We start from the raw sequence: 53,971 nt of genomic DNA, 5'->3' as shown, positions 1-53,971 counted from the left end.
AGAAAAAGATAATGCTGTGTATAAAACGACAAATTGGTTTGGTAAGAAAATGGTACGTGTAGCTGGAGGGGCAGTAGGGGAAGCTTTCATCGAAGCTTATAAAAATGAACATCCACAAGACGAAGTTGTAACAATTGATTTATTCAATACTACAGTACCAGCAATTGATGCAGATGTATTTGCTGCTTGGGGTAAATTTGCAGCAGGTGAAGGCTTTGAAGCTTTAACTGAAGTTCAACAACAAAAAGTAGCAGCAATGAACACAAATTTAGAAACATTTATGAATGCAGATCGTTATGTATTCGTAACTCCAATGTGGAACTTTAGCTATCCACCAGTAGTAAAAGCATACTTAGATAACGTAGCAATCGCAGGTAAAACATTCAAATATACTGAAAATGGTCCAGTCGGCTTATTAGAAGGTAAAAAAGCACTTCACATTCAGGCAACAGGTGGCGTATATTCTGAAGGAGCATACGCAGCTGTAGACTTCGGTCGCAATCACTTAAAGACTGTATTAGGATTTGTCGGTGTAAATGATACTGAATATATCGCAGTTGAAGGTATGAATGCAAACCCTGAAAAAGCACAAGAAATTAAAGAAGCAGCAATTGCTAATGCTCGTGAATTAGCAAAACGTTTCTAATATAGAATGCTTAAAAAGTCCAAACACTTGCTGTTTGGACTTTTTTTCTTCTTTTTCCTTCGTTTGTCTAGTATAATGAAGGTCGGAATGATAATAGGTGGGGGTTCTGTATGATTCAAACGTTTTTTAAAATCTTTTATTTAATTTTAATCGTAATTGCGATTACACCGAGAATGTGGCGTCTTAAAAGACAAGTAAATACGATGGCGCCAAAAGAAAAAGATAATGCTGTGTATAAAACGACAAATTGGTTTGGTAAGAAAATGGTACGTGTAGCTGGAGGGGCAGTAGAAGTGAAAGGACTTGAAAATGTTCCGAAAGACAAGCCAGTACTAGTTGTAAGTAATCACCAAAGTAATATGGATATCCCTGTTTTACTAGGTTACTTAAATAAACCAATTGGATTCGTTTCAAAAGCAGAGATTAAAAAGTTCCCAGTTGTACCAACTTGGATGGAACTTATGAATTGTGTATTTATGGATCGTAGCGATCGTCGCCAATCTCTTCAAGCGATTAAAGATGGAATTGAACTATTAAAGAATGGACATTCTATCGTAATTTTCCCTGAAGGAACGAGAAGTAAGGGTGGCGAAGTTGGAGAGTTTAAGGCTGGTAGTTTTCATCTGGCAGTAAAGTCAGGTGTAGCAATTTTACCTGTAACGTTAGATGGTACATATAAGATGTTTGAAGCGAATGGAAATCGTATGAAGCCAGCTCATGCAACAGTAACAATTTCTAAGCCGATTACACCTGAAGATTATGCGAATATGGATATTAAAGAATTAACGAAGCATACACAGGAAGTTATCGCATCACAATTACATAAGTAATAAAAAAGGATTCAGCTTATAGTAAGCTGAATCCTTTTTTATTATGCTGTAGGTAAGACATAAAAGAGTACACAGAAGAACATCATCGCACTACCACCTAAAACGAACAGGTGCCATATGGCATGGTTGAAAGGTAGCTTTTCCCAAAGGAAGAATATAGCTCCGACAGAATATAAAATTCCACCTGCTAAAAGTAGTGAAAAACCATGTCCAGTTAGATTTTCATAAAGTGGTTTAATGGCAACGATTATGAGCCAACCCATAATGATGTAACATAAAGTTGAAGCCTTTATAAAGCGACGTACAAAGAAAATTTTGAAGACGATACCTCCGATTGCTAGTGTCCATATTATAGCAAGCAACGTCCATCCTAATGGGCCACGAAGTGTAATAAGTAGAAAAGGAGTATACGTGCCAGCAATCAATAAGTAAATGGCTGAATGATCTAAAATAGTAAATATTTTTTCTACTTTAGGATGATGAATGCTATGTAGCAATGTTGAAAACAAGTACAGTAAGAACATGCTTACACCATAAACAGTAAATGCAACTACAGCTGATGCGGTACCGTGCTTAGAAGCATGAATAATCAATATGATTAAGGCAGGGATGCTTAAAATGGCACCGATACCATGTGTAATTGCATTTGCAATTTCTTCTTTTACAAATTGGGTCATTCGTGTCATTTTTTCAGTCATAATGCAAATCCTTTCTACTATCATAAAATAATATGTCATTTCCCTTACCATATCATACACAAGAGCAATAGAAAATGAAATTTGTATAATTGATTATATTTTTGAATTTTTTTGACAAAAGACAATGGATTTGTTGACGTTTTCAAACTTTTTTGACAAAATAAAATTATGTAATAGTAGGACAAGGAAACTACTAATAAAGGGGATGGGGAAATGTTTTCAAATATTGGCTTTCCAGGGTTAATTTTAATTTTAGTAGCAGTACTCATTTTATTTGGACCTAAAAAATTGCCGGAAATCGGGAAGGCTTTAGGGGAAACGTTAAAAGAGTTTAAAAAATCAACGAAAGAATTGACAGATGACGCATTTCAAGAAAAGGAAAAGAAAGAAAAAATGTAGTGTATTTTCCTTGTAATGGATAAATAAAGTGTGGTGAACGAGATGGAAGATCGGGAAATGAGCGTAGTAGAACATATTGTTGAGCTTCGAAAAAGAGTAATATATACGGTGTTATCCTTTGTACTATTTTTAATTATTGGATTTACTTTTACAAAGGATATTTATTTTTGGCTTGTAAAAGATTTACCAATGAAATTAACTGTTCTCGGTCCAAGTGATGTATTGTGGATTTTTTTCTCGATTGCTACAGTATTTGCTATCGTTTGTACAATTCCTTTTGCTGCTATACAAATTTGGTTATTTGTAAAACCGGGTTTACATCCAAATGAACAAAAGATGACAATAATGTATATACCGGTATTGTCTATATTATTTCTCGCAGGTTTATGTTTTGGATATTTCATTGTAATGCCGTTTCTATTTCACTTTTTAACTACGATAGGTAATGAAATGTTTAATACGATGTTTACGACAGAAAAGTATTTTCATTTTGTACTTAATTTAACAGTTCCATTTGCTGTGATTTTTGAATTGCCAGTCGTTGTAATGTTTTTAACTAGTATTGGAATACTTACGGCGGAATTTTTAATAAAAATAAGAAGGTATGCTTACGTAGCATTAATTATCATTGCATCTTGTATATCACCGCCAGACTTTTTATCTCATAGTTTAGTTGCAGTGCCGCTTATTTGTATTTATGAAGTAAGTATTGCGTTATCAAAGGTTGTTAGTAAGAGGAAAAAGAAAAGAGAAGAAATGCAGTCGAAAAGTGCCTCGTTATAAAGGCACTTTTTTATTTATTTGTTATACTATAGCTATAAACGTATACAATATATAGAAGAAAAAAATTATAGAATCTCCAAAATTTAGACAAACTTTGCGCTTTTATAAGCTTATACTAAATGTATTAAACAATTGATGGATAATGAGATTCCCGTCTCAGAGATATTTAGGACGGGAAGGTGAATTAGGTGGAGATGAATAGAGTATAAATCTTCTAGCCATAAGGACTACAGAAATCATATAAGTCTGATTTTACTCCACTTTAAACAACGTGTTACAGCGCAAAGTAGAGGAAGTTCAAAAATCCAATGAAAAAGAGGATTGATATTGTGATTACGAAAAGTTTTTATTTCACTCATTCAACAGGGGATTGCATTAAAATATTCGAAATCCCTGTCCTACAGGCACAGCATCCATTATCGTTTCTAATTCAGTCTCGTCTTCAATTATTTATTGCAAAAATTCAAAGACAAAAACACCCAAGATTTTCGTATTCTTTCCGTGAATATTTACAAAATTGTTTGAAGTGGAATGATTATTTAAATGTATATAAAACAAATACCCTTGAAAAAAATGCATGATACGAAGTACGGACAGGGTTAGTAAACTCTGTCTTTTTCATTTTAGATATGAAAATATAATTAATTTGATGAAATTTCGTTCCAAATTGTTGAAAGCAATGGGAATACTAGTATAATAACAAGGAGAGCGTATTGGAAAGGGAAGAAGTATAGTATGCAAAAAATTAAAATTGTAACAGATTCAACGGCAGATTTATCACAAGACGTAATCGAAAAGTATGACATTCATGTTTTACCATTATCAATCTCTGTAAATGGACAAACATATTTAGATCGCGTTGATTTACAACCTGACGAATTTATTGAAGAAATGATTAAATCAGAGGAATTACCAAAAACATCACAACCAGCTATGGGTACATTTGTAGAAATGTATGACAAGCTAGGGGAAGATGGAAGCGAAGTCCTTTCTATCCATATGACAAGTGGAATGAGCGGTACTGTAGCAACTGCAAATAGCGCTGCATCAATGACTGATACAAAAGTAACAGTTGTTGATTCTCAATTTATTACACATGCTTTAGCATATCAAGTAATTGAAGCTGCAAAAATGGCAAATGACGGACGCTCACTAGAAGAAATTTTAAAACGTGTAGATGAAGTAAGAAAGAATACTCGTTTATATGTAGTAGTGGATACATTAGAAAACTTAGTGAAGGGTGGACGTATCGGTAAAGGAAAAGCGTTTATCGGTTCGCTACTTAATATAAAGCCAATTGCTAGTCTTGAAGAAGGTGTTTATAATCCTGTAACGAAAGTTCGTAGCCAAGGCCAAATTGTAAAAACATTAGCTAAGTTATTTGAGCAAGATACGGCTGGAAAAGTCGTAAAAGCTGTTGCAATTCCGCATGCGAAAGCAATTCCTTTAGCTGAAAGTATGAAAGCGGCGGTTGAAAAAGTGAGTGGATTTGCTCAATCAGAAATTTTCTATACAACGCCTATTATTAGTACTCATACAGGTCCGGGCGCAATCGGATTTATGTATTTAGCAGAGTAATAAAAAAGCTACTTGAAAATATATTTCAAGTAGCTTTTTTATGTAAATAGAAAGTAAGAAATAAGAAGAGCTACACAGGCACTACCGCTAATGATATAGCGAGTCTGTAAATATTCATTCATAGAAAACACCCTTTATCCCGCTATTTGCGGACAGTAAAACTCTCTACCTCAAATTTAGCTGGAGCAAAGAGGTTAGGTAGCGGGCTGCCCGTAAAAGCTTGATTGGTGAAGGCAAATAATCAGTGGGGATGAAGAAATCCCACTAATTAAAGTTTCACTATAGGATTTTCTATATTATATGTTGGATATAGAAAATCAGTCATTACGTTACACATGTAAAGTTTCAATTTTTTCGTTTATTTGCTTATCATTTGTTGCGTTACTATAAATAAAAGTTTGACCTAAAAAGAGTACATGCAGTTGTTCCCACGGTAACATGCGCAAATTCCAATTATTTCGAAGTCTAGTTATTGCTTCACGAGGTGTTTCATCGGCGAGTGCAAAAGCTCCGTAATGCATTGGTATAAAATGTGTAGCGTTTAAATCTAAATAAGCTTGCACGGCCTCTTCAGGTGAAACATGAGATACTTTCATAAACCATTCTGGTTCATAAGCGCCAATGGGCATAAGAGCAATATCAATTAAAAAGCGTTCACCAATTTCTTTGAAACCTTGGAAATAGCCACTGTCGCCACAAAAATATATGGTTTCCATAGTCGTTTCATTATCAATAATCCATCCGCCCCAGTGAGACGTATTCATATCAAATAAGGATCTTCTCGTCCAGTGCTGAGCAGGTACGAAGTGAAAAGAAACTTCGTTAATTATCGTACTTTCCCACCATTTATACTCTTCTACATGTTTAAATTTCTTACGAGTAAATAATTTTTTTAATCCAATAGGTACAAGATATAGAACATCATCATTCAACTGACGAAGAGTTGAAAAATCTAAATGATCATAATGACCATGTGAAATAAGGACAATATCAATTTTAGGTAGTGCTTCTATAGAGAGTCCAGGTTCTGTAAGTCTTGGAACTAGCTTTAATTTATTAGCCCATACTGGATCTGTTAATATATTAAGTCCATTCGTTTGGATAAGAAAAGTGGAATGCCCAATCCATGTGATAGTCGTTTTTTCAACATTACTTTGCAAAAATGCACTTTGTTTAACGGGTGATTGTTCTACTAAGAAAGAAAAATCTTTTTTGTTTTGCTTTCGTTCTTTACGCCAGCGTAAAAAAGAGCGAATTGATTTTTTTGTACTAACATTATCCATATTTTCATAGCGCTTTGCCATGAACATCACCTCATTTAAAATCGTTGTATTTGTATTGTACCGAAATGTTGTTAAGGAATACAGTGTAAAACATGGATTAATGTTTAAGGAATTGTTAAAAAATAGGGAGAGGTATTTACAAAAGTAACAATAAAATTAGTTTTATCACTTTTATTTAGAGAAATAATAGTAAAAAAATATATTTTGTCTAGTAATTCGCTTGAAATAAAGAAGTAACATACGTAAATTCGTACGATTTCGTGAACAAATGTAGTAAACAATTTTCTCGTAGTGTTAACTTTTGTTATTATAAACATAACCTATTTAAATTTAGGATAGAGAAAAGAGGTTTATAAATGAAGCGTTATCAAAAAATAATTGGTCTTATGGTTGTATTTTGTCTCTTTGTACTTGCTGGATGTAGTGAATCAGGTTCAAAGCTTCGTAAACCATTAAATTGGGATTTAGAAACCTTCCAATTTACAAATCAAGATGGAAAGCAATTTGGTACAAAAGATTTAAAAGGGAAAGTTTGGGTTGCAGATTTTATGTTCACAAATTGTCAGACAGTTTGTCCACCAATGACTGCAAATATGGCCAAGCTTCAAAAGATGGCAAAAGAAGAGAAATTAGACGTTCAGTTTGTTTCATTTAGTGTAGATCCAGACCTTGATAAGCCAGAAAATCTGAAAGCTTTTATTCAAAAGTTTACAGAGGATACTAGTAACTGGAATTTATTAACGGGGTATTCGTTAGAAGATATTACAAAGTTTTCAAAAGATAATTTCCAATCACTTGTAGATAAGCCGGAGAACGGTCAGGTCATGCATGGTACATCATTTTATTTAATTGATCAAAACGGAAAAGTAATGAAAAAGTATAGTGGCATTAGTAATACGCCATACGAAGACATTATACGTGATATGAAGCGATTAGTGGGTTAAAAATAAGGGTGCATAGCACCCTTATTTTTTTGCATTAGTCTATCGATAAAATGTCATGTTGCTGGGGAAGTTTCGGCGCCCGAATTTCTAATACGCCGTTTTGATAAGAAGCTTTTGCCGCTTTTTTATTAATTGAATACGGCAATTTAATCAATCTTGATGCTTCTGAAATGGAACGTTCTCGGCGATAATAGTTATGGGATGTTTGTTCTTCTTCCTCTTCAAGTATCTCTTCTTTTACAGAGACTTTTAAGTATTCACTTTGTATTTCAATTTGGATTTGTTCTTTTTGTATACCTGGTAGTTCAGCTGTAACAACGAGTTCTTCACCAACTTCATATAAATCTACAGGGAATGTTAATAAACGGTTTCCTTTTTGGAAAAAATGATTTAAATCAGCGATTACATTGCGAAGAGGTGTTTGCTCGAAGAAATCATCAATTTGCTTTAAGTAATTACGAACCGGTGGGCGAGAAGAATCTTTTTTTTCTTCACTCATGGTATTCCCTCCTAGAAATCAATTTGCAATATCATATGACAAAAGCGGAGAAAGGTGAGTGCCTAGTTTTCATGTTTTCATAAAAAATTGTTAAAAATGTGAAATGGAGTGATTTTTTTATAGTTTTTGGTCGCCATATTCAGTTGATTATGCTAGTATAAATAGGGTTGATATAGTAGTATAGAGACAGAATGAAAACTGAAAGAGGGTAAGAAGTATGTGTGGTTTTGTAGGATGTTTATGTGAAAACCCTAGAGAGTTTTCAGAAACAGAAAAACATCAATTTGAAAATATGAACACGATGATTTTCCACCGTGGTCCAGATGACGAAGGATATTTTCGTGATGAACATGTACAATTTGGCTTCCGCCGTTTAAGCATCATTGACTTAGAGGCAGGACATCAGCCGCTAACTTATGAAAATGATCGATATGTAATTATTTTTAATGGTGAAATTTACAACTATGTAGAATTACGTGAAATGTTACTTGAAAAAGGTGCAACGTTTGCAACGCAATCTGATACAGAAGTTATCATTGCATTGTATGCACATATGAAAGAAAAATGTGTAGACTACCTTCGTGGTATGTTTGCATTTATGATTTGGGATCGTGAGGAAAAGAAACTTTTCGGTGCACGTGACCACTTCGGTATTAAACCTTTATACATCGCACAACAAGGTGATACTACATTCTTCGCATCTGAGAAGAAAAGTATTATGCATGTGATGGAAGATAAAGGCGTTAATCCAACGTCACTACAACATTACTTTACGTACCAATATGGTCCAGAGCCAGAAACGTTAACAATTGATGTTAATAAAATCGAGCCTGGTCATTATTTCGTAAAAGAAATCGGTAAAGAGATGGAAATCCATCGCTACTGGAAACCTTATTTCAACGCTTCAAGTGCAACGAAAGAGGAGCATATCCAAGCAATTCGTGATGTGTTATATGATTCAGTAAAAGTGCATATGCGTAGTGATGTACCAGTAGGTTCATTCTTATCTGGTGGTATCGATTCATCTATCATCGCTTCTATCGCAAGAGAAATGAATCCAAATCTTTTAACATTCTCTGTTGGTTTTGAGCAACGTGGTTTCAGTGAAGTTGATGTTGCGAAAGAAACTGCTGAGAAATTAGGCGTTAAAAACCATAACGTATTCATTTCAGCGAAAGAATTTATGGATGAGTTCCCAAAAATCATTTGGCATATGGATGATCCTTTAGCTGATCCAGCAGCTGTACCATTGTACTTCGTTGCGAAAGAAGCACGTAAACATGTAACAGTTGTTCTTTCAGGTGAAGGCGCAGACGAGCTATTTGGTGGTTATAACATTTACCGTGAGCCAAACTCACTAAAAATGTTCTCTTACATTCCTAGCCCAGGTAAGAGCGTTCTAAAAGCATTAAGTGGTGCTCTTAAAGAAGGATTTAAAGGTAAGAGCTTCCTAGAGCGTGGATGTACACCAATTGAAGAGCGTTACTATGGAAATGCTAAAATCTTCCGTGAAGAAGAAAAAGCTGAATTAATGAAGTATTACAATGAAAGTGTTAACTATATGGATATCACGAAACCATTGTATAACGAGATTAAAGATTATGATGATGTAAGTAAAATGCAGTACATTGACATGTTCACATGGTTACGCGGTGACATTTTATTAAAAGCTGATAAAATGACAATGGCAAACTCATTAGAACTTCGTGTACCGTTCTTAGATAAAGAAGTATTCGATGTTGCATCTAAAATTCCAACTGAATTTAAGATTGCTAACGGAACTACGAAAGCTATTTTACGTGAAGCAGCACGCGGAATCGTTCCAGATCACGTATTAGATCGTAAAAAACTTGGATTCCCAGTACCAATTCGTCACTGGTTAAAAGACGAAATGCATGATTGGGCTATAAATATTATAAACGAAAGTAAGACAGAGCATTTAATCGACAAACAGTATGTATTAAACTTACTGGAAGCACATTGTGCAGATAAAGGCGATTATAGCCGTAAAATTTGGACTGTACTTGCGTTTATGGTATGGCACCAAATTTATGTTGAGCATAAATACGATACGAATAAGTTCCATGAAGAAACAAAACGTGCGTATAGCTTAGTTTAATTAGAAAAACCTTAAGATCGCATACGGTCTTAAGGTTTTTTTCATAAATAGGAAGTATTATTGATACAATAATAGTAAAAGGATGGACAACATATGATTACGTTTGAGAAAGTTACTGTAGAAAATGAAAGCGTTGTTAAAGAAATGTTTAAATCGCATAGTTTAGGTGAGAAAAAGGTACAGTACTGTGTGAAAGTTGATGATACATATATTGGTGTAATAGATTATAGTGTACAAGAGGAACGGGCTGTTTTATCACAGCTAATTATTCATTTTGATTACCAAGGTTACGGTTATGGTACAAATACGTATTTTACATTTGAAGAAATGATGAAACAAAGAAATGTGAAAGAAATAAAAGTGCTACAAGAGAAATTAACAGAAAAGGCGAAGTCTTTCATAGAGAGTTTTGGTTTTGCTTCAGAAGATGAAGAGTATGTAAAGAAAATATAACGATGATTATTTATGCGATACAATAAATATAAGGCAGGTGGATGTATGACGATGACTTCTGGTCTTGTATTAATTGGAGGGTGCTTTATAGTAGCAGAATTATGTCATATAATCATTCGGAAAAGAATGAGTAAGAAAAAAAAGCCGTATGAATTACAATACATCCCTGTCTTTTTCATTATGTTTTGTATGCTTAGTACATTACAAAATTTAATGAACTTTCCACCACTTGTAAATGTTTTTTTAAAGTTTGGTTTACTTTATAGTGGTGTTGGAATAGCATTTTTATTTATTTTATTTTGCATACGTTATGTTCACTATCAATCGTATATATTTATTTTAAATTGGTTAAAGCAAGATGATAGAAACCGCCTTACATAAGGCGGTTTTTTTATTTGCAATTGTAACAGAACCTGTACATTTCACATAAAATAGGACGAGTAGAAATGCAAACATATTACAAGAAAGGGGCGGGGCAATAAAATGAAACTTGTTATAGACGCAGGGCACGGTGGATATGATTCTGGTGCTGTTGGTAATGGTTTAGTAGAAAAAAACTTAACACTTCAAATTGCTAGACGCGTTCGAGACATTTTAACGGTAAATTCCCCAATTACAATTAAAATGACACGTGATAGTGATGTGTTTATTTCTTTATCTGAACGTGCTAATATTGCTAATGCTTTCAGTGCGGATTATTTTATTTCATTTCATATTAATAGCGGCGGGGGTACAGGTTTTGAAAGTTATATTTATAATGCGTTATCCAATAGCAGCACTGCATATGCAAAGCAACAAAAAATGCATACAGCTGTCAATCCTGTATTAACAAAATATGGTCTTCGTGATCGAGGAGCAAAAAAAGAAAATTATGCGGTATTAAGAGAAACCGCAATGGATGCAATTTTAACTGAGACTGCTTTTATTGATACAGCGTTTGATGCAAATTTATTAAAAAATCCACAATTTATTGAAGATCTAAGTCAAGCGTATGCAAATGGAATAGCAGCTATTTTTGGAGTAGCTCCAAATCCACAACCTCCTAACCCACAACCGACACCTCAAACGAAGGGAATCGCTTATATTCTTGGGAAAAATGTAAATTTAAGAAATGGTCCATCAACTTCTTCCTCAGTTATTCGTCAATTAAATTCTCCAGAATCTTACGTTGTATATCAGGAAAGTAACGGATGGCTAGATTTGGGGAATGGACAATGGGTGTATAATGATCCTTCGTACATTAATTTTGTAAAGACAAGCAATAGTGATGGAAGCCCGATTGGGGTTGCATATATACAAGGGATGAATGTAAATTTAAGAAGTGGTCCATCAACTACATCTGCAGTTATCCGCCAATTAAATTCTCCAGAATCTTATTTAGTATATATAAATGAAAATGGTTGGTTAAACCTTGGTGGAAACCAGTGGGTATATAATGACCCAGCGCATATTAAATATACTCAATATTAGGAATTGAAATGATAATGCAATATGGATGCGTATCCTTGTTATGTATAACAAGGATGCGCATTTTAATAACAACATTTATTTTCATACTTATGCACTATGTTTTAAAAAGAAACATTAGAAAAGCGGATAGAATCTAAATAGTATATATTAAAAAAGTTTTCTTATATACATTGACAATGTATATAAGATACATTAATCTTTAAATGTTAATGATAATCGATTTCATCTAGGGAGGACATATGATACATACTAAAAAACTAATTATGTTCTGCATTATGATACTCATGGTTGTAATTGCAGGATGTAGTAAAGAAGAGAAAAAAGAAAATAATATATCAGCGAAAGCAAAAGATTCATATACGGTAAAGCATGCAATGGGTGAAACGACAGTAAATGGTACACCTAAAAAAGTTGTTGTTTTAACAAATGAAGGCGCAGAGGCTCTCCTAGCTGTGGGCGTAACGCCAGTGGGGACTACGAAACCACGTGCTGGTGATGAATGGTATCCTCATTTAGCGAAAGAGTTAAAAAACACGGAAGTTGTAGGAACTGAACGTGATATTAATTTAGAGGCTGTAATGAAGCTTAAGCCAGATTTAATTATCGGAAATAAAATGCGTCATGAAAAAATATATGATCAGCTAAAAGAAATCGCACCAACTGTTTATGCAGAAACATTACGCGGTGATTGGAAAGAAAACTTTACACTTTATACAAAAGCTGTAAATAAAGAAAAAGAAGGGCAAAAAGCTCTTGATGATTATAAAAAACGCATTGAAGGAATGAAAGAGAAGTTAGGCAATAAATTGAATTCTAAAGTTTCTATTATTCGTTTCGTGCCAGGTGATGTTCGTATTTATCAAAAAAACTCATTCTCGGGTGTTGTTTTAAATGATATTGGATTTAAACGACCACCATTACAAGATAAAGATGATTTTGCGATAAAAGGAATTACAAAAGAGCAGATTCCAAATATGGACGGAGACTACTTATTCTATTTCACGTCTGATAAAGATGCAGATAAGAATAATGAAGGAAATTCGTTAGCGAAGGAATGGACAGAAGATCCACTCTTTAAGCAACTACAGGCTTCTAAAAATAATAAAGTATTCCAAGTAGATGAAGTGATTTGGAATACAGCAGGTGGTATTGTAGCTGCAAATCTTATGTTAGATGATATTGAAAAATATTTTCTGAAGTAAATGAATAGTCGAGTGCATCCCTTTAAATAAGTGATGCACTTTTTTGTTTGTTAAAATACAGAAAATTCCTTCTTTTGAGTGTGGATAAGTTGTACAATTAAAACAATCATGTGATAAAGGAGTGGGGAAGAATGAAAGCTACTCATAAAGATTGGATTTTATTTAACGGAAGAATTGTAAATACGAAGGAAGAACAGCCGATGATTCCATTAGAGGAGAGAGGCTTTCAATTTGGTGATGGTATATACGAGGTATTCAGACTATATGACGGGAAGCCACATTTATTAGATTTACATTTAGAACGATTCTTTAACTCTATGGCAGAAATAAAACTAATTCCACCATTTACGAAGGAAGAATTAGTAGAAGAGTTATATCAAATGATTGAAAAAAATCAGTTTCAAGAAGATGGGAATGTATATTTACAAATATCAAGAGGTACACAACCGCGCAATCATGTATATGAATCAGATTTACAACCGACATATTTTGCAAATCTTGTTTCGTTCCCAAGACCAGTTGCTTCAATGGAGGCAGGGATTAAGGTGACAGTAGAAGAGGACATCAGGTGGAAGTTTTGCCATATAAAATCTTTAAATTTGCTTCCTAATATCATGATCAAAAACAAAATAAATGAACAAGGGTATCAAGAAGCAATATTAGTACGAGATGGTATTGTGACTGAAGGGTGTCATTCCAATTTCTTTATCGTGAAGAATAATAAGTTGATTACACATCCAGCGGATCATTTCATTTTACATGGTATTACACGTCACTACGTAATTACATTAGCGAAAGAGTTACATATCGATGTAGAGGAACGAGAGTTTTCATTACAAGAAGTATATGACGCTGAGGAGTGCTTTTTTACAGCGACGCCACTTGAAATATTCCCAGTCGTTCAAATTGGTGATGAACAGTTCGGGGCTGGTGAAAGAGGACCAATTACGAAAAAACTACAAGCTGCATACGAAGAGAGTATTCGTTTGTTTAAAGTGACAAATTAATCATGAAGAAAAAAGCTGGTATTCTTCCGGCTTTTTTTCATGATATAATTCAAGTATAGGACAAGTTTTGAAAACGCTGTAAAAAGGGGATTTAATATATGAATTATGAAGATTTTAAAGAAGTAATTCACGGAAGACGAAGTGTTAGAAAGTTTACAGATCAAGAAGTATCTACTAATGATATAAAAGAAATAATTGATTGTGCTCGTTACGCACCGAGTGATACGAATTCACAAACGTGGGAATTCTTAGTTATCATGAATCGAGAGAAGATTAAAGAAATTGAACAAATGACATGGGATGCATTACATAAACTTGCGGCAAAAGCAGCAGAAAATGGAGAAGAGAAAGCAGGGAAATTACTTACACGTTCTTTCGGACCATATGCAACAGCTTTCTCGGAGGCACCAGTATTAATTGTATGTTTGGCAACATCATATGAATCAAAGTTCCGTGAAAAGATATTTGATCCAATTGCTTTTGTTCCAGATTCCGTTTGGGAAGAAGAAGGCATTAAGAGTAGCTGTTTAGCGGCACAAAACTTAATGTTAGCTGCACATGCAAAGGGACTTGGTACTTGTCCAATGACAGGGCCAGTATTGCTAGCTCAAGATGAACTGCGCCAATATTTACAAATTGCGCCTGAAAAACAAATAAATATGGTTATTTCACTCGGATTTCCGAAAGATAAACCGAAGAAACTTCCAAGAAAAGAAGTAGATGAGATTACAACGTTTGTTTTTTAATTGCTGTATAGAAAAGACATTGAACTAACAATGTCTTTTTATTTTTGAGGGTATGTAATTCATATGTTGGGCTAAAATGATAGATAAGAGGGAATTACTATTTATTTCATAAAAAAAATTAATGTTCTATTAAGGAAAGTATGATACATTAATCGTGAGCAAGATTCTATTTGTTCATGAAAGTGTTGAAAGTAGTCTCAAAATTTAAAAGTTATTTTTGTATAATAAATTATAATGAAGTTACAGGGGGGATGAATTTTGAAAAAATTCATAATCACTGGATTGTCTGTATTGTTATTAGTTGGTTGCGGTGCTCCACAGGAAAAAGAGGACGCGCAATCAAAACAGGAAGAACAAGTTGTAAACGCAAGTGATGAGAATATGGTTGTATTTCCTGAAGGAGCAATGTCAATTGGAGAAGGGAAAGTAAAAGTTATTACTCCAGATGGTACTTCTGAAAACGGTAATATACCGACTGTATTCATCAAAAAGGATACGTTAATTCAGCAAGTTGAATTAGAACTTTCTAATTTTCAAAGTGATAAAGAAACATTCGTATTTGTAGATCAAATGTATACAGATAAACATCAAGTAACTAGTACAACGCAGACAACAGTGCAGTTAAAAGAAAAAACGCTGGAAACAGGTAGTCATACAATTACTGCAGTTCAGTATGAAAACAATGATCCGAAAGGAAAGGTTATTAGTTTTAATCAAGCAACATTTGAGACAAAACCTGCGTCTTAACAAGAATAAAAAGTACATTACTCAAAAAGTAGTGTGCTTTTTTGTTTGGACTAGAGTGTGCAAGAGTGAATAACTTATTTCATTTTCTAATACGATTAAATAGGAAGTAATCACTTGTTACTACTATGACAGAGAAAGAGGTTGAAGATGTGAATCGGTGTATTCGTATCGTCTTGATTAGTATGATGATGGCAGTATTTTGGTTTACGATACAAGAGATGATTCAAGCTACGCTCAATTATCAAATTCATGACTTATCAATAGGAGCTATTTGTTTTACCATTGTTTATCTATTATATCCCGCACTAACGGGCAGTAAGACCTTACCTTAAAACTCGGTATAGGTGAGGAGATTAGGTGGGAGATCAACTGCCTGTAAATGCACGATTGATGAGGGCTGATAATCATTGGAGATGAACAAACTCTCCAATGATTAAAGTTTCACTTTATGATAAACTCGGATTAAGGTGAGTTTTGCAAGAAAAATGTAGGTATTTCATTTGAAATGTCGAATAGTACATACGATGTCGTAATAACAAATTTTCTATTGTTTACTGTGAAACAGGAGAAGGAGAGATAGTAATGAAACGAGCTCTTATAAATATTGATTATACATATGATTTTGTAGCTGAGAAAGGCGCTTTAACATGCGGGAAACCAGGACAGGAAATTGAGAAGGAAATTGTACATATAACGAAGCAATATATTGAAAATGGAGATTACGTTGTCTTTGCTATTGATAAACATGAAGAAAATGATGTATATCATCCAGAATCAAAGTTATTCCCGCCTCATAATATAGCTGGTACAAATGGAAGAGATTTGTTTGGTGAATTACAAGATGTGTACGAAACATATAAAAATGCAGAGAATGTATATTACATGGATAAAACACGGTATAGTGCATTTGCAGGAACAGACTTAGAGATGAAGCTAAGAGAAAGAGGAATAGCAGAAGTTCATCTTGTAGGTGTTTGTACTGATATTTGTGTTCTTCATACAGCAGTAGATGCTTATAATAAAGGGTTTAAAATTGTAGTTTTTGAAAAGGCGGTTGCATCTTTTAATGCACAAGGGCATGAATATGCACTTGGACATTTTAAGTCATGCCTACATGCAGAAGTGAAGTGAAAAAAGAGGCCTTTAAAAAAGGTCTCTTTTATTTGTCCTTGTTCCTTGAAAACAGCTACCGCAACGCCTAATAAATTGAGTGGTCTTGATCCGACAACTTCTCTAATTTCTTCGATATACCCCATTGTAGGTAACCTCATTAAGGAAAAATAAGAGCATATAAACTATTCGTTATTATATAAATATATTCCTCTTTATAAATGTAAGAGATGTCAAATATCTCATGTGTTTTATTTGGTAAAATATACATCAAAAAAGGTCAAACAAAAACTTTGACCTTTTTTGACCAAATGTTATAATAAAGGCAGAAAGAGATAATCTTTCATTCATAAATAATAAGGAGGAAAAAATATGCGTAATTTATTTCCAGAGATAACAAAACGTCAAAATGGTATTTTTGATTTTGGGCCTTCTTTATTAGAAGGGATGACAGATGCTTTCTTTAAGCCACTGAACATGGATACTTTTAAAGTAGATGTTCATGAGCAATCTGATAAATATACTGTGAAAGCAGATTTACCAGGTTTTCAAAAAGAAAACATTCAAGTTGATTTTGAACAAGATGTATTAACGATTCAAGCAACTAATCATAATGAAGTAGAAGAAAAAAATGAGAATGGCACATATATTCGTAAAGAACGTTCTATAGGTTCTGTAACTCGACGCTTTAGTTTTAAACAAGTTGAGGAAGAAAATGTTAGAGCAAATTATAAAGATGGCGTACTGACAATTGAATTGCCAAAATTGAAAGAAGAAAAAAGTAGTAAGACAACAATTAATATCGAATAAAAGAGCTGATAAATTCAGCTCTTTTTTTACGTAGTTAATGAATAAATGAGTTGAAATCGTAATGAGATGAATAAAGTTTTAACGTATAAAAAAATTTCACGATTTGCTCCCCCTTAGGTTATTAAAAAGGGTATATTTAAAGGGAAAGGAAAAAGAACAGCTAGACATACTGTTTAAAGTGAATTAGTAATAGAGTCAAAATACATAGTAAGGGTAGCGGCATTTTAGATTAGGATAATAGATTTTTCTGGAACAAACTTAGGCGATTATGAATTTTTTAATTAGTAAGGAAGTGGTTAAATGAGCTTATTAACGTATACGGAAGAATTTTTTAATTATGTAAGAGAGTTTTTACTTTTAAGATTTTTACTATTTGCTTTAGTTTTAATCATTATTTCTTTTGTAATAAACCGTATTATTGATTGGTTTTTTAGGAAATCAAGCTTTTTTGATGAAGAGGTAGAGCAGACAATTCAAAGTGTAATTCGATCTATTTTTAGATATATCATTATCATCAGTCTTATCATATATTTAATTAGCCAATTTGTAGATATAAAAAGTATTATTGCAGGTGCAGGGATAGCTGGAGTTGTCATCGGTTTTGCTGCACAACAGATGCTAAAAGATGTTATATTAGGTTTTGCAAGATTAGCGGACAAAGAGTTTCGAGTTGGTGATTTTGTAACTTTTAACGGAACAAATTCAGGAACTATTGAAGAGATTAGTATTCGTTTTATGCAAATTCGTGAATGGTCAGGAAAACTACTTACCATCCCGCACGGAGAGATTAGAACGATACAAAATTTTAATAAAGGATGGATGCGTGTAATTGAACGCATCACGGTAAGTTATCAGGAAGATCCAACAAGAGTGAAGGAATTGTTAGAAGAAGTATGTGTTATATGCAATGAAAAATTGAATCAAACTCTTTATAGAGTAGAGGATGAGGCTGTTGAACCATTTAAATACGTTGGTGTTACAGACTTAAATCCTAACTTGAAATATGTTGGCTATGAATTTTGTATTACAGGTTTAATAAAGCCAGAAGATTATTTTGAAACTTCTAGACAAGTAAGATTTGAATTAATGTCTATGTTCCATAAGAATCAAGTGCAAATGCCAGCAGCGAATATGGTTGTTACTACTGAAGGTTTACAGCATATCCATGGTGGACAATCTTTATCGGACAGCTAAAGTAGAATCGTTTGTTAACAAAAATTCTGCTTCCAACATTGGATAGAATAACAATAATAAAATGATTGATATAAAGAAAGGGCTGAAGGAATTCGGTTCTTTTTTTATTTATAGAATTTAGAAATTTCTTAATGTTATAATTGTAGTTGGTGATGAGAATGAACTTTGAAGAAAAAGAGATGCGTCGTTTAGAAGCATTAAAAGAAATTGCTGAATTATTAAATGAAGCAACAAACTTACAGGATATGTTAGAAAAAGTGTTGCATACATTGTTACAAGTAATGAATTTACAAACAGGGTGGATATTCTTTATTGATGAAAGTGGAAAGCACAGTATGCTTGTAGACGAAAATTTACCAGAGGCTCTTACGTGGCAAAAGAAGAAGCCGATGTGTGAAGGAAACTGTTGGTGTGTAGAACGTTTTGTAAATGGGAGATTGGAAAAAGCGACTAATATTATTGAATGTAAGCGAATAGAAGATGCAATTGAATGTAATTGGGGAGAGACAGAAGATGTTACACATCATGCGACAATTCCGCTTAGGTCTGGATCAGAAAAATTTGGTCTACTAAATGTGGCTGCACCTCATAAGACTCATTTTTCTGAGGAAGAGTTAGCATTATTAGAATCAATTGCATTTCAAATTGGAACGACAATACAACGTATTCAATTAGTTGAGAAAGAACGTAAATATGTAGTGGTAGCGGAAAGAAATCGACTTGCACGTGATTTACATGATTCAGTAAAACAATTGTTATTTTCTATTATGCTAACAGCGAAAGGTACTCTGAATATGACGCAAGATAGAGAATTGCAAGAGATGTTAAGTTATATTGGGGAATTATCACAAGAAGCATTACAAGAGATGACGCTATTAATTTGGCAATTAAGACCTGAAGGATTGGAGAAAGGATTAGCAGAAGCAATTCAAAATTACGGGAAGTTATTAGGAGTTCAAGTGGAAGTTCGAATTGATGGGATGGTTTCAATGGGGGATGAAATAGAAGAAGTTTTATGGCGTATTAGCCAAGAGGCGCTACATAATTGTAAAAAGCATGCTTCGTGTGAAAAGGTACATATTCTTTTGAAAATAGAAAATAACCAGTTACATTTTTACATAGAAGACAATGGAATAGGATTTATACAAGAACAAGTAAGGGAATCAGCACTTGGCCTGAAAAGTATGAAGGAACGTATTCAGTTAATGAAGGGATCGTTTCAAATTATAACAGAGCTGAAAAAGGGTACAAAAATAGAAATTCAATTGCCGATTTGAAGGGGAGAATAAGGTTGAAGATTAAACTGCTACTAGTTGAGGATCATCATATCGTTCGAAGAGGACTTGTATTCTTTTTGAAAACGAGAGAAGAATTTGAAATTATTGGGGAAGCGGAAAATGGCGAAGAGGCATTACATTTCGTGCAAAAAGAAAGACCAGATGTCGTACTAATGGATGTATCGATGCCGAAAATGGATGGAATTGAGGCAACAAAACGTCTAAAGCAATATGATGAGACAATAAAGGTACTTATATTAAGTAGTTTTTCAGAGCAAGATTATGTTATACCAGCACTTGAAGCTGGAGCAGATGGTTATCAATTAAAAGAAGTACAACCTGAGCAACTTGTCGCTTCTATTATTGCAGTACATCAAGGAAATGCGAATTTTCACCCGAAAGTAACACCTGCATTAATGGGGCGTTCTGCAGTAAAGAAGGAAGTAGAAAATCCTTTTTCAATGTTAACGAAAAGAGAGCAAGAGGTACTTCGCGAAATTGCGAAAGGAAGAAGCAACAAGGAGATTGCAGCAGAACTTCATATTACAGAACAAACTGTGAAAACACACGTTTCAAACGTTTTAGCTAAATTGGAAGTGGATGATCGTACGCAAGCCGCATTATACGCAGTGAAACATGGAGAGAATTATTCATAAGCATGAATAATTCTGTTATATCGTATGACAGAATACATAGGAGCAATTAAAAATTATAGTAATCCCTAATATAGGTTTTTCTTCTTTCGATAATTAGGTACAATAAAGTGAAACTCTAATCAGTGGAGGACCATCCCCACTGATGATTAGTTTAACTAATCGGTTTTTACAGGATAAAGCTACGATGGAAGGGGAGGATATGTTATGCCTGGTACAAGAAGTGGGATTGGAAAGATTCAGGCTTCGTTAAATGGTTTATCACCGAAATTGCGAAGTATTGCCGAACATATTTTGAAACATCCACAAGATGTTGTACATAAATCTATTACAGAATTAGCTGAAGTTACGAATAGTTCCGAAGCTACGATATTCCGCTTATGTAAAAACCTTGGTTTGCAAGGTTTTCAAGATTTAAAGATTACATTAGCTCGTGAAATTGTACATACACCGATGCAAAATATCCATGAAGAGGTATCAGCAGAAGATAGTATGGTAACTGTTGCTAAAAAAGTTTTTCATTCGCATATTACAGGACTGCAAGATACTTTACATTTGCTTAATGAAACGGCACTTGAGCAGGCTGTACGAGCCTTACAAGAAGCAAGTCGAATTGAGTTTTATGGAAATGGTGGCTCTGGTATTATTGCAATGGATGCGTATCATAAGTTTATGAGAACGGGTATTTCTTGTATCGCTCATACTGATTCGCATTTTCAAATTATGGGGGCAGGTTTACTCTCGGAAAATTCAGTTGTTATTGGTATTTCTCATTCTGGTAGCAATAAAGGATTACTTGAAGCGTTAGAAGTAGCGAAAGCAAGAGGAGCCAAAATTATTGCGATTACGAGCTATAAGAAATCAGCATTAAGTCAACTTGCTGATATAACGTTATATACATCAACACGTGAGACTGAATTCCGCACAGAAGCAAGTTCATCACGATTAGCACAGTTAAGCTTATTAGATACTTTGTATGTAGGGTTGTCGTTGCAGCGACAAGAGGAAACTCTAAAAAATTTACAAAGTATACGTGAAACGATTTCGATGAAGCGAATATAAAAAAAGCTCTTCAAATGAAGAGCTTTCAGACTGTAGACAAACTATTTTTGGAGAGTTCAAATGCTAAAAATAGTTTGTTTCTTATTTTAGGGATAATTTATCCAATGGAATTTATATGTAGTGCTTTCTATACTATAATTTACTATAAGTGAGGAAGGTGTCTTATGAAAATATCTGTTTATGTTGCAAGTGCATTTAGCAAGGATCATAAAGGCGGAAATAAAGCAGGAGTGGTATTTATTGAGAATACATTGACCACTACTCAAAAAATGGAAATAGCCAAACAACTGGGCTATGCGGAAACCGCATTTATATCAGAATCTGAAATTGCTGATTATAAATTTGAGTATTTTACACCAAAAGAAGAAGTTGATTTATGTGGTCATGCCACAATTGGCTCTTTCGCGATACTGATGCATTTAAATAAACTTTTCAGGAATCGCTATACGATTGAAACGAACAGCGGTGTTCTTACTATTACTATAAAAGATGACATCATATTCATGGAACAAAATAAACCGATATTCTATGATGTTGTATCTCCAAACGAGTTCATCGACTGTTTTGATAGTAAAGATATAGAAAATAAATACCCAATTCAAATTGTCTCCACGGGCTTAAAAGATATTTTAATTCCTATAAAAAGCGAAACACAATTACATGCACTGCAACCTAATTTTGAAAAAATTAAAGAAATCAGCAAGTATTATAATGTTGTCGGGATGCATCTATATACTTTTAATGACAATCGAATTATATGCAGAAATTTTGCTCCGCTATACGACATCAATGAAGAAGCAGCGACTGGAACTTCGAACGGTGCATTAGCTTGCTACCTTTATGAACAGGACTACTTGAAAAAAGAAGTCTATGTATTTGAACAAGGTTATTCTTTACACTCGCCTTCTGAAATATTAGTTAAATTAGCAACCAATAGCAAAAATAAAATAGAAAAAGTTTATGTTGGTGGCAAAGGATATTACTGTGAAACTAAGTGTTTACATGTAGAAAATATTGAGTGAAGAGCTTTTTTATCGGTGAGAAGTTTGTTAATTTATTTTGTTTTAGAAATATGTGACTTACTTATAGTCAATGATAAACTCTCATTTTTAAAAATTTAAAATAAAGACCGATTTGTGTAATAATTCAAATATTGTTCATAATTTCACAAGTTGTTTATGAAGTGTCATGTTATGATGAAGATGTAATGATGATTGAACACTTAAATTTGGTACAATAACTAGCCAAAGTAGTGAAGAAAGTAGTTGTGAGATAAACTCATTAAAATGCTAAAACACTAAAGGGGAGATCACATATGAAAGCAGTAGTGGTTAATAAAAACAGCAAAGCAAACATCGAAGTGATTGACAAAGAATTACGTCCGTTACACTCAGGTGAAGCGTTAGTAGATGTAGAGTATTGTGGAGTTTGTCACACTGATTTACACGTTGCGAATCATGATTTTGGTAACACTGATGGCCGTATTCTTGGTCATGAGGGTGTAGGTATTGTTACGAAAATAGCTGATGATGTTACTTCACTAAAGATAGGTGAGCGTGTAAGTATTGCATGGATGTTCCAATCTTGTGGACGTTGTGAATATTGCGTAACTGGTAGAGAAACATTTTGCCGTGAAGTTAAAAACGCTGGTTATTCAGTGGATGGTGGTATGGCTGAACAATGTATCGTTACAGCTGATTATGCGGTAAAAGTACCAGAAGGATTAGATCCTGCTCAAGCATCATCAATTACTTGTGCTGGTGTAACTACATATAAAGCTATTAAAGTATCAGATATTAAACCTAGTCAACCTATTGTAATCTATGGCTGCGGTGGATTAGGTAACTTAGCTATCCAATATGCTAAAAATGTATTTGGTGCAAAGGTAATCGCAGTAGATATTAATGACGACAAATTAGCCTTAGCGAAAGAAGTTGGTGCTGATATGACTATCAATCCAATTTCTCAAGGTCCTGCTGATAAAATTGTGCAAGAGGAGTTTGGTGGCGCTTATGCTGCGGTAGTAACAGCAGTCTCTAAAGTAGCCTTTAACTCAGCAGTTGATGCAGTACGTGCTTGCGGTAAAGTAGTTGCAGTAGGGCTACCAGTAGAAACAATGGACTTAAACATCCCACGACTTGTACTGGATGGAATTGAAGTAGTTGGTTCTCTAGTTGGTACTCGTAAAGATTTGGAAGAGGCGTTTATGTTCGGGGCAGAAGGAAAAGTAGTGCCGGTTGTTCAAACTTGTTCTCTAGATAAAGTACAAAATGTATTCGAAGAAATGGAACAAGGTAGAATTCAAGGGCGTATGGTAATTGATTTTAAAAAACATAATTGTGATTGCAAATAATTCACTTTAAATATAAAAAGCATGAGTCTAGCAAAGGACATGTAAAAAAGTTAGACAGCATAAGAAGATGATCCCTGTATTTAATAGGAATCATCTTCTTTATTTTCTATAATATCAATGCCAATTAATACTTGATTAATGAGAAATGATTAAAGGTTTACTTTATTTGCAAACGAAAAGGAATCTTTATGTTTAACAAATTTTTTATGATCTGGAACGTTTTGAATTGCTACAATTTGCGAATCTCTTGCTTTCAGTGCATCTTGAATCCCGATGGTCATAAGCTTAATAAATAGAATCGTAATAAAGAATGAAGCGAGAGTATAAAAAATAATCCACCATGAAAGATTCATTTCATTACGATTTAATCCAATAAGACCTGCCCAATCATTAGATAGAGAAACAGGTTTGAGCACTCCGTCATAGAGTTCACGCATTTGTATGCCGCCAATTACAATGTTAAGCAACGCTAAATGGATAACGAGTATGAGTGTTTGGACGATATGTTCCATAAATAATACAAATAAGCGGTCACGTAATAAGACTCGTAAGTGTTTTTTTATAATATGAAAACGACTAGCCCCCAGTAATTGTGAACTTAAGATGTAATCTTGTTTCATAAATTCATCAACTTCTGAGGATATGTATAAAGAAAGTGTAGGCAGAGCGACGAAAATAAGTACGAGTACTTGATAAAACGTAAATGAAATATTTGGATCTACCCCATCAGCATTTGATGTGATTATAATATTAACGGGCGTGATGAGTATGAATGCGATAAATAGAGTTGGAATATAATAAAAAACTTCTGAGCATGACTGGAAAAATCTCTTGAGTTTTGGAGCAAATAAACTTAAGAGGATTCCTATACATGTTCCGCATAAAATTCGAAAGAAGCTAATTGCCATGGCCAATAAAATAGTGAATTTTGCTCCTTCTACAATTTGTAAGAAAACAGACTCTCCAAAACGATCAGATCCAAAAGGTGGAATTAACGATGGCGGAAAGGGGGCCTTTCCAAGTAATTCGTTATTGTCATTGTAAAGTAACTGAGGAGGTTTTGGGATGTTATCTTTAAAGAACCAACTATAAATAAAACTAGCTGAAATAAGTATGAATAGATAAGTAAAGCCGATTAAAAAGCGTTTTGATTTCCAAATAGATTTCATAATGATACTCCTTTCAATTGCTTTTTCCATCTATTCATCATGAATGAGACTATTTGGAAAATGGCGTAAAATGGTAAAACAATCATAACAAGTGTGATAAATGCAGCTGGAGGTGAAACAAACGCCTTATTAAATAAAAATTGAATAATGCCTTCCATATTAAAAACAAATTCTAAAATGAATAAATTAGAAAGTAAGAAAACAAAAATCGTTTTTAAATGGTGGAAGAAGTGGATAGATATATTTTTGAATAAATGAATGCATAGTATATAACTTGATGAAAGGCCTTTTCCATATGCAACCTCTACGTAATGTTTTCCTTGCTCTTCTTTTATGTATAACACCATCATCCGAAACATTTGTAATGTAGGTAAGACAGCTAATGATAAAATAGGGAGTAAATAAGCTCGATTTTCATTAAAAGAAATAATAGTGACAGGAGATTCCCCAAATTTCTGAAGTACCCATATGAAAAATATTTGCAAACAAATCATCATCATCATATCAGGGACAGCTTCTAATATGAACACAACTCGGTTTATCCATTTTTTTATATAATCTTTTGCTAAAAAATAAAAAAATGCCATGCTAGATGATAAAAAGAGAGCAAGAAAAAAGGCTAAAAATAATATAGTAAATGAATATAGGTAAGGTTCTAAAACAGTTGGAAATAATGGTGTTTTTTTGAAATGGCCAAGCTTCGGGTCTGATCCTATAATCACTAATGATTCAGGGGAAAAAACCTGTTTTAACATAGTAACGGTCTGATTAAAAAAATAAATTGGTTGAAAGGTAAATCCTTGTTGAGTGATAAATAAATAAGGTAAATTTAATAATAGTAAGAGTGATAAAAGAATTGATGAAAGCTTAATTGTGAATTGAGATATTTTATTTAACATTAAATCCCTCCGACATCTTTTTACAACATTATACAATAAATTTCGTGTTATTGTTTTTATTTTTCTGAAAAATAAAAATACTTTTCGGTTTTATAGTATGCAAGATATATTTACAAGATAAAAAAGTGATAGTAGGGGGCCACGCTCTATGTTTATCAAGATAAAAGACTAGTGAACCTAAAACAATAAATAAGAGCAAAATGCACAGAATTCTCATTCTGCGGTTAGTTACTTTTCTTGGCTTGATGGTGATGTTACGTGACCGCTAAAAATGAATATTGCTTTTCAACTCTTTCTTCAAGCAAATAAGTAGAACGTATGGAGGACTATGTATGTGTTGTTAATGAGAGGAAAGGGTGTATTGCGTAACGAATATAACGTAATTTTACCGCATGGAAAAGCTAAATGTAGTATATAAGTGAAATGGAATGAGGGGATTTATTTTTTGATATGAAAAAAATTTTCTTTTTATAACTTGATAAATGAAAAAATATTTTATATACTAATTCATGTAAACGGTTTACTAAATCGTATTTTGCTAGAAATGAAGGGAAGATTCGCATGGAAACAAGGGGGAGAGTAATCGGGATTGATATCGGTACCACAAGTACAAAAACGGTTGTGTTCACAGAAAAAGGAAAAGTCATTGCATCACATGCAATCGATTACCCAATTATTCAACCGAATGTAGGATGGGCTGAGCAAGATCCTGATGTAATATGTGCCGCTGTATACAAAAGTGTAAGCGTTGCCATTGAAAAAGGTAATGTATTACCAGAAGATATTTCTTCAATCGGTATTAGTACAGCTATGCACGCATTAATTGCAGTAGATGAAAATGGTGCGCCATTAACGCGTTCTATCATTTGGGCAGATAATCGAAGTACGAAGCAATCAGAAAAATTATTACAACAAATGAATGGGCATGAAATTTATAGACGTACAGGCACACCGATTCATCCGATGTCACCACTTTCTAAATTGTTATGGATGAAAGAAGAGGAACCAGAGTTATATACAAGTGCCTATAAATTCATTTCCATTAAAGAGTATGTGATTTACCAATTATTTTCACGCTACGTAGTTGATTATTCGATTGCTTCTGCTACGGGGTTATTTAATTTAGAAACATTAAACTGGGATAAAGATGTTTTAACTATGTTACATATGTCACCAGAAAAATTATCAACCCCTGTACCAACTACATATATTTTATCAGGTATGAAGCCAGAATTAGCACAGGAGATGGGGATAAGTGCAGAAACACCAATTGTCATCGGAGCAAGTGATGGGGTTCTTGCAAATGTAGGAGTTGGTGCGATATCACCGGGTGCGGCTGCAATTACGATTGGAACGAGTGGTGCGGTTCGAACAATCTCATCAAATATAAATACAGATGAGAAAGGGAGAACGTTTTGTTACGCATTAACAGATGAGCACTGGGTAATCGGTGGTCCAACGAATAACGGCGGAATATTACTGAGATGGTTACGTGATGAATTTGGTAGTCCAGAGCAAGAAGTAGCAAGAAAGCTCGGCATTGATCCTTATGATTTATTAATTAAATATGCAGAAAGCGTACCAGCTGGAGCGGATGGGCTATTGTTCTTACCTTTCTTATCTGGAGAACGCGCACCTTACTGGAATGCAAATGCTCGTGGTACATTCTTTGGAATCAATCTTCAGCATAAGCGAGAACATTTTATACGTGCAGTGATGGAAGGTGTTTGTATGAGTGTATATTCAGTAGCACTCGCAATCAGGGATTGTACAGGGCCACTTACTGAAATACGAGTTTCAGGAGGGTTTGCAAAATCTGCATTTTGGAGACAAATGTTGTCCGATATGATGGGAAAAGAATTGCTTGTACCTGAAAGTCATGAAGCATCTGCGCTTGGGGCAGCGGCAGTCGCTTTATATGCTGTAGGAAAAATTGATTCTCTTGAAGAGGTAAAGGATTGGATTGATATTGTCCATCACCATGTACCGAATAAAGAAAATACGGCTATATATTTAGAAATGTTTTATATGTATGAACGACTTTACAATCGCTTGAAAGAAGAATTTGATTGTATAGCTGCTTTCCAACGTAAAAAATAGGGGGATTGGGAGAAATGGTAGTTGGGATCGTACTAGCGGCAGTTGTCATACTACTTTTACTTATTACGGTAGTAAAATGGCATCCATTTGTCGCATTAATTTTAACAGCAATTGGTGTAGGATTAGCAATGGGAATGCCTTTAATTGGAACTTCACCAAAAGATCCAGGAATTATTGATTCTATTAAACTAGGACTTGGTAATACGTTAGGATTTTTAGCAATAGTTTTAGCACTAGGAACGATGCTTGGAAAAATGATGGCCGAATCTGGTGGTGCTGAACGTATCGCTAACACATTAATTAATCGTTTTGGGAAGAAACGAGTTCACTGGGCGATGATGTTCGTTGCATTTTTAGTAGGGATTCCGGTATTTTTCCAAGTTGGATTTGTACTATTAATTCCGTTAGTATTTACAATTGCATTAGAAACAGGGGTATCACTTATTACAATCGGTATCCCGCTAGTAGCAGGACTATCCGTTGTGCACGGACTAGTGCCGCCGCATCCAGCGGCAATGGCGGCAGTTGGTATTTTTAAAGCAGATGTAGGGAAGACAATTTTATATGCATTAATTGTCGGACTTCCAACTGCAATTATTTCAGGTCCACTTTACGGGAAATGGATTGGTGCTCGTATACATAAGGAAGTACCATTAGATATAGCGGAGCAATTTATTGAAAAAGATAATAAAAAAGAGCTTCCAAGCTTTGGGAATACATTGTTTACAATTTTACTTCCAGTATTTCTTATGCTTGGTGCATCAATAGCGGAAGTTGCATTAAATAAAACAAGTCAACTAGCACAAGTATTACACTTTATTGGAGATCCGATTGTCGCTTTATTAATTGCAACCATTTACTCTTTCTTTAGTCTTGGATATGCAAAAGGTTTCTCAAAAGATAAAGTGTTACAATTTACAAATGATTGCCTTGGACCTATTGCAAACATATTGTTAGTTATTGGTGCAGGCGGCGCATTTAATAAAGTACTATTAGATTCTGGAATTGGAACGACAATTGCAGATATGGCGAAAGAATCACATATTTCACCGATATTATTAGGGTGGGGAATTGCGGCACTTATTCGAATTGCAACTGGATCGGCAACTGTTTCTATGATGACAGCAGCTGGTATTGTTGCGCCGATTGCAGCAAGCACACCAGGTGTAAATGTTGAATTATTAGCACTTGCAACTGGTGCAGGGTCATTAATTTTATCACACGTGAATGATTCAGGATTTTGGATGATTAAAGAGTATTTCGGAATGACTGTGAAAGAAACATTATTAACATGGACTGCAATGGAGACTATATTATCTGTAGTAGCACTTGGGCTAATTTCGATATTAAATATATTTGTATAGAATAGGAGATTGATTAATATGAAACTAGGTTTAATTGGATTAGGAAAAATGGGATTCCCATTAGCTGAACACTTATATGAAGACAAGCATGAAGTAGTTGTATACGATGTAAATAAAGAGCTTGTTGAAAAGGCAGGAAAACTAGGAATTACTGCACGTCATACATTAAAAGAAATGATCGCTGAACTAGAAGCTCCTCGTACAATTTGGGTAATGGTGCCTGCAGGAGAAGTTGTAGAGTCAGTACTAAAAGATGTTTATCCGTTATTAGATGAAGGTGATATCGTTATTGAAGGCGGAAATTCATTCTATAAAGATACGTTACGCCGTGCTGAAGAAGCAAAAAGCTTCGGATTACATTATGTAGATATCGGTACATCAGGCGGTGTAGAAGGAGCTAGATACGGTGCTTGCTTAATGGTTGGTGGAGAAAAAGAAATTTACGACCAATTAGAACCTTTATTTAAAGATTTAGCAGTAGAAAATGGCTATTCTTATGCTGGCCGTGTTGGTAGTGGTCATTTCTTAAAAATGGTTCATAACGGTATTGAGTACGGCATGATGCAAGCAATCGCTGAAGGATTTGAAGTACTAGATAAGAGTGACTTTGATTTCAATTATGAAGATGTTGCAAAAGTATGGGCGAACGGATCAGTTATCCGTGGTTGGTTAATGGACTTAACTGAAAAAGCATTTGCAGAAGATCCAAAACTAGATGGCATTAAAGGTGTAATGAACTCTTCAGGAGAAGGAAAATGGACTGTTGAAACTGCACTTGAACTTCAAGCTGCAGCACCAGTTATCGCTATGTCATTATTTATGCGCTATCGTTCTCAGGAAGATGATACATTCCATGGAAAAGTAGTTTCAGCACTACGTAATCAGTTCGGTGGACATGAAGTTGTGAAAAAATAAGGATGTTTTTGAAAAGAAACTTGTGCATAAGCGCAAGTTTCTTTTTTATAGTTTAAGAAATTACTAATTTAAAAATACCAATCAATCATCGTTTTTTTGTCACAAATGACAATAACCTCCTCTTAGACTTTGAAATGTACGGATTCCCGCATTATGTTTTTTTGTATTGATTGTATCAAATATAAAGCGCTGCATGAAATATATATCAACATAAAAGTAAGAATAAATAAAATGAAGTTTTCATAAATAGTAAAAGGGTGCTTATGTCATCAGTATAGCTAAGAAATGTTGTTACATATGAGAAGAGCGTGTTAATAAAATATGAGGTGGTTAAATGGGAAATAAGCAAGTGAAGTCTGTAAAGGAAGAAAAAAAGTTATGTCTTTGTATGATCGTCAAAAATGAGTCTAGAATTATGGAAAGATGTTTAAATGCAACAAAATCAATTGTAGACTTTGTTTCTATTTGTGATACTGGATCGACGGATAATACGCCTGAAATTATTGAAAATTGGTGTAAGGAAAATGAGATACCTGGGACGGTTCATCATGAGCCGTTTAAAAACTTTGGTTATAACAGAAGCTTAGCTGTTTCGTTAGCGCAAAAAACATACCCAGAAGCAGATTATTTGTTAATATTAGATGCGGATATGATTTTAGAGGTTGATCCGAATTTCGATAAAACGAGCTTAACGGAAGATCATTATCTTACATTACAATATGATGTTCATATTAAATATTGGCTTACACGTCTTTTAAAAGCTTCTTTACCATGGAAATCTGTCGGTGTTACTCATGAGTATTGGGATATAGATCGTTCAAAAGTTGGAGCGAATTACAATACGAGGGTAGCTCGGTTAGAGACTCTTGTCGTGAATGATCCCGGAGATGGCGGGAGCAAAGCTGATAAATTTGAAAGAGATGAGAGGTTGTTGTTACAGGGAATAAACGACCCAGAAACAACGCCAGATTTGCATATAAGATATTTATTTTATTTAGCTCAGACTTATTTTCATTTAAGTCAATTTGAGAATTCAATTAAATGGTATAAAAAACGAGTGGAAGCAGGAGGATGGGTTGAAGAGGTATTCTATTCGTTATTGCGAATAGGATTTTGTTATGAGCAGTTAGCAAATCGTTCAGCAAATAAACAAAATGAAGTGAAAGATGCTGATGAAAAAGAAACTGTTAAAGGGCAAGAAGAGCAATATTTAGCATTAGCTGTTTTTTATTTTCAAAAAGCTTGGGAATATAGACCAACCCGGGCTGAACCATTATACCAACTTGCAAGGTTGTATCGATTACGATCTCAAAACAATATTGCTTTGATGTATGCTCTGCAAGGGAAGGAAATTCCTTTTCCAAAGGATGATCTACTATTTGTAGATTATCATGTGTATGATTACTTATTTGACTATGAAATTTCTATTAGTGCTTTCTATATACCTCATAAAAAACATTTAGGGGCGGTGTCGCAAAAGTATTTGGAATCGATAAAAGAAAAGATTCCATTTCATATAGCAAATATAGTAGAGAATAATGCGAAATTTTATTAAATACATTTTCGATTAAAGGAGTAGTGGAGTAATCATGGAATTAATGCGATGGGCGATTGAACTAGGAGAATCGGTGCATGGAAATACGTATGAAGAATTGATGCCACTACTAGACTATTATTATGATCGTGATCATTTAAAAGCGTATTGTATCGCAAATCTTCTTTTAAACATGGATGTATTAGATGAGGACCGGGAAAGAATCGAATTAAGAAGATGCATCGCTGCTTATTATGCTGGATTATATAAAGTAGCAAGAAAACATGCAAATGAGTTGGTACTTAAACATCCAGATGTAGATTTATATAAAAATAATTTAAGATTAATGGAAGTTTATTTGAATAAAGAATATGATTATTGTCTTTTTATATGCCCAAAGACATACGGTAGTTTCATAGATGTTGCGCGAGCTTTAAAGTGGCGGTTGGAGCAGGAGGGAAATACAGTAATTATATCAGAAACAATACTGGGAAATGTAAAGAATACAGTTGTTTTTGGAGCACATACATACGCATATAACCCGAATCTTCTTCCGAAAGATGCAATTATTTATAATTTAGAACAGCTATACGAAGGAAGTCCATATGCGCATCCCCTTTATTTAATATTATTAAAAGATAGAGTGATTTGGGATTATAGTAAACAAAATATAGAATGGCTTCAACAAAAAGGGGTAGGAAAAGAAATAAAACATGTAGAAATGAACTATGCTCCAACTTTGGAAATAAAAAAAGATGCGTTTGAAGATGAGATTATTGAAGATATTGATATTCTGTTTATAGGTGCTCTTAATCCGAGGCGACAAGCTATTTTTGATCATCTAAAAGCGATTGCCCCGAATTTAAATATAGTTTTTAAAAATAATGCGTGGGGAATTGTTAGAAATGAATTGATTGCTAGAGCTAAAATTATATTAAATATTCATTTTTACTTATCAGGAATTCTTGAAACACCTCGCGTGTCTTATGCAGTTGCGAATAAGAAATTTATTATTTCCGAAAATAGTAATCCAGAAGATGAGGTAGAGTGGCCAGGAATTGTATTTACTCCGTACGAAAAAATAATTGAAAACGTAATGAAATATATAGAATTACCAGAAGAACGGAAAAGATTAGCGGAAAAAGCATATAATCATTTTGAAGCAAATGAAAGTTTAGGTACATTGAGCATGAGAGATGAATCAAAGTAATTGTACGAAACTCATACGAAAGTATGAGTTCTTTTTTGTTTATCATACTATTTTATGAAACAAGTTAACTCTTTATATTGTGTTTTGTATAGAAATTTCTGATAATATATAAGTAGAACTTGAAAACAAAGGGGAGAAATAATCATGAAACTAGTCGTTATTAACGGTACACCAAGAAAATTTGGTAGAACTCGCGTGGTGGCAAAATATATTGCGGATCAATTTGAAGGGGAATTATATGATTTAGCAATTGAGGAGTTACCTTTATACAATGGAGAAGAGTCGCAACGTGATTTAGAGGCAGTAAAAAAATTAAAAACGTTAGTGAAAGCTGCGGATGGGGTTGTATTATGTACACCAGAATATCATAATGCGATGAGCGGTGCGCTGAAAAACTCTTTAGATTACTTAAGTAGTAGTGAATTTATTCATAAACCAGTTGCGTTGTTAGCGGTTGCTGGTGGCGGTAAAGGTGGAATAAATGCATTAAACAGCATGCGAACGGTCGCTAGAGGTGTTTATGCAAATGCAATTCCAAAACAAGTTGTGCTTGATGGATTACATGTGCAAGATGGTGAACTTGGGGAAGATGCAAAACCATTAATTCATGATGTAGTTAAAGAATTGAAAGCATATATGAGCGTATATAAAGAGGTGAAAAAACAACTAGGAGTGGAATGATATGTCCTCACTTTATCATGATTCTCGCTTGTATTACATTCTAGGAGCCAATAGTCTATCTGCTATTGGTTCCGGAATTGTTATGATAACGATTCCTTGGCTGTTAATTAAAGAGAGTGGAGGAGAGACAACATTTGGTTATGTTTCTATCATTGCAACCCTCATTATGTTTTTATTAACACCATTCATTGGGCAAAGTATTGATCGTTTTTCAAGAAAATCTTTATTGCTATGTAACGAAGGAATCGGAATAGCCGTAATCGGAATAATGGTTATATGGGGATTTGCTGGGCAACCTTATCATTCTATTCACTATATTCTTATTTATATAGCCGGATCATTCTACTATTTATTATTTTATCCTACAATATTTGCGTTCAACCAAGAGATATTTCAAGCAGAACATTATAAAAGTTTAAGTGGAACGATGGAAATACAAGGACAGTTAACACAAGTTATTTCTGGAGCGGCCGCGAGCTTCTTAATTGAAATTGTATCTTTGAAGTGGATTTTGTTAGTAGACATGTTAACTTTTGCTGGAGCATTTTTTCTTTTCTTATGTATACCGTACGTAAAGAAAAAAGAAGTGAAAAGAAAAATAACATTTAAGAAGCAATTGTTTGAAGGAATTCACTTTATGAAAAAACGTCCTAAGCTCTTTTGGTTCTTACTGACCACTTATATGCCGTTTATAGGTGTTATGATGGCAAATTATTTAATACCAGTTTATATTTCGGATATACTTAAAGCCAATGCCTCTGTATACGCAATAGAGGGGATGATGTACGGTGTCGGAGCGGTTGTCGCAGGAATCTGTATTCCACTCATAATGAAATATGTAAAAACAGAAGTTTCAATCGTTATGACGATGTTCATTTATGTAATTTCAATTACCGCAATGATTATTGAACCTTCCGTAATTTTCTTATATGGACTTGCAATTTTTCAAGCAGTTGGAAATGCGGGTACAAGAGTGGCGAGAAATGTATTGATGATGGAGGAAATTCCAAACGAAGTAATGGGACGTGTAGACAGCTTATTTCGCCTAATTGGTACTGGAATACGAATTGTATTATTAATGCTGTTTACAGCGGGTGTATCTAAAGCCGGAGTAATGCTTCCGTTTTACGTATTAAGCTGCATATTGATCTTCTCATTAGGAATCGCTATTTATTATGTACTATCACAACGTAAAGTAGCGGCGAATGTTTCTAATAAATCAATCGTTTAAAAAACACTTCTGCCGCCCTTTCTTTTTCTGTATAATAAAAAGAAAGGGAGTGCAAACTTATTTATGAACAAATGGATCTTTCTTATCATTTTATTATTACCGCCACTATACATCATTTATATGACGTTTAGAATGAACAAAGTTGCTCGTGAAAAGTTGAGCTATCACTCTCCGTACGTTCTTATACTGGGTGCAAAGTTATTTGGAGATAGACCGTCTTTATCTCTTCAAAATCGTTTGGATGTAGCGTTGGAGTATTTATTTTCCCATCCTGAAGCGAAAGTAATTGTTTCAGGTGGTCAAGGAGAAGATGAAGATATACCGGAAGCTCACAGCATGAGAAACTATTTAATGGTACACGGTATAGATGAGAGTCGTATTTTAATAGAAGATCAATCTACAAATACGTATGAAAACTTAAAGTTTAGTATGGATTTATATAATGTGAAACATGCGGTAGTTGTAAGTAATACGTATCATTTATATCGAACGAAAATAATTGCAAAGCGTTTAGGCATGAAGATGGAGGCACTAGCTGCTGAAACACCAATTCGTTCTAAGAGAAAAATGTATGTTCGCGAATATGCTGCTATTATGAAAACAATATTGTTCGACCGTTAGAGCTCAAATGTGAGCTCTTTTTTAATTTAAAAGCGTATCATTTGAAATGAATGCCATATTCCATCAAAATAAAGGAAACAACAGTAAAGGAGTTGTATTTGTGATTCAATTTAATCATGTGTCAAAATCGTATGAAGATGGCACGAAAGCGGTGGATTCATTGCATTTAGAAATTAAAAAGGGAGAATTTTTTGTTCTTATCGGTCCGAGTGGTTGCGGGAAAACCACGACAATGAAGATGATTAATCGTTTAATCGAAACGACTGAAGGATCGATTTTAATCGATGGAAAAGATATTCAACAATATAATATAAACGAATTACGTTGGGATATAGGATACGTGTTGCAACAGATTGCTTTGTTTCCTCATATGACAATCGCTGAAAATATTGCAGTTGTTCCTGAAATGAGGCAATGGAGCAAAAAAGAAATTAAAGCACGCGTCGATGACTTGTTACATATGGTTGGATTAGAGCCGGATATATATCGAGATCGTATGCCTGATGAATTGTCAGGAGGACAAAAACAACGTGTCGGTGTCGTGCGAGCATTAGCCGCAAACCCGAAAATCGTTCTTATGGATGAACCATTTAGTGCGTTAGATCCATTAAGTAGGGAACAGCTTCAGAAGGATATTGTACAGTTGCAAAAAAAGATTCAAAAAACAATCGTGTTCGTAACACATGATATGCAAGAAGCATTATCACTTGGAGATCGCATTTGTATTATGAAAGAAGGAAAAGTTGTTCAACTAGATACACCAGAAGGAATTATACATAATCCGAAAAATGAATTTGTAGAGGAGTTCATTGGAAATCATGGGCGAACTTGGTATGAGGGGAAAAGTGTAGCAGATGTATTGCCACTTGATCAAAGTGTGCAATTAGAAGGGCAGGCGCTATCATTACATTCTTCCTTACAAGAAGCACTAGTTCGTGTGCGTGATGAAGAGGTCGTTCCAGTTGAAGAAAACGGTCAATATATTGGAGCGTTAACAAGTCGTCATATTGTCAATTACATTGTTGAACAAATGAAGGAAAGAGGCTAAACAGTGACTAATTTTATACAAACGTTCCAAGAACGAAAAATAGAATTACTAACTGCATTAAGTGAGCATTTACAAATATCGCTTATTTCATTATTTTTTGCAGTAATTATAGCAGTGCCACTTGGCATCTTATTAACAAGAAAAGAACGAATGGCTGAATTTATAATAGGAACTTCTGCAGTAATGCAGACAGTGCCATCACTTGCATTGCTTGGACTCTTAATTCCGTTAGTAGGAATCGGAAAACTTCCAGCGATTATCGCATTAGTTGTGTATGCACTATTACCTATTTTACGAAATACATATACAGGAATAAGGGAATTAGATGAATCTCTAATAGAAGCCGCGAAAGCTATGGGGATGAATAGTTGGAAAAGATTGTGGAAGGTAGAACTTCCTCTTGCATTGCCTATTATTATGGCCGGTATTCGTACAGCGATGGTATTAATTGTTGGAACGGCTACATTAGCAGCTCTCATTGGTGCTGGTGGGCTCGGTAAGCTTATATTATTAGGTATAGATCGAAATGATCATGCACTTATCATTTTAGGGGCCGTACCAGCCGCGTTACTCGCTTTATTCTTTGATATAGTACTTCGCATACTTGAACGACCGAAACGCTCTTCTAAGCGTGTTATATTGACGATATGTATTGTTTGTATAATGATTGCTTCTCCATTTCTTTGGAGTACCGAAAAGAAAGATATTGTTATTGCGGGCAAACTTGGATCAGAACCTGAAATTTTAATTCAAATGTATAAGCAGCTTATTGAACAAGATACAGATTTACACGTACAATTAAAACCAGGTCTTGGGAAAACAGCATTTGTATTTGAAGCGTTGAAATCAGGGGAAGTAGATATATACCCAGAATTTTCAGGAACAGCTTTATCTACTTTCGTGAAAGAAGAACCAAAGAGTACAAATCGTGATGAAGTATATGAGCAGGCTCGCGTTGGAATGGAAAAGAAATATAATATGATTATGTTGAAGCCAATGGAGTATAACAATACATATGCACTAGCCATGCCGAAAAAAATAGCAGATCAAAAGAATATAAATACAATTTCTGATTTAGGGAATGTTGCGCAGGAAGCCAAAGTAGGATTTACATTGGAATTTGCTGATCGTGAAGATGGTTATAAAGGAATGCAAAAATTATATAACTATAAGTTCTCGAATGTTAAAACGATGGAGCCGAAGCTGCGTTATAGCGCAATTGAATCTGGAGATGTTAACGTAATTGATGCATATTCAACAGATAGTGAATTGGAGCAATACGGACTGAAAGTGCTAAAAGATGATAAAGGGTTATTCCCACCTTATCAAGGAGCACCATTATTAAGAAAAGAAACGTTACAGAAATATCCTGAACTTGAAAAGGTATTAAATAAATTATCTGGAAAGATTACAGATGAAGAAATGCGAAAAATGAATTATGAAGTTAACGTAAATGGTAAAAGTAGTGAAGAAGTCGCAAAACAATTTTTACAAAAAGAGAATTTACTTCGTTAAATTTACAAGAAATATACAAATTTATATGTTTGAAATGACCGTTCATTACAAAATGAGCGGTTTTTTTGTGCATACTTATACATTTTTTCAAAAAAGTATTCCATTTTTGCTCATTTTCTTTTAGAATAAGTAATGTTTTCCTGAAAAAATATAAGAGAAACGTCTATTAGAGAAAAAGGTGACTTTAATAGTTGAACGAACATAACACCTAGAATGACAGATGGGGTGGTACAAATAGAAAAGAAGTTAGGATTTTTTCCATTAATCGCATTAGTAGTTGGAACAATGGTTGGTGGCGGTGTTTTTAGTTTACCGCATGATTTAGCAGTAGGAGCAAACAGTGGTGCAATAATAATTGGCTGGTGTATTACAGCGATGGGAATGATTCCCCTTGCGCTCGTATATCAAACGTTAGCAAGACAAAAACCGGAACTTGAAGGTGGAATTTATAGTTATGCACGTGCTGGTTTTGGTGAATATATTGGATTTAATAGTGCTTGGGGATATTGGCTAGCAGGAATCTTAGGTAATGTCGCAACAATTATGTTACTGTTTAGTACATTAGGTTATTTCTTTCCAATTTTCAAAGGAGGAAATAATGTTGCGTCTATCGTTGGGGCATCACTTTTATTATGGACACTTCATTTTTTAATTTTATTTGGAATCCGTGAAGCTTCTATTATGAATGTGATCGCAACAATAGGGAAGTTAGTTCCAATCGTTTTATTTATTGTTGTAATGGTAACAGCCTTTCGCTGGGACACATTTACACATGATTTTTGGGGAGAAGGAACGATCTCACTTTCCGCTATACTTGGTCAAGTGAAAAATACAATGCTTGTAACACTTTGGGTTTTCATTGGAGTTGAAGGAGCAGTTGTATTATCTGGAAGAGCGAAGAATAGTCGAGATGTTGGAAAGGCAACAGTATTGGGACTTATTTTAGTAATGTCCATTTATATTTTAATTTCTGTCCTGTCAATGGGAGCTATGACAAGAGGCGAACTTTCTGTGTTAGAAACCCCTTCAATGGGGCATGTATTAGAGCACGTTGTTGGTCCATGGGGTGCAGTTGCGATTAACATCGGATTAGTTGCTTCACTTGTCGGTACATTAATTGGTTGGTTTTTACTTGTTTCTGAAATTTCTCATGTGGCAGGAAAAGATGGCGTATTTCCGAAAGTCTTTACGAAAACAAATAAAAAGCAAACACCGCACATGGCATTATGGATTTCAAATGGTGTTGCCCAAACTATATTTATCATCGTTTTGTTTTCGGAATCAACATATCAAATTATGTATTTCATTGCCTCAACATCAATTTTATTACCATATTTATTATCAGCGTTATTCCAATTTAAATTAGTCATTACAAACGAGCTAAAAGACGCTAAATTAAAAAACGGAGCGTTAGCTTTAATTGCTTCTATTTACTCTGTATGGCTTCTTTATGCAGCTGGTTTAAAGAATTTACTACTCGTTTCAATTGTGTATGGAATTGGAATTATTGTTTACACATTTGCAAGAAAAGAACAAGGGAACCGTTGCTTTGTAGGTGTAGAGAAGTATGTGATGTGGGCAATTATTGTTGCGGCTATCACATCCATATATATGTTATTAACTGGAAATATAAAAATGTAAAAAGTCCTTTTCATTTAAAGGGCTTTTTTCTTTGTTTAGAGAATATTTACTACATAAGATATTCAGGAGGGATGAGAATGGAAGAAAAAGAACAGTTGTCTAGAATAATTGATTTAGCTAGTGAGTTAAGGAAAGTATTAGTGCAAGAATCTTTTTTTAATCATCATCCTGAACTAAGAGGAGTCATTGAAAATTTAGCAAGTTCTGTTGAAAATTTGGCGGAATTACAAATAAGTAAAGATGAAAACGCTGAAGATCGATTACGTTACGTACTTGCGAAAATGAAAATTGCTCATAATGCAATTTTACAGGAGAAAAAAGCATTTCCTTCTCATTAATATAAGTTTTTATTTTGAACCTGGCGGATAACGTCAGGTTTTTTATTTCTAGTTTTTCGTTTCTTTCATACACTAAGAATAGTATGAAAAAAGAAGGTGACTAAGGTGAAATTACATAAAGCTCTTCAGCCAAGTTTTATAAAACGAATGTACTATATGAGATTTTTAGGGAAATTTACAAAAGCTGAGAAAGAGAAGAGTGGAGAGAATTTCTTTGTACAATGCTTATCGCCAATACCATTCACTTTACAGGAACAATTTACAAATGAACCATATGTATTTGAAGGGTTATGTAGCAATAAAAAGAATGAAAAAATCTTTTCGGAATTAAAGAAGAGGAAATTAGAAAAGCAACTAGTAATGTTTCGTCTTTATTATGAAAGAGGAAATGTATACGTGGAGTTAATATGTACAGAAGAACCGAAAGAAATAGCAAGCAGCTATAAAATGATTCCGGCACCTAAAGTTACAAATAATAAAAAAAGAGAATCTTTAGAACGAAAACTTAGCAACGGTTATTTATCATTTCTTATGCCAAAATTTCCGAAAGACTTTGAGCCTCCCGAATTATTGTGGCACGATGGAAGACTTTACGGAAACATATCCCTAAAGTCATCAATTAGCTCAATCGCCTATTTTGAACAGAAACGTGAGTGTAAATATATAAACTGCAGTGACTGGACGAAGTATGTAGAAATAGCGGTAGAAGATCAATTATATTTTGTAAGTGATTATGTGTATGAGCAATTAAAAAAACGAATGCATGAAGAAGGTAAGCTAGTTGAAGTAGAGGATATAAAAGTACAAAAAGATGAATGGGAATGGGATGAGCGTGAATCGTCTTTTTTACAGTATGTACAAAGTATGGTGCATAATAAAGGGTTATATTTGGATGAAACGGATATTTATAATTTCCATATAAGTGTAAAAACAAATATGTTAACGATTCTTGGTGGTATACCGGGCGTTGGGAAATCACGGTTTGTGCAAACTTATGCAGAAGCATTAGGGTTACAGTATGGGGAAGAGTTGGTTTGGATTCCGATTTCGCCATCGTATCAAGAACCACATGATTTACTTGGTTACCTTCATCCAAATGGTACTTTTATTGAAAGTGAAACGAAGTTAGTTAGGACGTTAATGAAGGCGAAAGAAAATCCAAATCAACTGTATATAATCGTTTTTGATGAAATGAACATGTCTCATATTGAGCATTGGTTTACTCCGTTTCTATCTGTTCTTGAACTTGAAACAAAAAATCGTATTTTAAACTTGTATGAGGGTGTACAGGATATAGAGAATTCAATTCCATCAACAATTGAAATTGGAGAAAATATTATATTTGTAGGTACTGTGAATTTTGATGAAACAACAAAAGAGCTCTCTGATCGATTATTAGATCGAACGAACCTAATAACGTTACAGAAAATTCCGTTTTGTGAGATGGACATGGAACAGGGGAAAGTCGTATTACATCCACCTTTGAAAGTAACAGCGGGAGAATTTCGGATAAATTGGATGAGAAATAAAGCGATGATTGAAGTGTTTTCTGAAGAAGAATTAGAGCTATTAGATAAGTTGCATGTCGTATTGTCATCACATGACGCGTCTAAGGGAATTTCTTTCCGATGTGCAAATGCAATTGCGACTTATTTGCAAAACATACCGTTCCAAAATAACCATACCTATATGATCAGTAGAGAAGAGGGGTTTGATTTACAAATAAAGCAGCGTGTATTGACGAAAATCAGAGGGACCGAAATGATGGTTGGGCCTTTACTTTCTGAAGAAGCAAAAAGGGGGGCGACCTTAGTACCTCTTTTGCAATCTGCACTTGCAAACAGAGTATCTACATTTGAACACTCTTTAGCATATATACGAGAAAAACGTAGAGAACTGGAGCTGTATGGATATGCAAAATGAAGGGCGTTACGAAACAAAAATCGTTGATACGAATGAAACGCTCCCTTTTGTATTAAAGTTAATCATTGGAAATGAGGGGAAAGGAGATTATATTTTATTAAATCGTCTTTGTACATCTACTACAGCATTAGTTCAATGTATTTATAAAGTACAAGAATTAAAACCAATAAGATTGCAGTACAATTATGAAATTCCAATGAATATTACTTTTATATGGAATAAAGTATATGAGGGACAGAAAAATATAAAAGAGGCTCAATATGAAATAAATGAAAAAAAACAAAGAGTATTAATATATGAACATGGGAAAACAGAATTCTTTTATCCATGGCGCTGTGGTTTATACCATTTTGAAGTGCGTATAGAAGATACAACGTATTATGGCGCATTTCAAATCGTACCGAAAAACTTTTTTGATGATCAATTTGAAATGATTCAAGACTATGTGAAGTCAATTTTAAATGAGTTGATTTTGGATAGAGGTTACTATAAAAAGACCTTCTCTGCACTTAGCGATATTGAGGATTCTTCTTATTTAGTGTTACTTAGAAAGTTACCCCAAAAAATGAAAATGATAAAGCAAATCTTTAAGAAAATAGAATCAAGCTCAAAATTTATAAATGAATATAAATGGGAAGGAAAAGAGCGAAGGCCAACAAGAAAAGGAACTATAGTAGCAGAACGAAAACCTTATGCCAAATATTATAATCGTAAGTTTATGGAACAAAAAAATAGTAAGGAAAATGCATTTCTTAAATATAAAGCGATGCAATTTTATCATTATTTAATTGAAGCAAAAAGTTTTTTACGTCAAACAATTGAAATCTTAGAAAGAGAAAAAAAGAAAAAATCAGAAGAGTTTCAAGCCGTAAAAACGATTATACAAACAATTGAGCGTAATGGATCGGTAACTGATAGAGAGAAGCAAAAATATAAAAATATACATTTACTAAAAGAAGCCGATTTACGAAAGAGCTCAATGAAAATACAAGAATATAAAATATTGGCGCATATTGTGCATGAAAATGTACAATACTTTCAAATGTTAATGCATTCTTCGTTTTGGAGGGAAGTTACTGAAACAAGTAACATGAACTTACATGATTTACCGATACCACATCAACAATTACTACATCATTTAGAAGTACTCCCGCAATATACGGATCAATCTCCATCGTTATTATTTGTTTATAAGCCAACGTTTTTAGTGTATGAATATTACGCTTTTTTTATCGTTATTTCAATTTTAGAGCAAATTGGTTTTGAAGCTAGAAACTCTATCCGTGAACAAATACAAGAACATTTTTATGTAGATGGATTACAAGATGGAACGACAGTAGTTTTAGAACGAGATGATATAAAGGTGCATGTTGCATTTAATGACTTAATTGAAACACATCCTCTTATTGCATTAAGTAAAGGTAGTAATTTTTACAATGGTGAGGATACGAAGAAGCCAGATATTCGCTTAGACTGTTATGTAAAAGAAGATGGGAAATACGTATATAAATCTTCTATTATTATTGAAGTGAAGTATAGTCCAATGTACAATATTTTTCAGCACGTCGGAAATACGAAAGCAACTGAGCAAATGTATAAGTACTGGTCTATAAAGTATGTAGAAGAACAGGATGGAAAGCGAGTCTATTATCGAAGGTCAATTTATGAAGTCATTTGTGTATATCCAGGAAGCCATATGCATAGTAAAAAAATTGAGTCTGGATGCGGTGTTTTCTTGCAGTTATATCCATATAAGACGAAACAAGGGGAAGAGAAATTAGCTGGAAAACATGGGATGGTACAAATTTTTGAAAAATGGTTAAAAAGCATTAAGAAGTAAAAGAAATCCTTTTTCATAAAGGATTTCTTTAGATTAAGAAGAATTATATGCTGTATGGAAAGAAACATAATGTAATTTAGATTTGAAAAGTGATACAAATGTGTTATTAAAAGGAATGTGAGCGCGGGATAAAAGTCGATTAAATTGGAATCTAATTCATTTTGCAGAATATAATAAGTCATAAATATTTTTAGTTGCATACGAAGATTTGTTCTTATATGATAGATAGTGAAAGCGTTATCAAAAACAGAGCGACGATGGGAAAGGCGGTTAAATATGTTCCAGCGTGTTCAAACAAAGGAAGAACATTTTGGGTTCGAGCAACTATGGGGAGATTTTTGTGAAGAAAGAAACTTAATGTTCGTAGAACGTAATTTAAATCCATCACGATTTTTATTAATAGAAGATGAACATCCTATTGGTACAGTGGAATGTATTAAGTATACGGTACCTGAACAATCAAATTCTGAGTTTTTCTATCCGTTTTCTAAAAATGATTTAGTAAAAGATTTGAAGAATGTATATGAAATAGGCAAGTTAAGTATTTCGAAAACGTCTCGTGGGAGAGGACATTTCAAAAGGCTAACAGCTATTTTATTTATACATGCGTTAGAAACAAAAGCTGAATGGTACATTGCAGCAGTAACAAAAAGAATGTATATGTATTTACTTACACTTGGTTTTCCAATTGAGCCAATAGATAATCCATTTCAGTTTCATGATACTTTACAAGGTGTACCAGTAAGAATTCATGCTCGAAAAGGGGTTACGCATTTGTATTCTTTAAAAGAATTTCGTGATGTGATTCAAGGGAATGCTCATGCACAGGCATTAATTGCAGAATACAGTAAAAATATTATGTTAACGAAATAAAGCGAAGTGAATATGTATAATAAAGAGAATAATATTTGTATAGGATATAACTCTTCATTAAAAAAGACCCTTATTATTTTAATAAGGGTCTAAAAATTATAATCCAAATATACTAAAAATCATTTTGCGGCGCTTCGGTTTCTTTTCTCGTTCATATGTTGGTTTTGAATCAGGAGTAATATAAATGGGTTCTTCTTTCGTTAGGGCAGCTTCTAACTTTTGAATTCGCTCTAACATTTCCTCCATTTCACGACGGTGTTGTAAAAGTTGGTACGTGACGACATCATTTGCCTTATCTTGCATTTGTTCTTCCATTCGATCAAGTCTTCTCGTAATAGTGTTTAATTGATCAGCTAATTGCTCAAAATCATTGGGTAATATGTTTTGAACAATTGTATTAACTTGAGTTTTTAATTCCTCAACTTCATTTGAGGAAGCCTTTTGAGTAGATTGAGAATTTTGAGATTGCTCTATTTGAAATCGATGGTGTTCTAACATTTGATCGACATCCTCTTGTGTGAAAATAAAGTGGCCATATTTGTTTTTCTCTATCGTAAGATTTAATTGTTGTGCGATCCGGACAACAGCCTTTGGGCTAACACCTAATTTCTTTGCGATAAATGGTGTTTTATATTCCAAAATAATCCCTCCTATATATATCCTGTTGAATGATTTCGAGCTATGAAGTAAGTTCCCTTCTAGTGCGACAAAAGAAGTGTGGAATCGGCAAAGAAAGTGTTTTTTCACGAAATTGAGTTGAGAAGAATAGTTCGTTTAAATAAAAATGTTTTATCGTAACATTTAGAATAATTTGACGAGTGTAAATGAATTAGATTATCATAATGATAAATATCTTTTTTATGTATGCATATAATATATAAAAAGGTGGTTGCTAATGTAGAATTTTGTTAGAGTATTAGAATGCTTACTTCACTTGAATAAAATTAAGTAGGAGGTGGCTTCCTTGCTTACAAAGTAAGTAAGGAAAAGTATTTGGACATATATAGTATAAGTATAGTGATTGTTTTAATTGCTTTAACGGCATTTTTCGTTGCAGCAGAATTTGCAATTGTTAAAGTGAGAAGTTCACGAATTGACTATTTAATTGCAGAAGGAAATAATCGTGCAACATCGGTCAAAACAGTCATTACAAACTTAGACGAATATTTATCTGCTTGTCAGCTGGGAATTACTGTTACAGCTTTAGGAATTGGGTGGTTTGGTAAACCTGCGTTAAAGCAAATGTTTGATACGCTTTTTGCAAATTGGAATATCTCTACTCAACTAGCAGACATTTTTGCTGTAATTTTAGTGTTTTTGTTAATTACTTTTTTACATGTTGTAATAGGTGAATTGGCCCCAAAAACATTTGCAATTCAAAAATCTGAACAAGTGAGTTTACTTGTTTCTAAGCCGTTAATTTTCTTTTATCGTATTGCATTCCCATTCATTTGGCTATTAAATGGTTCAGCTCGAATCATTACGAAGCTGCTAGGGCTGAAACCGCCGAAGGGACATGATGAGGTTCATTCAGAAGAAGAATTACGGTTGTTAGTTTCAGAAAGTTATAAAAATGGTGAGATTAATCAATCTGAATATAAATATGTGAATAAAATTTTTGAATTTGATGATCGCATTGCAAAAGAAATAATGGTACCTCGAACTGAAATGAATATTATAAGTAAAGAGATGCTTGCTGAAGAAGCTTTGCAAAAAATGTCTCGTGAAAAATATACAAGGTATCCAGTTGTTGATGGCGACAAAGACCACGTAATAGGTTTTGTGAATTTTAAAGATATTTTTACTGAATTTGTACAACATAAAGCTGTTAATAAGAAGACAGTAGAGCAATATATGAGACCAATTATTTTAGTTATCGATTCTATTCCAATTCATGATTTGTTTTTAAAAATGCAAAAAGAAAGAACGCATATTGCTATATTGATAGATGAATATGGTGGAACATCTGGACTTGTTACTGTTGAAGATATTCTGGAAGAAATTGTTGGAGATATTCAGGATGAGTTTGATACGGATGAGCAGCCAGAAATTCAAAAGGTTAGTGAAACGAAGACGATACTAGAGGGAAAAGTACTTGTTAGTGAAGTGAATATGTTATTTGGTTTAGGGATTGATGATGATGGTGTTGATACAATCGGTGGTTGGATTTTAACGAAGAATATAGAGATTGCTGAAGAGGATTCCATTGAAATTGAAAATTATAAGTTTTGTGTGAAAGAATTAGATGGACATTATATAAAAAGATTAGAAGTTACAAAGATAGTAGAATCGATTGTTATTTTAGAAGATGAAAAACAAATTTCGTTACAAGAGCAAATTAGCTCGTAAACTCTGCTATATAGCAGAGTTTTTTTGAGCATAATGTTTTTTGAGGGATAAGGGCTATGATACAATGACATAAGTCAAACCTTTCACTAGGTGAAGTATTGTTGTATACATATATTTGGAAGGAGAAGAAGTATGAAAAAGCATTTATATATAAATGGAGATTGGAAATCTGTAAACACGTATAAACCATTATATGCACCATATTCTGAAGAAACATTAGCGGAAATTGCACAAGGCACGGAAGAAGATGTAAAAGAGGCTGTTACCGCTGCAAAAAATGCAATGACAAAAATGAATACATTATCTGCATATGATCGTGCGACTATTTTAGAGAAAGTTGCACAAAAAATGGATGAAAGAAGAGAAGAATTTGCAGAGATTATTGCAAAAGAAGCTGCAAAACCAATACGTGCTGCAAGGGGAGAAGTAGATCGTACTGTTCAAACATACAAATTTGCAGCTGAAGAAGCGAAGCGTATATATGGTGAGACATTGCCATTAGACGCCGCACCTGGTGCAGATGGGCGTATTGCATATACAATCCGAAAGCCGATTGGGGTTATAGGGGCTATTACACCATTTAATTTCCCATTAAATTTAGTAGCGCATAAAGTTGGACCAGCAATCGCTGCCGGAAATACAGTTGTATTAAAGCCAGCTGATCAAACGCCATTATCATCTTATGCATTAGTTGAGTTATTTGAAGAGGCAGGATTGCCAAATGGAGCTTTAAATATCATTTCTGGTCCTGGCTCCACGGTTGGTGAGGCAATCGTCAAAAATGATTACGTTGCTTCTATTACTTTTACCGGAAGTCCAAAAGTTGGAATCGGAATAAAACAAAAGGCTGGGCTAAAACGAGTTACGTTAGAACTAGGCTCAAATGCTGCTGTTATCATTGATGAAGATGTAGAGTTAACAGATGAAATAATTGAACGTGTAAAATGGGGAGCATTTGTTAATAATGGGCAAGTTTGTATTTCAGTACAACGTGTTTTTGTACATGAAACGAAAATGCATGAATTTCTTTCGAAGCTAAAGAAAGCGATGGAATCAGTTGTTGTTGGTGATCCACTGCTTGAGGAAACGGATGTATCAGCTTTAATTTCAAAAAGAGATGTAGAGCGAATTGATATGTGGGTTCAAGAAGCAATTAAGGAAGGAGCAACTGTTTTATGCGGTGGTAAGAAGCGGGATGCACGAATTTTTGAACCGACTGTATTAAAAAATGTTCCAAATCATGTATCTGTGCAGTGCCAAGAAGTATTCGGTCCACTCATGACAGTAAATACATTTAAAGAATTTGATGAAGCGATTGAGCAAGTAAATAATTCGCGTTACGGCTTACAGGCAGGAGTATTTACAAATAATTTATTTAAAGCAATGCGTGCAATTGATGAGCTAGAGGTTGGTGGTGTCATGATTAATGATATTCCAACGTTCAGAGTAGATCATATGCCTTATGGTGGCGTGAAAGAAAGTGGCACGGGGCGTGAAGGAATTAAATATGCAATAGAAGAAATGACAGAAATGAAATTAGTATGTATTAAAAAATAAAGTAGAAAAACTTAAAACTTGCACTAAAAAACGAGTAGGAAATGTTTACGATTCCATACTCGTTTTTTACGCTTCTAGTAACTATTTAATTAAGTGTAACTTTTACTTCATTTCTTGTTTGAAAATAGTATCTTCTACATAAATTTGTTCTTTATCTACAGCAGTAGCATGAGTTAATACTAAACCGATTGGTGTTTTTGTATCTTTATTCTGAACAATTGTAAAAGGAACATTTTTTTCGTTTGCTAATTTAATGTATTTTGATAAATGTGGGTAAGCAATGCCACCATTTAGGAGGAGTTGTAATGATTGAGAAGGGCGCATGCTACCCGCCACTTCAGAGTATACATTACTTTGCATTACTTGACCGATCGTTAAAGCGATTTCCACACGCTCACGTAATGTAGTTAAATACATATTACGTTCTTCTGGTTTGTTTTGCTTTTGGCCGTAAATGCCTTCTTGGAGATAATCTTCCACATTTTTATTTACCATATTTTTCACACCTTTCATTTTCTATTGTACGCAAGAATTAAAAATGATGCAAAAAAAGTCGTTTTGACTACGGAAATAATGAAAATATGTGAAGGAAAAAGGGGATTTGCATACAATTAGTTAAATAAGAAAGAAAAAATAATTTTATCAACAGAAATTAACAAAATGTGACAAAAATCTATTAACGAATCGTATTTTTTGTGTTAATATTCAAAATATAAAGGGTATTCGTCGTATGGAAATGGAGGGAATGGAGGTTTTTCCAATCGATAAGGATATTAAAGAAATATTTTGTTCACACTTGAAAAACAATAGGCACCAATTCGTAGAGAACTGGAAAAACAAAATGATAATTTCCGAAAAAGATCCATTTAAACTAGAAGTAGTTCAAAATGGAGAGGATTTACTAGAGTTAATTATCGAACTTACTATGGAAGATAAAGATATAAATTATCTTCAACCGTTATGTGAGAAAATTGCTATTGAACGTGCTGGAGCAGATGCGAATATTGGAGATTTTGTTTATAACGCAAACGTGGGAAGAAATGAACTTTTCGAAGCGATGTGTGAATTAGATGTTAGCGCTCGTGAATTGAAACCAATTATGGCAAAAATACATACTTGTTTTGACAAATTAATTTATTATACCGTTTTAAAATACTCGGAAATTATATCGAAGAATTTAGAGGAAAAACAGCAATATATTAACGAAACACATAAAGAAAGACTGACGATTTTAGGACAAATGTCAGCTAGTTTTGTACATGAATTTCGTAATCCGCTTACTTCCATTATGGGGTTTGTCAAATTATTAAAGGCAGATCATCCGAGTTTATCGTATTTAGATATTATTTCGCATGAATTAGATCAATTAAATTTTCGTATTTCGCAATTTTTACTCGTATCAAAAAAAGAAATGTGGAATGAATCGGAACGGTTTTGGCTTAATGACTTGTTTCAAGACATTATACAATTCTTATATCCGAGTTTGGTCAATGCGAATGTTTTGATTGAAAAGAATTTACCGTATCCAATTCCGCTTGTTGGTTATCGGAGTGAAGTGAGACAAGTATTTTTAAACATATTAATGAATTCAATTGATGCTCTTGAATCAATGAAAGAAGAACGAAAAATTATCATTGATGTATTTGAAGAAGATCAAGCTATTCGAATTGTGATAAAAAATAATGGACCAATGATTCCAGCTGAAAATGTAGAAACGATTTTTGAACCATTTGTAACTACTAAAAAGTTAGGAACTGGTATTGGATTATTTGTATGTAAACAAATTGTGGAAAAACATAATGGATCCATTATGTGTCGATCAGATAACGATTGGACAGAATTTCAAATTGCATTTCAAAAATAAACAGTCTACACCAAATGAATGGTGTAGACTGTTTTAATTTGTGAGTATAACGGCTTCTAATTTATGATCTTTAGTTGAATAACCTACTATTGAAATTGTATAAATAACATTTGGTTCAACATTGAATTTCGGTATAGTCAATAAAACGTTTTTATTATCTGCGAGTGAAATTTCAATATCTGCTGTACCAGGGCTAACTTGCAAAAAATCGGTTATTTGTTTAAAGAGTACATTTTCAAATAAATGATCTCCATCTTTTAAATCTACATTTACAACAGGGGTATCTGGAGAGAAATGTGCAAAGCGTATTTTTGCTTGACCAGCTGGTAAATGTGTATTATCAAGTATAGGTTGTAATTGTAGGTGATTATCACTATTTATTGCAGCAAGAGTATAAGTATGATTTCCCATTATTGGTACCAATGCTGAAAAGATTGGAGTTTCATTTCCGACAGGAACAATATCTATACGGTATTTACCTTGCACTAATGATAAATAAGGGCTGAATTGCTTAAATGAAATATTTTTAATAACCTTTTGTCCGTTTACTAAAATGTCAACCGCCGGTATATTTGGATCGGCATGAAAAATTCTTATATGTGATGGTAAAGCAGCTTCTTGTGAGTCTCTTGTTTCATACGCCTGTACAAGTTTTGATAGTGCATCGTAATATTTCATATATAATTCTATATATTTTTTAGGGTTACGAAACTGATAGTAACGTGCGAGCTGTTCGTATTGCGTAACTTCTTGTCCATATTTTTCGATTTCAGATTGAGACATGAACATTCCTCCTTTGTCATCATTAAAACTATATGCGAAGCAAGAAAGCGGTTATGCAAAAAAAATGATTTTATAAAGGGAAAATTAAAAAGTCACAACAAATATGTTTTCATAAAGAGGTGCTGGTGCTTACGAGAATTTCACAGAGTAAAGCAGTACATATGACTGTACGAAAGTAAAATAAATGCCAAATTGAAAGTGCATTTCAATTAACATATTGAATACATGTCCAAAAATCGCTAGAAAACTAGGGATTTTTTTAATTATAGGCAAATACACATACAAAGTGATAATTGTCCTACATAAATTATAAAGGAAAGATACTTTGAATCTGAGGAAAGGAGTGCCACTTCGGGATAGGGATATCCCGATAGTAATTGTGAATGAAGTTATGAAAAGGTTTTGTGTTATAGACTGTAGGATGAATTTGTAAACTTCATTTTTCTATTTATTTTAGCAATTGACAGTATTAACCCATAAGAGAGCGTCATGACGAACTGATTAGTGTGGTTAATCGGTTCTTTTTTTATAGTTTAAAAATGAAAAGTTTACATAATGAATAGGAATCTGAATTGATTAGTAAGGTGGGTGTCGAAATTTGTTTTAAAATATGCAATTTAAAGTAGGATAATAGGAAGGAGTTTAACGGGAGTTCCGTCGAAGTGTACAGAATGTCGGTATTTAAGGACAGCTGGCATTATGCTATAAAAACATTTGGTGATGCAGTCATTTCATATAAAAAGGAGGGTCATTTGGGCGTATAGAAAAGGGTTGGTCTTCGGTTTTTTAGTTCTGAATTTTCTGTTTTATAAAATTTTTTAAGCACTCATTTGTATATTTTATAATAGTTTTTTGATAAATTCACTGCTTTTGCAGAGGATTCTTTTTTATGAAAGAAACGTCAATTTTCTTCATATATATATACAAATTGGAGAAATGGGGGAGCGCTATGCGCGATTACTTAATTAAACCACTTGTTGGTCAGCCGTATCCAATGATTTCACATGGAAAAGGTGTTTATTTGTATGATCAAAATGGCAATAAATATTTTGATGGTTCGTCAGGAGCAATTACGGCAGGTATTGGGCATGGCGTAAAGGAGATTGCAGACGTTATTAAAAAGCAAGCTGAGGAGATTGCTTTCGTTTATAGATCACAGTTTACGAGTGAACCAGCTGAAAAATTAGCGAAGAAGTTAAGTGATTTAAGTGTAGGAGATTTGAACTGGAGTTTTTTTGTAAATAGTGGTACGGAAGCGAATGAAACAGCTATGAAAATTGCAATTCAGCATTTTCAAGAGCGAGGTATTCAAGGGAAACATAAAATTTTATCAAGATGGATGAGTTATCACGGTATTACGATGGGTGCTTTATCAATGTCTGGGCATCCACTACGTAGACAACGTTTCGTATCTATTTTGGAAGATTATCCGACTATACCAGCTCCATATTGTTTCAGATGTCCTGTTCAAAAGGTATATCCAACTTGTCAGCTGGCATGTGCGACTGAACTAGAAAGATCAATTGAAAGAATTGGTGCAGAGCATATTGCTGCTTTTATTGCTGAGCCGATTATCGGAGCAGCTGGAGGCGCGGTTGTTCCGCCGAAAGACTATTATAAAGTCATTAAAGATATTTGTAATCATTACGATATTTTATTTATTGCGGATGAAGTAATGACTGGGCTTGGTCGTACTGGAGCATGGTTTGCGATGGAGCATTGGGGCGTAGAGCCGGATATTATGACACTTGGTAAAGGGTTAGGAGCGGGATATACACCGATGGCAGCGACAGTTGTAAGTGATCGTGTTATGGAACCAATATTACGTGGATCACGTTCAGTAATGAGCGGTCATACGTTAAGTGCAAATCCATTGTCTGCAGCAACGGCTTTAGCTGTTATTGAATATATGGAGAAACATAATCTTCCTGAAAAAACAGCAGAAAAGGGAGAGTATTTAATAAAAGGCTTACAGAAAGTTCAGCAACAATCGACAATCATTGCTGATGTGCGCGGAAAAGGGTTGCTAATCGGAGTAGAATTGCAACCGTTTACAAAAGCGTCAGAGCTTATTTCAGTTGCAGCTAAAAATGGTCTGCTTTTATACCAAGCAGTTTCAGGGCAAGCAGGAAAAGAAGATAGTGCACTGCTTGTAGCACCGCCAATGACAACTACATATTCCGAGTTAGATGAATTACTTTCAATTTTCTCTAAAAGTGTGGAAGAGATGATGCAAAAAGGAGGGCATAGTATCGCATGACAACTATTACAAATACATTCGGTAAATTAAAAGAAATTGAGGAAGTAATTTCTTTGTTCCATGATGATATGACATTGATGTTTGGGGGATTTGGAGGGATTGGATCCCCTCCATCTTTAATACAGGCAATTTTAGAAAAAGGCGTTACAAATTTAAATTTAATTGGAAATGACACTGGATTTCCTGATGTAGGTATCGGTCGTCTTGTTACAAATGAAAGAGTTAAATCAATAATTACTTCTCACATTGGCTCCAATCCAAATGCAGGAAGGCAACTAAACGAGGGAAGATTACAAATTGAGTTTTCTCCGCAGGGAACATTAGCAGAGCGTATTCGCGCTGGTGGCGTTGGTCTTGGTGGTGTTTTAGTTGATGTTGGTGTTGATACGATTG

The 53,971-nt window shown here is 34.0% G+C and carries 52 protein-coding genes and 2 pseudogenes (1 of these 54 only partly in view); 44 read left to right on the top strand and 10 right to left on the bottom strand.

Features of this window, described 5'->3' with window-relative positions; all coding sequences use genetic code 11:
- Nucleotides 1–49 precede the first annotated feature (49 nt).
- Both AB6801_RS01285 and AB6801_RS01280 read left to right on the top strand, forming a co-directional pair.
- The gene (locus tag AB6801_RS01285) at nucleotides 50–646 is read left to right on the top strand and encodes an FMN-dependent NADH-azoreductase (protein ID WP_370941038.1); all 597 of its coding nucleotides are present in this window, start codon (nucleotides 50–52) and stop codon (nucleotides 644–646) included.
- A gap of 110 nt (nucleotides 647–756) precedes the next feature.
- Nucleotides 757–1,476 (top strand): lysophospholipid acyltransferase family protein, encoded by a 720-nt coding sequence (locus AB6801_RS01280; protein ID WP_000616577.1) that lies wholly within the window; start codon nucleotides 757–759, stop codon nucleotides 1,474–1,476.
- A gap of 41 nt (nucleotides 1,477–1,517) precedes the next feature.
- Here AB6801_RS01280 and trhA read toward each other — a convergent pair whose 3' ends face one another.
- Nucleotides 1,518–2,174: a PAQR family membrane homeostasis protein TrhA gene (gene trhA / locus AB6801_RS01275; protein WP_000136889.1), complete on the bottom strand. Its 657-nt coding sequence runs from the start codon at nucleotides 2,172–2,174 to the stop codon at nucleotides 1,518–1,520.
- A gap of 213 nt (nucleotides 2,175–2,387) precedes the next feature.
- On the opposite strand from trhA, the gene AB6801_RS01270 reads away from it, so the two are divergent.
- The 4 genes from AB6801_RS01270 to AB6801_RS01255 all read left to right on the top strand — a co-directional run bounded on the left by AB6801_RS01270 (nucleotide 2,388) and on the right by AB6801_RS01255 (nucleotide 4,934).
- Nucleotides 2,388–2,573, top strand: a complete 186-nt coding sequence (locus AB6801_RS01270) for a twin-arginine translocase TatA/TatE family subunit (RefSeq protein ID WP_000492443.1) — start codon at nucleotides 2,388–2,390, stop codon at nucleotides 2,571–2,573.
- A gap of 42 nt (nucleotides 2,574–2,615) precedes the next feature.
- Nucleotides 2,616–3,356: a twin-arginine translocase subunit TatC gene (tatC, locus tag AB6801_RS01265; RefSeq protein ID WP_000390120.1), complete on the top strand. Its 741-nt coding sequence runs from the start codon at nucleotides 2,616–2,618 to the stop codon at nucleotides 3,354–3,356.
- Between the two features lie 329 nt (nucleotides 3,357–3,685).
- Entirely contained in the window at nucleotides 3,686–3,937 is a 252-nt protein-coding gene (locus tag AB6801_RS01260; protein WP_000629013.1) for a DUF2535 family protein, read from the top strand.
- A gap of 154 nt (nucleotides 3,938–4,091) precedes the next feature.
- Entirely contained in the window at nucleotides 4,092–4,934 is an 843-nt protein-coding gene (locus AB6801_RS01255) for a DegV family protein (RefSeq protein ID WP_001169472.1), read from the top strand.
- A 329-nt stretch (nucleotides 4,935–5,263) separates the two neighbouring features.
- Here the strand turns inward: AB6801_RS01255 and AB6801_RS01250 are convergent, their stop codons facing one another.
- Nucleotides 5,264–6,238, bottom strand: coding sequence for an MBL fold metallo-hydrolase (locus AB6801_RS01250; protein WP_001129631.1), 975 nt, complete (start codon nucleotides 6,236–6,238; stop codon nucleotides 5,264–5,266).
- Nucleotides 6,239–6,573: 335 nt separating this feature from the next.
- On the opposite strand from AB6801_RS01250, the gene AB6801_RS01245 reads away from it, so the two are divergent.
- On the top strand, nucleotides 6,574–7,161 hold the full coding sequence (locus AB6801_RS01245) for an SCO family protein (protein ID WP_000833335.1): 588 nt from the start codon (nucleotides 6,574–6,576) through the stop codon (nucleotides 7,159–7,161).
- 34 nt (nucleotides 7,162–7,195) lie between these two features.
- On the opposite strand, the gene AB6801_RS01240 is transcribed toward AB6801_RS01245, so the two are convergent.
- Nucleotides 7,196–7,660 (bottom strand): Hsp20/alpha crystallin family protein, encoded by a 465-nt coding sequence (locus AB6801_RS01240; protein WP_001288085.1) that lies wholly within the window; start codon nucleotides 7,658–7,660, stop codon nucleotides 7,196–7,198.
- Nucleotides 7,661–7,877: 217 nt separating this feature from the next.
- Here AB6801_RS01240 and asnB point away from each other — a divergent pair, with 217 nt between their 5' ends.
- From asnB to AB6801_RS01190, 10 genes are all read left to right on the top strand, one after another.
- A complete protein-coding gene (gene asnB / locus AB6801_RS01235) occupies nucleotides 7,878–9,779 on the top strand; it encodes an asparagine synthase (glutamine-hydrolyzing) (protein ID WP_000333816.1) in 1,902 nt (633 codons plus the stop codon).
- Between the two features lie 93 nt (nucleotides 9,780–9,872).
- Nucleotides 9,873–10,232: a GNAT family N-acetyltransferase gene (locus AB6801_RS01230; protein ID WP_000627522.1), complete on the top strand. Its 360-nt coding sequence runs from the start codon at nucleotides 9,873–9,875 to the stop codon at nucleotides 10,230–10,232.
- A 51-nt stretch (nucleotides 10,233–10,283) separates the two neighbouring features.
- Entirely contained in the window at nucleotides 10,284–10,613 is a 330-nt protein-coding gene (locus tag AB6801_RS01225; protein ID WP_000200458.1) for a hypothetical protein, read from the top strand.
- A gap of 102 nt (nucleotides 10,614–10,715) precedes the next feature.
- On the top strand, nucleotides 10,716–11,702 hold the full coding sequence (locus AB6801_RS01220; protein WP_000779883.1) for an N-acetylmuramoyl-L-alanine amidase: 987 nt from the start codon (nucleotides 10,716–10,718) through the stop codon (nucleotides 11,700–11,702).
- Between the two features lie 239 nt (nucleotides 11,703–11,941).
- Nucleotides 11,942–12,904 carry an ABC transporter substrate-binding protein gene (locus AB6801_RS01215; RefSeq protein WP_000581992.1) on the top strand — a complete coding sequence of 321 codons (963 nt, stop codon included), beginning with the start codon at nucleotides 11,942–11,944 and terminating at the stop codon, nucleotides 12,902–12,904.
- Nucleotides 12,905–13,035: 131 nt separating this feature from the next.
- Nucleotides 13,036–13,911: a D-amino-acid transaminase gene (gene dat / locus AB6801_RS01210; RefSeq protein WP_000648368.1), complete on the top strand. Its 876-nt coding sequence runs from the start codon at nucleotides 13,036–13,038 to the stop codon at nucleotides 13,909–13,911.
- A gap of 98 nt (nucleotides 13,912–14,009) precedes the next feature.
- On the top strand, nucleotides 14,010–14,657 hold the full coding sequence (locus AB6801_RS01205) for a nitroreductase family protein (RefSeq protein WP_001105289.1): 648 nt from the start codon (nucleotides 14,010–14,012) through the stop codon (nucleotides 14,655–14,657).
- A 258-nt stretch (nucleotides 14,658–14,915) separates the two neighbouring features.
- Nucleotides 14,916–15,404 (top strand): putative periplasmic lipoprotein, encoded by a 489-nt coding sequence (locus tag AB6801_RS01200; protein ID WP_000713496.1) that lies wholly within the window; start codon nucleotides 14,916–14,918, stop codon nucleotides 15,402–15,404.
- Between the two features lie 125 nt (nucleotides 15,405–15,529).
- Complete coding sequence (locus AB6801_RS01195; RefSeq protein WP_000136534.1) at nucleotides 15,530–15,736, top strand: hypothetical protein; 207 nt, start codon at nucleotides 15,530–15,532, stop codon at nucleotides 15,734–15,736.
- A 250-nt stretch (nucleotides 15,737–15,986) separates the two neighbouring features.
- On the top strand, nucleotides 15,987–16,535 hold the full coding sequence (locus AB6801_RS01190) for a cysteine hydrolase family protein (RefSeq protein ID WP_000816757.1): 549 nt from the start codon (nucleotides 15,987–15,989) through the stop codon (nucleotides 16,533–16,535).
- Nucleotides 16,536–16,564: 29 nt separating this feature from the next.
- Here the strand turns inward: AB6801_RS01190 and AB6801_RS01185 are convergent.
- Nucleotides 16,565–16,660: pseudogene (locus AB6801_RS01185) on the bottom strand (DNA mismatch repair protein MutT); the annotation flags it as partial.
- Nucleotides 16,661–16,886: 226 nt separating this feature from the next.
- Here AB6801_RS01185 and AB6801_RS01180 point away from each other — a divergent pair.
- From AB6801_RS01180 to adhP, 7 genes are all read left to right on the top strand, one after another.
- Nucleotides 16,887–17,324, top strand: coding sequence for an Hsp20/alpha crystallin family protein (locus AB6801_RS01180; protein WP_001245053.1), 438 nt, complete (start codon nucleotides 16,887–16,889; stop codon nucleotides 17,322–17,324).
- Between the two features lie 300 nt (nucleotides 17,325–17,624).
- Nucleotides 17,625–18,518 (top strand): mechanosensitive ion channel family protein, encoded by an 894-nt coding sequence (locus AB6801_RS01175; RefSeq protein WP_000055434.1) that lies wholly within the window; start codon nucleotides 17,625–17,627, stop codon nucleotides 18,516–18,518.
- A gap of 158 nt (nucleotides 18,519–18,676) precedes the next feature.
- A complete protein-coding gene (gene casK, locus AB6801_RS01170) occupies nucleotides 18,677–19,795 on the top strand; it encodes a two-component system sensor histidine kinase CasK (RefSeq protein WP_001008467.1) in 1,119 nt (372 codons plus the stop codon).
- 14 nt (nucleotides 19,796–19,809) lie between these two features.
- On the top strand, nucleotides 19,810–20,451 hold the full coding sequence (gene casR, locus AB6801_RS01165) for a two-component system response regulator CasR (RefSeq protein ID WP_000694629.1): 642 nt from the start codon (nucleotides 19,810–19,812) through the stop codon (nucleotides 20,449–20,451).
- 204 nt (nucleotides 20,452–20,655) lie between these two features.
- Nucleotides 20,656–21,510: a MurR/RpiR family transcriptional regulator gene (locus AB6801_RS01160; protein ID WP_001119646.1), complete on the top strand. Its 855-nt coding sequence runs from the start codon at nucleotides 20,656–20,658 to the stop codon at nucleotides 21,508–21,510.
- Between the two features lie 164 nt (nucleotides 21,511–21,674).
- On the top strand, nucleotides 21,675–22,532 hold the full coding sequence (locus AB6801_RS01155) for a PhzF family phenazine biosynthesis protein (RefSeq protein ID WP_000704316.1): 858 nt from the start codon (nucleotides 21,675–21,677) through the stop codon (nucleotides 22,530–22,532).
- A 293-nt stretch (nucleotides 22,533–22,825) separates the two neighbouring features.
- Entirely contained in the window at nucleotides 22,826–23,863 is a 1,038-nt protein-coding gene (gene adhP / locus AB6801_RS01150; protein WP_097842222.1) for an alcohol dehydrogenase AdhP, read from the top strand.
- A 149-nt stretch (nucleotides 23,864–24,012) separates the two neighbouring features.
- Here the strand turns inward: adhP and AB6801_RS01145 are convergent, their stop codons facing one another.
- Both AB6801_RS01145 and AB6801_RS01140 read right to left on the bottom strand, forming a co-directional pair.
- Complete coding sequence (locus AB6801_RS01145) at nucleotides 24,013–25,032, bottom strand: ABC transporter permease (protein WP_370941025.1); 1,020 nt, start codon at nucleotides 25,030–25,032, stop codon at nucleotides 24,013–24,015.
- Nucleotides 25,029–25,931, bottom strand: coding sequence for an ABC transporter permease subunit (locus AB6801_RS01140; protein WP_000932691.1), 903 nt, complete (start codon nucleotides 25,929–25,931; stop codon nucleotides 25,029–25,031). Before AB6801_RS01140 ends, AB6801_RS01145 begins: the two co-directional genes overlap by 4 nt.
- Before the next feature lie 561 nt (nucleotides 25,932–26,492).
- Here AB6801_RS01140 and gntK point away from each other — a divergent pair.
- Genes gntK through gnd form a run of 3 tightly spaced genes read left to right on the top strand, consistent with a single transcriptional unit; the run spans nucleotide 26,493 to nucleotide 30,310 of the window.
- Nucleotides 26,493–28,031, top strand: a complete 1,539-nt coding sequence (gene gntK / locus AB6801_RS01135; RefSeq protein ID WP_061654589.1) for a gluconokinase — start codon at nucleotides 26,493–26,495, stop codon at nucleotides 28,029–28,031.
- 14 nt (nucleotides 28,032–28,045) lie between these two features.
- Nucleotides 28,046–29,395, top strand: coding sequence for a GntP family permease (locus AB6801_RS01130; protein WP_000260202.1), 1,350 nt, complete (start codon nucleotides 28,046–28,048; stop codon nucleotides 29,393–29,395).
- Between the two features lie 18 nt (nucleotides 29,396–29,413).
- Nucleotides 29,414–30,310, top strand: a complete 897-nt coding sequence (gnd, locus tag AB6801_RS01125) for a phosphogluconate dehydrogenase (NAD(+)-dependent, decarboxylating) (protein ID WP_000765995.1) — start codon at nucleotides 29,414–29,416, stop codon at nucleotides 30,308–30,310.
- A 111-nt stretch (nucleotides 30,311–30,421) separates the two neighbouring features.
- On the opposite strand, the pseudogene AB6801_RS01120 reads toward gnd, so the two are convergent.
- Nucleotides 30,422–30,505 (bottom strand): annotated as a pseudogene (locus tag AB6801_RS01120) (DUF2711 domain-containing protein); the annotation flags it as partial.
- A gap of 139 nt (nucleotides 30,506–30,644) precedes the next feature.
- Between AB6801_RS01120 and AB6801_RS01115 the strand changes: the two are divergent.
- From AB6801_RS01115 to AB6801_RS01060, 12 genes are all read left to right on the top strand, one after another.
- Nucleotides 30,645–31,865 (top strand): glycosyltransferase, encoded by a 1,221-nt coding sequence (locus AB6801_RS01115; protein WP_370941024.1) that lies wholly within the window; start codon nucleotides 30,645–30,647, stop codon nucleotides 31,863–31,865.
- Nucleotides 31,866–31,899: 34 nt separating this feature from the next.
- On the top strand, nucleotides 31,900–33,054 hold the full coding sequence (locus tag AB6801_RS01110) for a CgeB family protein (RefSeq protein WP_016117744.1): 1,155 nt from the start codon (nucleotides 31,900–31,902) through the stop codon (nucleotides 33,052–33,054).
- 144 nt (nucleotides 33,055–33,198) lie between these two features.
- Nucleotides 33,199–33,735: an NADPH-dependent FMN reductase gene (locus AB6801_RS01105; RefSeq protein WP_000780355.1), complete on the top strand. Its 537-nt coding sequence runs from the start codon at nucleotides 33,199–33,201 to the stop codon at nucleotides 33,733–33,735.
- 1 nt (nucleotide 33,736) lies between these two features.
- Nucleotides 33,737–34,966: an MFS transporter gene (locus tag AB6801_RS01100; protein WP_370941023.1), complete on the top strand. Its 1,230-nt coding sequence runs from the start codon at nucleotides 33,737–33,739 to the stop codon at nucleotides 34,964–34,966.
- A 63-nt stretch (nucleotides 34,967–35,029) separates the two neighbouring features.
- Complete coding sequence (locus AB6801_RS01095; protein WP_001045713.1) at nucleotides 35,030–35,587, top strand: YdcF family protein; 558 nt, start codon at nucleotides 35,030–35,032, stop codon at nucleotides 35,585–35,587.
- Between the two features lie 100 nt (nucleotides 35,588–35,687).
- Nucleotides 35,688–36,635, top strand: coding sequence for an ABC transporter ATP-binding protein (locus AB6801_RS01090; RefSeq protein WP_000614082.1), 948 nt, complete (start codon nucleotides 35,688–35,690; stop codon nucleotides 36,633–36,635).
- Between the two features lie 3 nt (nucleotides 36,636–36,638).
- Nucleotides 36,639–38,150: an ABC transporter permease/substrate-binding protein gene (locus tag AB6801_RS01085; protein ID WP_097998211.1), complete on the top strand. Its 1,512-nt coding sequence runs from the start codon at nucleotides 36,639–36,641 to the stop codon at nucleotides 38,148–38,150.
- Between the two features lie 213 nt (nucleotides 38,151–38,363).
- Complete coding sequence (locus tag AB6801_RS01080; RefSeq protein ID WP_000129449.1) at nucleotides 38,364–39,791, top strand: basic amino acid/polyamine antiporter; 1,428 nt, start codon at nucleotides 38,364–38,366, stop codon at nucleotides 39,789–39,791.
- A gap of 77 nt (nucleotides 39,792–39,868) precedes the next feature.
- Nucleotides 39,869–40,129, top strand: a complete 261-nt coding sequence (locus tag AB6801_RS01075) for a hypothetical protein (protein ID WP_000391445.1) — start codon at nucleotides 39,869–39,871, stop codon at nucleotides 40,127–40,129.
- Between the two features lie 105 nt (nucleotides 40,130–40,234).
- A complete protein-coding gene (locus tag AB6801_RS01070) occupies nucleotides 40,235–42,052 on the top strand; it encodes an AAA family ATPase (RefSeq protein WP_000766197.1) in 1,818 nt (605 codons plus the stop codon).
- Nucleotides 42,042–43,892, top strand: coding sequence for a hypothetical protein (locus tag AB6801_RS01065; RefSeq protein ID WP_097796408.1), 1,851 nt, complete (start codon nucleotides 42,042–42,044; stop codon nucleotides 43,890–43,892). The genes AB6801_RS01070 and AB6801_RS01065 overlap by 11 nt, the downstream gene beginning before the upstream one ends.
- A 276-nt stretch (nucleotides 43,893–44,168) precedes the next feature.
- The gene (locus tag AB6801_RS01060) at nucleotides 44,169–44,765 is read left to right on the top strand and encodes a hypothetical protein (protein ID WP_000487795.1); all 597 of its coding nucleotides are present in this window, start codon (nucleotides 44,169–44,171) and stop codon (nucleotides 44,763–44,765) included.
- Nucleotides 44,766–44,861: 96 nt separating this feature from the next.
- Here the strand turns inward: AB6801_RS01060 and racA are convergent, their stop codons facing one another.
- Nucleotides 44,862–45,404: a chromosome-anchoring protein RacA gene (gene racA / locus AB6801_RS01055; RefSeq protein WP_000456021.1), complete on the bottom strand. Its 543-nt coding sequence runs from the start codon at nucleotides 45,402–45,404 to the stop codon at nucleotides 44,862–44,864.
- A gap of 354 nt (nucleotides 45,405–45,758) precedes the next feature.
- Here racA and AB6801_RS01050 point away from each other — a divergent pair, with 354 nt between their 5' ends.
- Entirely contained in the window at nucleotides 45,759–47,114 is a 1,356-nt protein-coding gene (locus AB6801_RS01050; protein WP_097999211.1) for a hemolysin family protein, read from the top strand.
- 132 nt (nucleotides 47,115–47,246) lie between these two features.
- Nucleotides 47,247–48,671 carry an aldehyde dehydrogenase family protein gene (locus AB6801_RS01045; RefSeq protein WP_000716458.1) on the top strand — a complete coding sequence of 475 codons (1,425 nt, stop codon included), beginning with the start codon at nucleotides 47,247–47,249 and terminating at the stop codon, nucleotides 48,669–48,671.
- Between the two features lie 102 nt (nucleotides 48,672–48,773).
- Here the strand turns inward: AB6801_RS01045 and AB6801_RS01040 are convergent, their stop codons facing one another.
- Complete coding sequence (locus AB6801_RS01040) at nucleotides 48,774–49,166, bottom strand: YueI family protein (protein WP_000247557.1); 393 nt, start codon at nucleotides 49,164–49,166, stop codon at nucleotides 48,774–48,776.
- A 235-nt stretch (nucleotides 49,167–49,401) separates the two neighbouring features.
- Here AB6801_RS01040 and AB6801_RS01035 point away from each other — a divergent pair, with 235 nt between their 5' ends.
- Nucleotides 49,402–50,535 (top strand): BA2291 family sporulation histidine kinase, encoded by a 1,134-nt coding sequence (locus AB6801_RS01035; RefSeq protein ID WP_000425086.1) that lies wholly within the window; start codon nucleotides 49,402–49,404, stop codon nucleotides 50,533–50,535.
- A 33-nt stretch (nucleotides 50,536–50,568) separates the two neighbouring features.
- Here the strand turns inward: AB6801_RS01035 and AB6801_RS01030 are convergent, their stop codons facing one another.
- Nucleotides 50,569–51,318: a DUF4397 domain-containing protein gene (locus AB6801_RS01030; RefSeq protein ID WP_087967877.1), complete on the bottom strand. Its 750-nt coding sequence runs from the start codon at nucleotides 51,316–51,318 to the stop codon at nucleotides 50,569–50,571.
- Nucleotides 51,319–52,267: 949 nt separating this feature from the next.
- Here AB6801_RS01030 and AB6801_RS01025 point away from each other — a divergent pair.
- Nucleotides 52,268–53,578, top strand: a complete 1,311-nt coding sequence (locus AB6801_RS01025; protein WP_001205879.1) for an aspartate aminotransferase family protein — start codon at nucleotides 52,268–52,270, stop codon at nucleotides 53,576–53,578.
- Nucleotides 53,575–53,971 carry the 5' portion of an acetate CoA-transferase subunit alpha gene (gene atoD / locus AB6801_RS01020; protein WP_000208102.1) on the top strand. It continues 302 nt past the right edge of the window, so only the first 397 of its 699 coding nucleotides appear in the window; it begins with the start codon at nucleotides 53,575–53,577; the stop codon falls past the right edge of the window. The genes AB6801_RS01025 and atoD overlap by 4 nt, the downstream gene beginning before the upstream one ends.

Source organism: Bacillus sp. RCC_6_1, assembly GCF_041360755.1.
Taxonomy (GTDB): domain Bacteria; phylum Bacillota; class Bacilli; order Bacillales; family Bacillaceae_G; genus Bacillus_A; species Bacillus_A cereus.
Note: the sequence above shows the minus strand (reverse complement) of the source record. Positions and strands in the feature narration are given on the sequence as shown.

Bases quoted from the DNA above. Each gene is read 5' to 3' on its own strand.
- AB6801_RS01040 (WP_000247557.1), bottom strand. From the start codon at position 49,166: ATGGTAAATAAAAATGTGGAAGATTATCTCCAAGAAGGCATTTACGGC.
- tatC (WP_000390120.1), top strand. From the start codon at position 2,616: ATGGAAGATCGGGAAATGAGCGTAGTAGAACATATTGTTGAGCTTCGA.
- asnB (WP_000333816.1), top strand. From the start codon at position 7,878: ATGTGTGGTTTTGTAGGATGTTTATGTGAAAACCCTAGAGAGTTTTCA.
- AB6801_RS01145 (WP_370941025.1), bottom strand. From the start codon at position 25,032: ATGAAATCTATTTGGAAATCAAAACGCTTTTTAATCGGCTTTACTTAT.
- AB6801_RS01080 (WP_000129449.1), top strand. From the start codon at position 38,364: ATGACAGATGGGGTGGTACAAATAGAAAAGAAGTTAGGATTTTTTCCA.
- AB6801_RS01255 (WP_001169472.1), top strand. From the start codon at position 4,092: ATGCAAAAAATTAAAATTGTAACAGATTCAACGGCAGATTTATCACAA.
- trhA (WP_000136889.1), bottom strand. From the start codon at position 2,174: ATGACTGAAAAAATGACACGAATGACCCAATTTGTAAAAGAAGAAATT.
- AB6801_RS01280 (WP_000616577.1), top strand. From the start codon at position 757: ATGATTCAAACGTTTTTTAAAATCTTTTATTTAATTTTAATCGTAATT.
- AB6801_RS01215 (WP_000581992.1), top strand. From the start codon at position 11,942: ATGATACATACTAAAAAACTAATTATGTTCTGCATTATGATACTCATG.
- AB6801_RS01045 (WP_000716458.1), top strand. From the start codon at position 47,247: ATGAAAAAGCATTTATATATAAATGGAGATTGGAAATCTGTAAACACG.
- AB6801_RS01205 (WP_001105289.1), top strand. From the start codon at position 14,010: ATGAATTATGAAGATTTTAAAGAAGTAATTCACGGAAGACGAAGTGTT.
- gntK (WP_061654589.1), top strand. From the start codon at position 26,493: ATGGAAACAAGGGGGAGAGTAATCGGGATTGATATCGGTACCACAAGT.
- gnd (WP_000765995.1), top strand. From the start codon at position 29,414: ATGAAACTAGGTTTAATTGGATTAGGAAAAATGGGATTCCCATTAGCT.
- AB6801_RS01240 (WP_001288085.1), bottom strand. From the start codon at position 7,660: ATGAGTGAAGAAAAAAAAGATTCTTCTCGCCCACCGGTTCGTAATTAC.
- AB6801_RS01140 (WP_000932691.1), bottom strand. From the start codon at position 25,931: ATGTTAAATAAAATATCTCAATTCACAATTAAGCTTTCATCAATTCTT.
- AB6801_RS01095 (WP_001045713.1), top strand. From the start codon at position 35,030: ATGAACAAATGGATCTTTCTTATCATTTTATTATTACCGCCACTATAC.
- AB6801_RS01060 (WP_000487795.1), top strand. From the start codon at position 44,169: ATGTTCCAGCGTGTTCAAACAAAGGAAGAACATTTTGGGTTCGAGCAA.
- AB6801_RS01190 (WP_000816757.1), top strand. From the start codon at position 15,987: ATGAAACGAGCTCTTATAAATATTGATTATACATATGATTTTGTAGCT.
- AB6801_RS01130 (WP_000260202.1), top strand. From the start codon at position 28,046: ATGGTAGTTGGGATCGTACTAGCGGCAGTTGTCATACTACTTTTACTT.
- AB6801_RS01270 (WP_000492443.1), top strand. From the start codon at position 2,388: ATGTTTTCAAATATTGGCTTTCCAGGGTTAATTTTAATTTTAGTAGCA.
- AB6801_RS01175 (WP_000055434.1), top strand. From the start codon at position 17,625: ATGAGCTTATTAACGTATACGGAAGAATTTTTTAATTATGTAAGAGAG.
- AB6801_RS01075 (WP_000391445.1), top strand. From the start codon at position 39,869: ATGGAAGAAAAAGAACAGTTGTCTAGAATAATTGATTTAGCTAGTGAG.
- AB6801_RS01025 (WP_001205879.1), top strand. From the start codon at position 52,268: ATGCGCGATTACTTAATTAAACCACTTGTTGGTCAGCCGTATCCAATG.
- AB6801_RS01100 (WP_370941023.1), top strand. From the start codon at position 33,737: ATGTCCTCACTTTATCATGATTCTCGCTTGTATTACATTCTAGGAGCC.
- AB6801_RS01230 (WP_000627522.1), top strand. From the start codon at position 9,873: ATGATTACGTTTGAGAAAGTTACTGTAGAAAATGAAAGCGTTGTTAAA.
- AB6801_RS01220 (WP_000779883.1), top strand. From the start codon at position 10,716: ATGAAACTTGTTATAGACGCAGGGCACGGTGGATATGATTCTGGTGCT.
- AB6801_RS01225 (WP_000200458.1), top strand. From the start codon at position 10,284: ATGACTTCTGGTCTTGTATTAATTGGAGGGTGCTTTATAGTAGCAGAA.
- AB6801_RS01285 (WP_370941038.1), top strand. From the start codon at position 50: ATGGTACGTGTAGCTGGAGGGGCAGTAGGGGAAGCTTTCATCGAAGCT.
- dat (WP_000648368.1), top strand. From the start codon at position 13,036: ATGAAAGCTACTCATAAAGATTGGATTTTATTTAACGGAAGAATTGTA.
- AB6801_RS01245 (WP_000833335.1), top strand. From the start codon at position 6,574: ATGAAGCGTTATCAAAAAATAATTGGTCTTATGGTTGTATTTTGTCTC.
- AB6801_RS01195 (WP_000136534.1), top strand. From the start codon at position 15,530: ATGACAGAGAAAGAGGTTGAAGATGTGAATCGGTGTATTCGTATCGTC.
- AB6801_RS01105 (WP_000780355.1), top strand. From the start codon at position 33,199: ATGAAACTAGTCGTTATTAACGGTACACCAAGAAAATTTGGTAGAACT.
- AB6801_RS01110 (WP_016117744.1), top strand. From the start codon at position 31,900: ATGGAATTAATGCGATGGGCGATTGAACTAGGAGAATCGGTGCATGGA.
- AB6801_RS01180 (WP_001245053.1), top strand. From the start codon at position 16,887: ATGCGTAATTTATTTCCAGAGATAACAAAACGTCAAAATGGTATTTTT.
- AB6801_RS01115 (WP_370941024.1), top strand. From the start codon at position 30,645: ATGGGAAATAAGCAAGTGAAGTCTGTAAAGGAAGAAAAAAAGTTATGT.
- AB6801_RS01065 (WP_097796408.1), top strand. From the start codon at position 42,042: ATGCAAAATGAAGGGCGTTACGAAACAAAAATCGTTGATACGAATGAA.
- AB6801_RS01250 (WP_001129631.1), bottom strand. From the start codon at position 6,238: ATGGCAAAGCGCTATGAAAATATGGATAATGTTAGTACAAAAAAATCA.
- AB6801_RS01035 (WP_000425086.1), top strand. From the start codon at position 49,402: ATGGAAATGGAGGGAATGGAGGTTTTTCCAATCGATAAGGATATTAAA.
- adhP (WP_097842222.1), top strand. From the start codon at position 22,826: ATGAAAGCAGTAGTGGTTAATAAAAACAGCAAAGCAAACATCGAAGTG.
- AB6801_RS01030 (WP_087967877.1), bottom strand. From the start codon at position 51,318: ATGTCTCAATCTGAAATCGAAAAATATGGACAAGAAGTTACGCAATAC.
- AB6801_RS01160 (WP_001119646.1), top strand. From the start codon at position 20,656: ATGCCTGGTACAAGAAGTGGGATTGGAAAGATTCAGGCTTCGTTAAAT.
- casK (WP_001008467.1), top strand. From the start codon at position 18,677: ATGAACTTTGAAGAAAAAGAGATGCGTCGTTTAGAAGCATTAAAAGAA.
- AB6801_RS01155 (WP_000704316.1), top strand. From the start codon at position 21,675: ATGAAAATATCTGTTTATGTTGCAAGTGCATTTAGCAAGGATCATAAA.